A 57,671-nucleotide genomic window follows, 5' to 3' on the forward strand; every position below is an offset into this window, starting at 1 on the left:
CGTCAAACTTACCACAACACCGCGTTGCTCCATTTCATCCATTGCCCTGAACGCGCGGTCAAGTAAATCATCACTCCCTGTCATCAAGACATCTCCTGAGCGAAAATGATGATCCGCTTCAGCAAACCCAACACTAAAGATCTTTATATCCTGTTCATCGGAATGCAAACTATCTATGGAGGTTAAAAGTTGAACCTCTTGGCCCCCTACTTTACCAACGTAAATCTCATTCTCATCCTGATGCAAACCAAATCCTTGAATGAGAAAGTCCGGAGATATCTCACTAATTAATCTATACATTGATGAAACCCTTCTCCTTCAAAGTCATCTATAGAATATTTTACCACGAAACTAGACAGATTCGCAACATCCTGACTCTAATCCCGTTAAGCGATGCCTTCATTTTTTTCTTGTAAGGTTTCCAAATCTAGATGCGCTAGAAGAAAAGACTTAAGTTGTGTACGTAATAAATCACGTTTTCTAGCAAGCTCTTGGATCTCCTCTTGTATTTCTTCCCACTTTTTCTGCGCTTCAGACACCTTAGTTAACTTTTCATGTTCTGCTTTCCGTAATATAAGTGCCGCCTCTTCACGAGCGGTCTCCTTAACCTCTTCAGCAGTTTGTTGAGCCAACACTAGGGTCTGTTGTAAGGTGTTCTCGATTTGGCGATAATGCCCAATTTCCGCTTCCAACCCTTTTGTCTTTTCTCGCAGTTCGAAATTCTCTGTATACGCTAATTCAAATTCCTGACTGACATTCTCGAGAAATTTCCCCACCTCCTCGCATTGATAGCCCCGAATCCCTTTGCGAAAAGTTTTGTTTCGTATGTCAAGAGGAGTCATCTCCATTATATTTCCCTCCTAGTGCCGTCGTGACCGAAAAAGTAGGATTTGCCAAGCTATTCGTTCCTTGCGAGTCTGGGAACTCTCCAAAAGCTTTATGCGCCCATACCCTCGACAAGAAACTATGTCATCCGTCTGTACTTCTGCTTCCGCTTTAAACACCACAAGGCCAGCTTTCCTCACCTTGCCATGACTTATCCACTCCTGGGCCATACTCCTCGAAACCTTAAAAGCATTAGCGATCACCGCATCCAAGCGTGATGAATTAACCGTTATCCGGCGCTCTTCACCCAATTCAGGAAGTACGTCTGGTTTTCCGTTAATGAGTGAAACTTCAATCTTTTCACGCCCCGCATGTGTCCAATGATTTAATAAATACGGGACTATTTCCAGGGTTCCAGCAACATAAAAACCGCTCTGCCCAGGTCTGATATCCCCCAAGACATCCCGTCTAAAGCCTAATCCCATGAGGGATCCCAGTATCTGTCGATGCTCGAGCTGAGCACGAGCATCAGTAGATCGTACCCATAACAGGGCAATGTCTGCATCTTTGAAGTCTAAGGTTTCTCCTTTAGACCCCATCAGAATTCGAACCCGTTCCGCTTCTGAAAACCCGCCCTCCGCTAAAAACTCAAGATGTTCCTTACGTAAAATTGATTCAGCCCACTCCCTCATGGCAAAGCTCAAAAATGGAGTGACTTGTCTAACCCCTTCATTAAGCACACCATTTACTTGATCTAATAAATGCGCTGCTTCCAAACGAGCTTCTTTTTCATCCCAATATTTTAGAACACTTCGGTCAATTGAATGCTTCATCCTATAAAATTTTCCACACAAGCCACTGCACTATATTCAACGCGAAAATTGCAAAGATTGGAGAAAAGTCTACTGGTAATGCTGAATTTCCGAATTGAAACCGTCGAAACGGCTTAAGGATTGGGTCAGTTACGTCATAGAGAGCACTAACTAATTTATTACTGGTCGGCGATAATTTAGGTCCGAACCAAGATAGAATAACTCTCACAAAAATTGCGTATATCAGGATTGTAATCACTTTATCAATAATTTGAACAACGAATAGAATGTTAATCCCTCCCTATTTTTGAACTGGGCCAAAACAAACCTTTGTCTTTTAGTTCGTCTCGCATTTCTCCCGAAATATCGACGTTATTTGGAACAAACAGGAAGATGCCGTTTCCGACTTTTTGCATGTTGCCATTTAACGCATAGGTTGTTCCACTAATAAAATCGACAATGCGTTTGGCTAACATTTTTTCAGCGTTTTCAAGGTTGACAATAACCGGTCGCCGGGTTTTTAACTGATCCGCAATGTTTTGGGCTTCTTCAAAAGAATTCGGTTCCATGACTACAACTCTCATTTGCTTTTGAGTATGAATGCTTACGACTTGGGCATTCTTACGGCTGGTACGAACCTCTTCTTGGGAATTTTTCTCACGTTCATTCTCTTCAAAGATATCCTCTTCAGGTTCATCGTCTGCAAATCCCATAATTCCAATGACTTTATCAATTAACTTTGCCATATCTTTCCTCCCCTTTCAGGTCTCTATTCACGTTCGCCGAAAATCTGACGACCTACACGAACAAGGGTTGCCCCTTCTTCAATAGCTAGTTCGAAGTCTTGACTCATCCCCATGGAAAGCTCCTGCAAATCAACTCCAGGCCATTTCTGAGATTGCAGAGTATCACGCAACTCCCGAAGTTGTCGGAAATACCCATGAGTCTCCGTTAAGCTAGCTCCCAAAGCGCCAATGGTCATTAACCCTTGAACTTTAACATAGGGACACTCCCCAACTGAGTTTAAAAAGTCTGGAACTTCCTCTGGCATAAGTCCCGCCTTGGCGGGATCCCTGGCGACATTTACTTGAACTAATGCCGTCCAGATAATACCACGCCGTTCACCTTGGTTATTTAGTGTTTCCAACAATGGAAACCTATCCAGCGAATGGATCATAGTAACATTTTGATCTAAATACTTAACTTTATTGGTTTGAAGCCTTCCCACCAGATGCCACTCACAATCACTTGGAAGACTAGGCGCTTTCTCCAACCATTCTTGAACACGATTTTCTGCAAAGGCTCTTTGCCCCGCTTGATAAGCCTCCTCTAAGCCTGAAACGGATTGGGTCTTAGAAACAGCCAATAATCGGATAGTACTCGGATCTCTATTACTTCGTTCTACCGCTTGGTTTATACGCTGACGAACCTCCATCAAGCGCTGTTCAATACCCGCTTTTGCCAACATCAGAATATCTCCTTCGCAATGAATTCTACGCCGTTTCGCATGTTTCCTGCTTAATATAGCCTGGTCTAGATATTTTTTACGTTGGCTACTAATCCTTCTAAGCCATCCTGCGGTGTTATTACAACAGGAATGCCGTTTGGCAAATCCATGATACAGGCCATATTGTCATCTTCATCAAGCACTTTCACCTTTTTAAACTGTACAACCCCCTCACTCCAGAGAAAGACTCCCAGTTCCTCTCCCTGTGTCCACAGTGCAGATTTCGGAATAAGAACTCCGTTGGTGGGTGGACGATAGATCCAGGACACTTCCTGGCGTCTTTGGGCCGCAGTGCCGTCGATATAGTGGGGAAACTCAACAATTACTCCCTTTGGTTGATCTGATTTACGCAAAACTTTCGCACTTATCGTTTGATTGCCGGCAGTCACACGCATTGTCTTGCCAACAGTAAGTTCATCGATATTTGGCGTCTCTAGAAAGGCCATAGTCGGAATCAGGTTATTCACGATTTTGCCCAAAACTTCCCCTTTTTGAACCGTAGTTTCGCTAGTTTTCAGGCTGGACGTTTGAGTTAATAATTTATTAAGATCCATAGAAATTAGATTTTCACTCGTTAAGACAGATTCCAAGCCGTCGCTTTGGCGAAAAAACAGTCCTCCCTTAGCCGCTGTAATCGTTTGATTCTGGGCGTTCTCCATAGTCCCGGGAGCCGCCCCCTCAGGTTGAACTACAGCCACTGTCTCTCCAAGTCTAAGACGTTGACCATCTTTCCCTATATACTGAACCTTGCCCGAAAGAGGGGCAAGTACTGTCAGCTCTTGATTAGCAAACGTTGCGGCCACCGAACGTTCATGCCTAATAGTTCCAGTTTCGGCCACGGCAAACTTTATTCTCCCTGCAATAAGAGTTGAGCGATAACACCATACAACCCCTCCGGCTAAAACGATAAACAATATACCCCAAAACCAATAATTCGTTTTCCTTCTCTTCCCCTCCATTTTAACCTCCTGCTAGTTCGAGATTAGAAAACTCGGATATCGCCTTAGTGCCATATGCGCTGGGAATGATTCGAAAGGACGTTCGAGATTAGAGCGCATCAACGAACTAAGATTTAGCTCTCGGGAGATTACACGTAAAGACGGTTCCAACTCCTAATTCGGAATCTACGCTAATATCTCCGCCTACACCCTCTACCATATGTTTTACGATACTCAGCCCAAGCCCCGTCCCTCCTTGTCCTCTGGAACGAGCCTTGTCAACTCGATAGAAACGCTCAAAGATTCTTGGCAAAATATCCTCAGGAATGCCGCAACCGGTATCTCCAAATTCAAGGCGAAGGAATTTGGGGCCAACTTGTGCATGTAACCAGACACGACCTGCGGCTGTATACTTAACCGCATTTTCCAAAAGATTCAGGAGAAGTTGACTTAATAAATCTTCCCCCATGATAAGCGGCGGCAAGTTTTCCGGAAGATCAACTTCCACTTCAATTCCTTTGGCCTGTGCCACGCTTTGAATTACTGGTTTAATCTTATCGTAGGCATTTTGTACGTAACTAACTTTACCGGTTCTCACTTCCGCACGATTTTCGTGCCCTTCTAAATGAGCTATCGTCAACAAGTCTTCGATAAGCCGCTGCAAGCGCAAAGTCTCAGCTTGAATTATTTCCAAGAATCGATTTCGCAGAGAGGGGTCTTCTGCCGCCCCATCAAGAAGTGTTTCCACAAACCCTTTGATAGACGTCAGTGGAGTTCTCAATTCGTGTGAGACATTAGCCACAAATTCCGTTCGCATTTTTTCAAGTCGTCTAAGCTCAGTAACATCATGAAATACAATAACTGCGCCTCGCGACTGGCCTTGTCCGCTTAAAATTGGATTAATCTTGCTTTGCACGATCCTTTGAGCAATTTGTATTTCTCGCATAGCAGAAGGTTGGCCTGAAAGCACTTTGCGAGTGAGTTGCTCCAGTTCCGAGTCATACGTCAGCTCTAACAGATATTCCAGATCTCGAACAGTTTTTTGTCGCTCAAAAATCCTCTCTGCTGCAGCATTCACTAAGACGACCCGTCCCACATGATCTACAGCAACGACACCTTCTTGCATCCCGGCTAAAATGGCTTCCATCTTTTGTGCTTCTTGAGTTCCATTTTGAACAATCATTTCGACGTGGCGTGAAAGACTATTAAGTTCGACTGTGAATTGTCCAATTTCATCCGTTGAATCCGATAAATGAATATGCTCAAAGTCTCCCCTCGCAATTCGCTGAGTTGCAAAGTGAAGTTTCTCCATCCGTCGTATAAGTTGACTCGTGTAGAAGTAAACAACCCCAGCAGGAAGAAGCAGTGCAAGAAGAATGACTCCCACATCAATCCGTTGTTCCCCAGACACTAGCCTCACACTTTCCCCCACCCAAAAAAGGAGTATAGAAAGCCCTGTCATACCTAAAAAGAGTCCGGTTAGCCGCCATTTTATGCTCATCATTGGTTATCCTTTAAAACGATAGCCGATTCCGCGCAATGTCTCAATATACTCAGGATTCGAAGGATCCTTTTCGATTTTCAAACGCAGATGACGCACATGAACGTCAACCGTACGGGTATCTCCATCGTATTCATATCCCCAAATTCGTTCTAATAAATCATCCCGTGAGTAAACTCTGCCAGGATGTGCTACTAAAACACGCAGAAGTTCAAACTCTTTGGGGGTTAACTCAGTCTCCGCCCCTCGCACATAGACCCGAAACCCTTTCACATCGATTCTTAGCTCTCCACGAATAATCTGAGAATCAGCTTCCTCAGGCAAATTAATCCGGCGCAAACGAGCTTTAATTCGAGCTAATAGTTCACGAGGACTAAATGGTTTAGTCATATAATCATCTGCACCAAGCTCAAGACCTAAAACCCTGTCAATTACCTCACCCTTGGCAGTTAACATGATGATGGGAATTTGCTGGTACTTTGGAATTAACCGGATTCTGCGACAAACTTCTAGTCCATCCATCCCCGGTAACATGAGATCCAGCACCACGAGATCAGGTTGTTCCTTTTCAACACGCTCCAAGGCTTCCTGACCATCCTTTGCTACACAGACAAGGTACCCTTCCTTCTCCAAATTGAATCTAAGGAGTTCAAGGATCGGTTCCTCATCATCAACCACTAAGATTGTTGCCACCTAAGCTATCCCTCCTAATCGAGGCTCGAGGTTCGATGCACGTGGATCGAACATTTAATACCTTCGTGCTTCGTGCTTCGTGCTTCGTGCTTCGTGCTTCGTGCTTCGTGCTTCGTGCTTCGTGCTTCGTGCTTCGCATTCTGATCCATCCTGCCATTCGCCCTGTCCGAGCACCATCTCGACGATGAGAGAAAAACCATTCTTGATTGTCTGCAGTGCAGATTGCCGCGACATCTATGTTTTCTGGGCGAACTCCGCTTTCTAAGAACAAGGTTCGATTAGCCTCCCATAGATCAAGCAAGTAGTGTCCATCTTCTTGGGGAACAAGAAACGGAGTCTTATCGTAATTGGAGCGAAACTGCTCGGCGACACGTTCGTCAACAGAATAACAGCAGGGACCAATGCTCGGCCCGATTGCCACCCAAGCATTTTCAGTCCGCCCACCAACTTTTTCAAAACATTCCAAAGCCCTTTGCCCAATTTTCGAGGCAGTCCCTTTCCAACCAGCGTGTACAATTCCCACTGCTTGTAGATCTGGGTAGTAAAAATATAGCGGGACACAGTCAGCAAAAAAGGCCATTAGCCCTATAGTGCTTTGTGTCACTAATCCATCGACAGCTGGAATTGCCGTCCCTAGTTCGTTCGACCCTCGTCCGCCATCTGTTTCCTTAACCCAAATTACATTTGTCCCATGAACCTGTTCTCCGACTGCAACCCCAGTCGATGGAACCCCCCAATGATCAAACCAACGTTTGCGGTTTTCCAAAACTGCATTAGGGTCATCTCCAACATGAAGTCCTAAATTCAACGCATCATAGGGAACCATGCTCGCCCCCCCGACGCGAGTCGAAAATCCTAAGTCGATTCCTGCAACTTGCCACTTTGGAACAGTTAGGCAGGTTAAACTTCCAGTATTATACCACTTCCAGCTCATCCTTCTAACTCCTTTGGTTTACATTTAATAATATCATTTAATAACCTTTAGGACAAACCTCCAAAGGTCCTAGTCATATAGTACTTTCAGTAACAAATAGGGTCTTCATTTATTATTATCATTAATAATAAAAAAGCATAAAGCTTTGCTCTGAATGAGAACAAGCCTTATGCTTTTTCCGATTTAGTGAACATTATCGACGATCATCATTTTCGATATTAAATTCGGGCAGATCATTAACATCTACTAAGATAACGTCAACCCCTATTTTTTTGACATGATCCCAAGGGACAAAAAAATCTTCCGTCTTCCCACTGCCAAAAAGCCCCCAACTGCGCGAAGGTCCAGGCACAATAATCCCTTTAACTGTGCCCCGTTCCAAATCTAAATCCAGGTCTTTAATTGGCCCTAACCTGCGCCCATCTTTAACATTTACAATATCTAATAATCTTAAATCCGAGATCCGCATTGTTAGCCCCCCTATTCGAGGTTCGATGTTCGAAGTTCGTGGTTCGAAGTCCGAATATCGTTCATCATACTTGCACATCGCTCATCGAGCATAGTGCCTTATATGTCATCATATGAGGGAGAGGCTAAAAATAGGCTATAGTAGTTTAGATATATTAGATTTGTCTAGCATAAGTGAATTACGAAATCAAATATCCAACCGCGTTTTTTACACATACTTGCGCATGTGTTGCATGGCTGCTTTCTCAAGGCGAGAAACCTGAGCCTGGGAAATCCCGATCTCATCAGCGACTTCCATTTGGGTTTTACCTTGAAAAAAGCGCAAAGACAGGATAAGTTTTTCTCGTTCGCTAAGGCGACGCAATGCTTCCCGCACAGCAAGTCCTTCAACCCAGCCAGTATCTGACTGTTTATCATCTCCTATTTGATCCATTACAAAGATAGGATCCCCACCATCATGATATATGGGCTCGAATAAAGAAATAGGTTCTTGAATAGCATCTAAGGCAAAAACAACGTCTTCCCGAGGCAGAGCCAGTTTGTGGGCTATTTCTGCAACCGTTGGTTCACATGATCGCTCGCTGACCAACTGGTCCCGTACCTGAAGCGCCTTGTAGGCAATATCGCGCAGGGACCTGCTCACTCGAATAGGATTATTATCTCTTAAGTAACGTCGGATTTCCCCAATAATCATGGGAACAGCATAAGTAGAGAACTTTACATTCTGACCCAGATCAAAATTGTCAATAGCTTTCATTAACCCAATACAGCCGACTTGAAAAAGATCATCCACATATTCTCCACGATTCGTAAACCGCTGAATCACGCTAAGAACAAGGCGGAGATTCCCATGGATTAGTTTGTCTCGGGCACTGCGATTTCCAGCTTGATAAATCACAAACAACTCTTTCATTTTCACGCTGGATAACACAGGCAACTTTGAGGTGTTCACTCCACAAATCTCAACTTTATTCAATGCCAAACTACGAGCACCTCCCCAGCAAATTCTGTTGGGAAGTATGCCCTAAGACAGTTTAGGTTATTCCAATCGGCAAAATTCTTTACGCAATCTGCGAATTATCCGTTTCTCGAGCCGTGAAATATAGGACTGAGAGATCCCCAAACGATCGGCTACTTCTTTTTGAGTCTTTTCTACACCATCATCCAGACCAAACCTTAGTTCCATGATGACCTTTTCTCTATTCGTCAACCTGCCCATTGCTAAATGCAACAGTTGGCGGTCCACCTGCTCCTCAATGGGCTTAGAGATAATGTCATTTTCGGTACCTAATACATCTGATAAAAGTAATTCATTTCCATCCCAGTCGATATTTAAAGGCTCATCAAAAGACACTTCTGACCGTGTTTTATTGTTACGTCTAAGATACATCAAAATCTCATTTTCAATACACCGTGAAGCATAGGTTGCCAGCTTGATTTTCTTCTGTGGATCAAATGTATTAACCGCTTTAATTAGTCCAATGGTACCTATAGATACGAGATCTTCAATCCCAATGCCTGTATTCTCGAATTTACGAGCAATATAAACCACAAGACGCAGGTTCCGTTCAATCAAAATATCTCGAATTGAACCGTCTCCCATTTCCAAGCGCTCTAAGAGAACCCCTTCTTCATCCGAGTTAAGTGGTGGGGGTAGGGCTTCACTGCTTCCAACATAATAGATTCCACTAACTCCAAAGACCTTTTGAAGAAGCATGACCCATAGGCGTCTAGCCTTACCTTGAACACTGCTCCACCACTTCATTTCATTAATCTCCACCTCTCTGCACATGTTCCGGGTGTAGTAACGCCTGGTATTCACCCTCTGAGCTTAACACTTGCCTGACAAGTGCCACGGTAGCATGGATTTGCCGAGATCCTTTGTTACTAAAACACGTCACACTCTCAGGTCTTATCCCTAGCAACCAGCTTTGACTATCAATAGCTTGGAAGGGGATGAAAACAAGACGTTTTACTAAAATAGGATTGACCTTCCATAATAATGGCCATGGATCTGCGTAATCCTTCCAAGGAATATCTAGGAATGCTCTGATGTTATCCGGCATAGCACTTACGGCGACCTCCTCTTCCAGAAGAATAACTGGGGACCCTGTTAACGGATCTCTTAAATGATTGCCAGTATCCAGTAACGCTTTTATTTGCACGACCCCATGTTCTTTTCCACCAAAGTTGATCTCCAAATCGTAGATATTTCTCCCCAGAATAGATTTCCTTTCCTGCCAACGTTGCCAAAGACGTTGTAAAAACCACCAAACGATTGCCCCTAAAGGAATAATCCAAAAATTGTAGATAACCAGAGTTAATCGTTCTCCACCTAGCCCGCCATCAAATTGCGCCCACCCCCATGAAGCATAGACAAATCCGCCAAGCCCTGCCGAAAGAAGCCAAAAACCTGTTAGCGCCTTAAAAAACACATTTAGTCTCCTTGTCGGAAAAGCAACTAGAATCATAAGAAACGGAATGATCCATTTAATAAAAACGGTCCACTGTGGAGCTGAATAACAGGTTAAAACTACTGGAATTTCGCCGAGCAAAACGGCCATCAGGATTCGGCTTGGACGGATCCTAAGGTTGAGAAGTCGACCAAGAACGTTAAGCAGAAGAGTGTCCATTCCTCCATTGATGAGAATAACCAGATCGAGATAGGTCTCTGCAACGCCCATCTGGTACATCCTTTCCATGCGCTTCTCTTAAAAATTATATCTGAAAGGTGAAGTAAAACCTGTCGCTTTCCGGGAGGTATAAATGGATATTTTAGGAAAACCAGTACGAGTGGTGTAGTTTTTTACCCATGAAGCGTATTCGTCGACAGGATACTCAAGCTTACGAGTAAGATTGTCTCCGGTGGAGATTATCGCCGAAAGCACACGGCCCGTAACGAATACTATTGCGCTGAGGATAGACTTATGCCGAGGGCGCATATTCCACAAACAAATACATTCGCGCCGTAGAATGAACTCTACTCCTAAACCTCTAAATGTTTCCTAATGGGAAGGCGGCTCGGCGAAAGCCTCCACTGGAGGCTTTCGTCACCAAAGCAGAACAAGGAACTACCACTTATAGAAGCACCGTTTCCCTTAAATATTCTAATTCTTCGTGGTGATTTCGTTGGTAGTTATCCATTTAAAATCAGCTCCTTAAGTTAGATTAAAGGGTAAGTATTTAATGTAAGCTAAGAACTTAAAGTTGACATTCACATAATTCCTGTGATATAGTTATGTCAACATGATCGGCAGTATAATATGGGTATATAATGTCCATTCATCGATATATAAACGGGAATATCTTCAAAGATATTCCCGTTTCTTATGCTTATTAAAGTTTTCTCATTAACTTCGACCTTGAATAGTTACCCTTAAAAACCATCTTATTGAAATATAATCGAGTACGTGTTATTGTAAATTTATAATCTTTTAACTATTCATTATACTTTTTAAGTCATTTTCTTAGTTAGCGTTAGTAATTAACGATTAATTTAAAGGAGGTAGATGATCGTGGCTGGAAATATAAAAGTAAATTTTACTCAGAAGAAACGTGGGTTAGATACCATCAATCGTATAGCAAAAGAGTTAGAGGTCATCTTAGACCAATCTAATGATTGGGAAAGTGCCCGGAGACCACTAAGGGAAGCAATTGATCGGAACCTTGAAAACAATGAATTTTTATTGCTTTGTGATTTAAATGGATTGGCCTTAATTCACTCAAACCGTTTAAGAGAAGGTATTATCTTTAACAACGATATTGAACTAAAAGCCGCTCAATGCACTCAACCCATTACTCAGATTTATCATCGCAACACTGGAGAGGTTTTACTTGACGTTGCAAGTCCAGTTTTTGCCAAAGGAGATCATACCTTTGCCGTTCGTCTAGGTATCCCCCTACATAAGGTACAACTTGGCAAACAAGTGTTTTCCGGAACACTCCCCGTCCTTTTTCTCGGCGGGGCATGGATTATCTTAAGTTCTTTTTCACCGGTATCCCTTATCTCTTCTGCCATTGCTCTAGGAGCCCAAATTGTTTATAGTGCCTGGCTAAAAAACAGAGTTGCAACTGCCCTGCGTGAAACCTTTAAAGTGACTAAAGCCATCGCAAAAGGGAATTTAAAGGTTCTGGCCAAAGCTCATACCGACGATGAATTAGGAAATCTATCCTATGAAGTAAATAAAGTATCCCTCGGCATGAAGTCTATCATCATGGATTTAGCTTCCTTTTCTGAACGTGCCCAAAAAATGAGCCATACTCAAGCATCCCATGCCCAAATATCCGCCGAAAACCAAGAAACTTTGGCGGCTACTTTAGAAGAATTCAGCGCAGGGGCTACCGATCAAATTCAGGGGATGCAAATGTCTCAAAAGCAAGTGGATGAGATCCAATCCGCTTCCCAATGCATCTTAACGAGTACTCAGGAAGTTCTTTCCTTGACTACATCGGCTAAAACAACAAGTCAGGAAGGAACCTTCGCGGTTAATGAAGCGATTCGCGAAATGAGCATTATCTATCAAGTAACCGAGCAAGCCAATGATTCTATACTGGGATTAGCTGAGCAGGCGCAAAAAATCGGGGATATCATTTCTGTGATTAATGGGATCTCCGACCAAACCAATTTATTAGCCTTGAACGCAGCGATTGAAGCTGCCAGAGCAGGAGAACACGGCAGAGGATTCGCCGTTGTTGCAGAAGAGGTCAGAAAGCTGGCAGACAGCTCTGCTTATTCTTCTCGTCAAATTATGGAGCTCATTTCTAGTGTTCAAGGAATGGTCGATACAACTGTGGAAAAAATAAGTCAAGGCATGGGCGAGGTCAACCGCGGGAAAGAGGTAATCGAAAAGGCCGGACAAGCAATCACATCTCTTGACGAGGTGATCAATGCGACTTCTTATAAAGTAGAAACAAACCTGCAAAATGCCGATCGCTTATTAAACCAGAGTGAACTTTTAGCTCAAACTCAACGGCAAGCTACAACAATTGCTACTCAATTCGCCGAAGGAGCAACTCAAGCAGCAGCAACTGTAGAACAACAAATGATTTCAACCAAAGAAATCGCAATGATTTCTTCAGAATTAGCCAAAACTTCCGCTCATTTGCACCAAGTTATCCAGCGTTTTGAAGTTTAATAATTTAGTGCTTTTTGACAGCGGGGCAGATCCATCGAATGGATCTGCCCCGCTGTTTATTTAACCTTAAATATTGATTTTCAAGGATCTTATTGAGTACTTCCATGATTTTCCCGTCTATTATTGAAGTCGGCTCCAGTCTGCCAATAAAAAACATATCCTCTGTGAATAAAGCGAAAAACGAGGCGCAATCATGATTCGCGTCTTTAAATACAATGTAACGCTCCTACAAAATTGCATCTCGTTTTTGCATATAAATTAAATTAACGTCTGCGTCTAAGAAACTCCGGGATGTCAACATCCCCTTCTTTTGATACCGTCTTGATGATATTCTCCTGAACCTTTCCGGGTGCCGAACCAAAACCAGCCCACTGCTGATCAAATCCAGTAGCGATAACTGTAACTCTGAGTTCCTCCTTAAGGTCCTCGTCGATAACCGCTCCAAAAATGATATTCGCCTCCGGATCAGCCGCTTCCGCAATAATACCTGCCGCTTCGTTCACCTCAAAGAGAGTTAAATTTGTTCCTCCCGTTATGTTGAGCAGTACACCTTTGGCACCTTCAATCGAAGTTTCCAGCAGAGGGCTGGAAATTGCTTTTCTGGCCGCATCAGCTGCACGATTTTCTCCCGTTGCCTGACCAATCCCCATTAAGGCTGAACCCGTATTGGACATAATAGTCTTCACGTCAGCGAAATCTAAGTTTATTAAACCTGGAACAGCAATTAGATCTGAGATACCTTGAACCCCTTGTCTCAAAACATCATCTGCAATACGAAAAGCCTCATGGATTGTAGTATGCTTGTCCACCACTTGCAACAAACGATCATTTGGGATTGTAATAAGCGTATCCACTTTACTCTTAAGTTCGGCGATCCCTTTTTCCGCCTGCATAGCACGTTTACGCCCTTCAAAGGTGAATGGACGAGTGACTACCCCTACCGTCAGAGCTCCCATTTCCTTGGCAACTTCTGCAACAATAGGCGCTGCCCCAGTACCAGTACCTCCTCCCATTCCTGCAGTGACGAAGACCATATCTGCTCCCTTTAAGACTTTAGCCAGTTCTTCTCGGCTTTCTTCTGCTGCTTTAGCACCAATTTCCGGGTTCGCTCCAGCCCCAAGCCCCTTGGTCAATTTTATCCCTATTTGGACTTTTTCCCCTGCACGGGAGAGTTGTAAAGCCTGCGAGTCAGTGTTTACTGTAACGAAATCTACCCCTTGTAAGCCAGCGGTAATCATACGGTTAACCGCGTTGTTTCCACCACCGCCAACACCAATAACCTTAATTTCTGCAAATTGGTTTAAGTCTGTATCAAATTCCAGCATTTAGGCTTTAACCCCCTCGCTCATTCTTACCTGCAATATCTTTAACAATACAGGTTATCTTAATATTCATCTGTGCCGTCCCAACGCCCCATGTGTAAAGTCCACCCTCGTTACTGCTAAAAAACCCAACTTCTACTGATGAAAAACATGTGCGTTAAACACGCTCATAAACATTGTAAAAACTGCTCCTTTTAATACACACAACATTAACAAATTCTATATCCATATGCCGTAACCCTTTTTTTTAAGATAAAAATTTCTCTGAAGTTTGTTGGCATCTTCTTCAAGAAGAACAGCAATCAATATAAAACAGTAAATTGCCTTTATTTTTTAATTAGATGACGTCGTATGCTTCCTAAATTTTGGAATATTCTCACCCCAAATGCGACCACCGCTGCTAAGTAAAGATCAACACCCATGCGATCTCCGACGTACGCCAATAGAGCTGCAAGAAGCATATTACTAAAGAAACCGGTCAAGAATACTGTGCTGTCGAAATGATCCTCTTGAGCGGAGCGTATCCCTCCTAAAACGGAGTCTAATGCTGCGAGGATTCCAACAGATAGGTATTTGGCATATTCAATTGGGACTGAAAACGGGCTTACATACCCAATTGCCAATCCTAAAACTAGGCCTAATAACGGTAACCACATTTCCAAAGATCCTCCTGACTTAGCGGCCGATTACTGGTTTTGCCGCCGTAAAATCGATATAGCGCACCCCTTGTTGAATTGAAGTATATCCATTATCGCTTATAAGCTGATAAAGGGCCTGTAATTTATCTGCCCAGTCATTGGCTTGTCCTAGTCGGACTTCCACACCACTAGTCAGAAACAACGTTATTTGTTCGATAGCATTGACGTTTAACTCCCCAATCTGAATAACTAATTCTGGCGGAGCTTGTCCAAGCAAGCGCAAGGCTGCGTTAAGAAGAGGATTGGCTAGATTTTGCCCTGGTCCAACTGTATCCGAAAGCTCGATTCCACTAATCACCGGATAATCACTTTTAGGCCAACTCTCTAAACGGCGTAAAAAAGTCCCTTCAGAATCCACCTCTAAGACTCCCCTAGGGACTACGACTAAGGCAGCTGGGGTTCGTTCTGTCACTTGTATAACAAGGGTCTGAGGTAACTTTCTCTGAAATTGGACACTTTTTACGAGTGGATGTAAGGAAATTTTATATTCGAGGGCCTTTCGATCAAAGAGTAATAGGTTTTGCCCCTGAATCCCGTCAGATAATTTTAGAATTTCATTCTCTGTGATCAGATTTAGCCCTTGCACACTAACTCGTTGAACAGCAAAAGCATTAGAGCGCAAAAAGAGCGCCAAACCCAGGGAAAGGAGAATCGTCAAGACCGTAACATAGAGAAAGGACGTATTCATTTTCTTGGGTTCCATATTGGCATTTTCCTCCTTGTTCCAAGTATAACGAATACAATCCTATTCTGCTATGTCTTTTTGAATATTTTCTTAGCAAAATTTAAATTATCTTTTAAATTATAGATCCAAAAGGCGTCTCACTTCTACCTTTTTTAGAGACACGTAGCAACTTTGCCCCCAAATTACAGTATTTCTCTTCTAATTTTTCGTAACCACGGTCAATATAATCCACCTTTTCGAGAACAGTTGCTTCTTCTGCGGCTAAGGCTGCCAAGAAGAGCGCTGCTCCTGCCCGAAGATCCGTCGCCTCGACAAAAGCCCCTTCAAGCGATTTAACTCCACGAATAATGGCTGTTCTCCCTTCAACAGTAATTTGAGCCCCCATACGACGCAGCTCATCGACATGTTGAAAGCGATTTTCAAAGATTGTTTCTGTTATAATACTCGTTCCCTCCGCACTGGAGAGCATGGCCATAAACTGTGGTTGCATATCCGTGGGAAATCCCGGATAAGGCAATGTTTTAAGGTCCACACCTCGAATTCCTCCCTGTTGCTTGACGCGAATGGAATCATCTAAAAGTGTAACAGATGCCCCAGCCTGCCGCAACTTTGCAATTACAGGTTCTAAATGTTCTGGGATAACATTTTCTATGACTACGTCTCCTTTAGTCATGACCGCCGCTATCATATGGGTCCCTGCTTCGATTCGATCTGGTATGACTGTATGTTCAGCGGGATGGAGCGCACCTACTCCGTCAATCCTCAAAACATCCATTCCTGCTCCGCGCACTTTTGCTCCCATTTTATTCAAGAAGTTTTGCAAATCCACTATTTCCGGCTCACGTGCAGCATTTCGGATGACTGTAGTCCCTTTGGCTAAAACTGCGGCCATCATAATGTTCTCTGTGGCTCCAACACTGGGAACATCTAAGTAAACGTCAGCTCCTTGAAGATGATCCGCCCATGCTTCAATATACCCATGTTTTTCTTTAACTCTTACTCCAAGAAGTTGCAGGCCTTTTATATGTTGATCCATCGGACGGGAACCAATAGCACATCCACCGGGTCTGGAGATTTTTACCCGTCCATATCGAGCTAACAAAGGACCCAAGATAAGGTTAGAAGCACGCATTTGCCGCATTAGTGCTTCATCAACTTCACAGGACTCTAACCCTCCAGCATTGATAAGCATTGCATCATTTTGGCGCTCAGCCCTGCAACCCAGGCTTTCAAGCACTTCAATCATATGCTTAATATCAGCTAATACAGGAATTCCCAACAAACTGGAAGTTCCTTCTGCCAGTAATGTTGCGGCCAGTAAGGGAAGGGAAGAGTTCTTCGCCCCGCTTACTCGGATACTTCCTTCTAACCTCTGTTTTCCTGTTATAACATAGCGATCCATCGCCATAATCCGCTCCCCCTTTTCGTGTGTCATTCTTCTTTCTTTGTGACTCCACGATTGCCCGTCAAGATACTTTCTACTTCCGTTTGTAACGTAATGCCATATTTCAACTGAACATCCAACTTGATGGATTCTATCAGGGCTAATACATCCTTAGATTTAGCCTGAGCGGTGTTCACTATGAAATTTGCATGTTTCTCTGAAACTTTTGCACCGCCAATACTTTTTCCTTTCCAACCAGCCGCTTCAATTAAACGCCCAGCAGAATCACCCGGCGGATTACGAAAAACACTTCCTGCATTTGGCTCCTCAAGTGGTTGATTAGCCGTTCGTTTTGTTAAGTTCTCTTTCATGCTGCGCAAAATCTCTTCGCGCTCTCCAGGTCTAAATTTAAGCTGAGTTTCCAAGATCCACGCATGGCTGCGTAAAGAACAGAACCTGTAATCAAACTCGAATTCATCTCGCTCTAGTTTCTTAATAGTGCCATCCGCCCAAAGGGTGGAAACACTTAGTACGCAAGAAGCCATATCGTCGCCATGAGCACCAGCATTCATCATGATGGCACCGCCAATAGACCCGGGTATACCTCGGGCAAACTCCAAGCCACTCCACCCTCGTTGTCCAGCTTCTTGTGCTAAACGAGCCAATGTGTACCCCGCCTCAACCCTGACCGTGTAATCACCCCATTCAATTCCACGAAGTGACGTAGTCACTAAGGTTATCCCTGGGAGCCCTTCATCCGGAAAGAGAACATTCGATCCTCGTCCGATTAACCGAACCGGGATTTCTGCCTCTTGGGCGCGCATCCATACATTTGATAAGTCTTCCACGCTTTCAGGCCAATACACAGTCTCAGCGGGCCCACCAATCCTCCATGTGCTCAATAGATGTAGCGGATAATTCCTCTCCACACGCCCCTGCATTCCATTCAAAATCATTAATATTCCACCTCAAGTTATCTGCCATTCTTATGTTCTTCCAAATAGAGCTAAGGGCCAAGCTAATATCAAACCAAGAAACTCCTAAATCTATACACATTGCTATGTTTTGAGCAGCTGTTTGTTCTTCCGACAATTTAGGCCACCGTGGCAAATGTCCTGCAAATTTCTGACCATCTTGCGAACGATAAAAGTCAATCCGATTTTCACGAACTACCCATGAAGCTTTTTCTTTTCCTTCATCCCATGCAGTCTCTCTTCCCAATGAGCTTTTCTCCATAAGACCTTCTAACCAAGACTCCGGTAATAGCCAATGAAGTCCCTGCTTACGCTTGCATTGCCATCTTCCATCAACAGTTTGCCAGAGAACAGTTGGTTCGAAACCAGCCTCATTTAAGATATGCGCTAACAAAGGGCGTTCTTCTATAAGAACTGTTGGTTCTGAAACCCATATAATTAGTTCATCCTCAAAAAGACTATGTATTAACGATTGAACAGATTGCTGTTCTATCCCTTGTGCAAGTGCCTTTTCTCGCCAGTAATCATGTTCATGCTTCTCAGGCCAGTATACTAATTCCGTTACAGGGCTAAATTTATCGGGCCCAGAATTAGGATTAAGCTCAAAAGGCAATTCGATCCAATCCCCCGCGAATTCTTGGCTTAAATCCTCCTTAGTCGGTTCAACCTCGGAAAAATCAAGCTGTATCCCCTTCAGTACGGCCCGAACTCCACCAATTCCTGGAGCCGCAGAAGAAGCAACCAGTTGTATTTTTCGCCTTGGCCACACCATGCTCACTCCTTTCCTTTGTTCACTGCCATATGCTATGCATCGGAGTAAAAAGGTGTGAGCGTATTCGATGTTCGATATTCGATATTCGTGGTTTGAACCGAAAATACCGACTGATTCCTCGTCTCTTGGATGGAATAAATCTCTACTCCACATCGACGCCCTGTCAAAATTTTGCCCTTTAAGGCATCTGGCTACTCGCCTGACCAATTACCGAGTGCAAGTTGATAGCAAGTCAAGCGCGAGCTGAGAACCGTCCTCAACTTGTATTTAACTTGCTCTCAACTTGCACTCAATAACTCGTGTATCGTGCATCGAACCTCGTGCCTCTACCAATGCCATGCGTTGGCTAGGCAAAGGTCTACAATTTTATCTAAAGCCTTTGGCTGGGCTAAGGCTTTGGCAGCAACCCCCATTTGGGCCAAAAGCGCAGGTTGGGAAATAAGCCTGTCAACCTCTTTCCACAGTCGTTCCCCATCACACTCTGAGTCCAAAATAATTTGAGCTGCTCCAGCTTGAACTAAGGCCTGGGCATTATGTTCTTGATGATTCTCGGCTGCAAAAGGATAAGGGATTAAAACACTGGGTATGCCAGCAACCATTAACTCTGCCAGAGAGGCTGCCCCCGCCCTGCCGACATATAAATCCGCGCAGGCCAAAGCTTCAGGCATATCTTTTAAATACTCTAAAACGCGCCATTGAGGACATTCCCAAGAAATACCCTTTCTCCCAAATTCCTCAATAGTTTCTGCATACGTCACAGTTCCAGTTGCCCAAATCACTTGAATATCCGAGCGTTTTGCCAGATACTCCAAGACCGCAATCATGGCTTGATTTAACGTGCGGGCTCCCCTGCTTCCGCCTGTTACAAGCAAGGTCAACTGATCAGGCCGCAACCCAAAGCGCTTTGCCCCTGCTTCACGTGAAATTTGTCCAATTTCCTGTCGAACCGGAAGCCCCACCAATTCCAACTTATTCTTAACTCCAAAATGCGCGATACTCTCGGGAAATGTCACCATCACCCTCCGCACGACGCGTGCTAAAATTCGATTTGTAATGCCCGGCAATGCATTCTGCTCGTGAAGCATCGTTGGAACATTAAACAGGGAAGCGGTCAAGACCACGGGCCCAGATACATATCCACCCGTCCCAACCACCAGATCCGGATGAAATTCGCGCAAAATATTTTTTGTTTCCCAAAGAGCCTTAAAACTTTTGCCGATAACTTTTATCGTATCCAGGCTTAACCTGCGTGGAAGCCCTTTACCGGAAATTCCTTTAAAGGCTATCCCTGCCTCCGGCACCAGACGTGCTTCCATACCATCCTGGATTCCTACATAGAGAATTTGAGTATTGGCATCACGAGCCAGCAACCCTTTGGCGATGGCTAAAGCCGGATAGATATGTCCACCTGTCCCACCACCGGTTAAAATAACACGCACCACATGTACCCCTTTCTCCACTTCTGGGACTTCCGCTATCAAGGCTCAGAAACGCGCATCCGCTCGAACCTCGTGCTTCGAATACAGAGCTTCGAGTCACCTTACTTCCCTTGAAATATTCAGCAACACTCCAACACCTAACATTGTAAATACAAGGGATGTGCCCCCATAGCTTATGAACGGCAGGGTTATCCCCGTAACTGGCAATACCCCGCTGACAACGCCCATGTTAATCATTGCCTGAATAGACACCATGGCGGTTATTCCAACTGCCAGAAAACCCGTAAATGGGTCTGGGGCCCTCATTGCCACTCGAAATCCGCGCCAAGCGAAGAGGAAGAAGACTAAGACCACCAAAGAAGCACCGACAAAACCAAGTTCCTCCCCAATCATCGCGAAGATAAAGTCTGTATGATTTTCCGGCAAATAAAGAAACTTCTGGCGGCTCTGCCCTAAGCCTAATCCAAATAATCCTCCTGGGCCCAACGCCAAAAGCGCTTGTATCGTCTGATATCCATTTCCTAAAGGATCAGCCCAAGGGTCCAAAAAGGCAAAAATACGCCGCATTCGGTAGGGAGCAGCTGCAATTGCGGCTACCACCAATCCTAAACCGGTTCCAGCTAAGGCTAGAATATGCCCCGCCCTTGCTCCAGCAGCAATTAACATAAAAAATGTTGTCGCCGCTATCACTAAGGTCGTACCCAGATCGGGTTGGAGCATAATCAGCCCTGCTATCACTCCCATCAAGCCAAGAATTGGCAGAACCCCTTTACGAAACGATTCAATCTTGTGCGGATGAAGAGCTAATAAATGGGACATCATCAACACCATCGAGAGTTTAATCACTTCCGAGGGTTGAATCGACAACGGCCCAAGCCCGATCCAACGATCTGCGCCATTGACTCTGCGCCCAATCCCTGGGATTTTAACCGCAATCAATAAAACAATTGCTAAAATTAGGGCGGGTTTCGCAAATTTCCGCACCCATCGCAAATCTACCACCGTACTGATAAACATAGCCACAAGTCCCATCGTAACCCAGAGTATCTCCATCTTAAGATAGTGATAGGGATCATCGTACTGTATGTACCCCCTTACAGCACTCGAGCTGTAAACCATAACAAAACCTATCCCTAACAGAGCCAAAATCGCTCCAAGCAAGACCAAATCTGGTCGATGGTACTTTCGCATATATAGATCCCCCTTTTATTATTGAATGGGTTCCCTATAATGCCTACGCACTAACTCCTTAAACAATTCCCCTCTTTGCTCATAATTCTTAAACATATCCCAACTTGTACAAGCAGGGGATAATAAAACTACATCGCCAGCTATCGCTTCAGAGATCGCTTTCACTACCCCTTCCTCGAAACTGGTAACCTTAATAATCTTCTGAACCCCTTCGTCTTTTGCCGCTTGCTCCATCTCGTCCGCCGCTTGTCCCAGTAAGATCAGGCTTTTCACCTTCCTCTGAACAACTTTCATGAATTCGTGAAAATCAAGTCCCTTGTTTTTTCCCCCGGCAATTAGAACCAAGGGCTCATCAAAAGCTAACAAAGCTTTGGTAGCAGCATCTGTATTAGTTCCTTTGGAATCATTCACAAAGAGGATCCCTTCGAAAGAACCCACAATTTCCTGTCGATGTTCTACTCCTTTGAACTGAGCAAGCCCTTCAGTAATCTCAGTCCAAGAAAGACCAAATGCCCGCGCCGCTGCAGCCGCAGCCATAACATTTTCCAGATTATGAGACCCTCGCAGTTGAAGATTCTTCCGTGAAATAATCGGAATCATCGTCCTCTTCTCCTTTTCAGCATAGACAATCTCGTCGTGCCAAAGACTTATCCCATCCTGCAAAAAGGTGGTCGGACTGAAATATATGACTCGGCTTCTCAATTCAGATCCCAGGTTACGTACTAAAGGGTCATCCCAATTTAAGATTGCTAAATCTGTTGGACCTTGGTTCTTAAAAATTTGGGCTTTGGCCTCGAGGTATTTTTTTAAAGTGCCATGCCGATCCAAATGATCCGGTGTAAGGTTGAGCAAAACTCCAATATGAACATGGAGTTTATCGACAAATTCCAATTGAAAACTGGATAGTTCAGCAACAACTATGCTGTTATCTTCCAAGCCCTTCACTTGGCCGCTCAAAGCCACACCAATATTACCCGCGACAATTGCAGGTCTGCCCGTCAGCTTGGCCAGTTCACCAATTAAAGTTGTGGTTGTTGTTTTGCCATTTGTACCGGTTACCCCAACACAAAGCGCAGGACAATCATGCATAGCCAACTCTACTTCGCTCCATATTGTGACATTATGAGAAATTCCCTCCTGGACCAAGGACAGCTTGGGAGACACCCCCGGAGACAAAATTATCAATTCAGGATTAATCTCAGCTAATTCAGGCACCTGACCTAAAAACAAATGCTTAGCATCAAGCCCTGTCTCCTCTACACCAGAAAGCTTCTCGAGCGATTGACTGTCTGTCAGAAAAACCTCTGCCCCCAAACCCTGAAGCTTCCGAACTGCTGCCTGGCCGCTTAGACCTCCACCAATCACCAGAACACGTTTATCTAACCATTCCACGTCAATTTATCCTCCATTTCCAAACCAGTATATCCCCATTTATCTTTAATTACTTTTGCAAATTCATTTCGAATCTTTCGAAATATCCAATCAAATCTCCATTCTCGTCCCTAACCGGCACAATATAAATCCTTTCATTTCTCGGACTAACCTTTAGAAAGACTTCATTAGCGTGATTCTTAAGTTGCTCAACTACAGATTTAATCATTTCCACTGATTTGGGATTCTGATGACAATCGAAAATTGATTTTCCAATTAAATCACGATAACCACGCTCTTGATAATAATGATATTCTGCCCTTTTGTTAAGGTATCTAATAACATGGTCACAATCGACAAATATAATAGGATATGGGTATGAATCTAATATAAAAGACAGCATTTTCTCTCTATCCACAAAAGTTCCTCCTTTGGTCCTTTGAAAGTAAGGGGCCATTGCACGCTCACACAAGTTCCGTTCACTCGCTCGTTGAATGCCGAAGCTATTACGCCAACCTCCGGGTTGCGCAAGATGTGAATCTCGGCGTAATAATTCCTTCAGCATCAGCACTCGCTTTACCGTGAGCTCGACTAATGTGTTGACTTTGCAATGTCCCCTTAGTTCTGGTCAGTCCGGCCTGGGGACGGTTCTTAGTTCCATAATTTTTTCCCCTAAACTTGCTTCCTTCCTACCATGCTCACATGGTAGGAAGGAAGCAAGAGAACCGTCCCAAAACTTGTATATGACTCCTCATGCATCGCCTTTGCGTCTCCAAGACGCAACAACCCCTAAACATCCATTCCCCTCCCCCCTGTCGACCCCAAGCCCCGCAATGACTCAACCAAAGATGGTTGAGGAAATTCCCTCTCTAACCCAGCGTAGGTATATATCCAATTATTCCCATAATAGCACAAATCAACGCTACAGACCAAAAGACAATGACTACTTTCCATTCACTCCAACCTACGAGCTCAAAGTGATGATGAAGCGGGCTCATGCGAAAAATCCGCTTCCCTGTCGTTTGGAACGAAATAACCTGAATAATCACAGAGAGGGCCTCTGCTGCGAATAGTCCACCGATTACTATAAAAACAAGTTCACTCTTTGTTAGTACCGCCAAACTGGCTAAAGCTCCCCCTAACGCCAAAGATCCTGTATCTCCCATAAATATGCGAGCAGGGTACGTATTAAAGCGCAAAAAGCCTAGAGTTCCACCCACTAAGGCAGCCGCAAAAACTGCCATATCTGTCTCATGCGCCAGAACTGCAACCCCATGGATGGCCGCCAAAAGAGCAATCAAGACATAGGCAACTCCGGCAAACATAGTGCTCCCTGCTGCTAAACCGTCCAAGCCATCCGTGAGATTAACGGCATTGGTCATTAACACGATGACTAATGAAACAAAGACGTAATAAAACCAGCCCAATTCTAAATGAAAGGATGTGAATGGAATTGCCACATCCGTTCCCCGTCCTAACCAATGAACAGAAACCCACATCAGAATGAAAGCCAAGCTAAACTGCCCTATAAGTTTTTGGTAGGCCCGAAGGCCTAAAGAACGATGCATCACAACTTTAATAAAATCGTCAACAAATCCGATTAAGCCAAATCCGAGTGTAATTCCGACTAAGGTCACCATTTCGAGCGATGTGGGTTGTTCTGCAGTAAGCAATGCACTGACAATAATGCCAACAAGAAAAATTATGCCGCCCATTGTGGGAGTTCCGGCCTTTTTCAGGTGTCTCTTAGGGCCATCATCGCGTACATTTTGACCGAACTTAAGAATCCTTAAGACCGGTATCAAAAAAGGGCTTAGGACCAACGTAATAATCAGGGCTAATCCTGCCGCCAAGACCAAACGTTCAGACATGTGCTATTCCATCCTTTACTCTATCTTTCAAGTTTTGCAGTGATCTCTTCCATTCGCATTCCTCGTGAACCTTTAATAAGAACCCAGGTCCCCGTACCCCACGACGCGAGCAGATCCAGTGCTTTCTCGACCGCTTCTTTATGTGATCCTGTTACTTTAATCCGATCCTTACCATATCCAGCCTTCTGAGCCCCTTGTGCAATCTCTGCCGCCAAATTCCCCACGGTTATTAGCCCGCTTACTCCTAAACTTGCGAGGGTTCGCCCCACTTCTCGATGGCCCGACTCTGCAGAGATGCCGAGTTCATACATATCTCCCAAAATTGCTAAGGTCTTGTTCCCGCCTGCCCGCTCTTTGAGTACTTCCAGAGAGGCCTGCATGGAAACTGGATTCGCGTTGTAAACATCATTAATAAGGACGCTTCCCAGTACCCCCTGTCGGACTTCCAACCTCATTTTAGATAATTCCAACTCACTCAGTCCCATACATCCCTTATCCAGCGAAACTCCAAGAACAGTACCGACTGCCAAAGCCGCCAAAGCATCCAATACGTTGTGAGTACCCGGCAACGGCAGATTGGCCGACATTTTCTGATCTTTATAGTTCACATCGAAGGTCGTCCCCAATTCTCCCCAAGGCCGAAGCTGAATTCCTTTAATGTTTGGCTTTACAAAAGCACCTTCAAGACCATAAAAACAAATTGAATGGGAATCCTCTTTGGCCTTCTGCACTGAGAACATATCCTCAGCGTTAATTATGGCTATTCCATCATTGGGCAGAGCTTCAACAAGCTCCCACTTGGCTTGGGCAATTCGTTCCTGGGTAAGCAGCAATTCTAAATGAGTTGTGCCAATATTGGTAATTACCCCGATATCCGGTTTTGCAATTTCACATAGACTTTTAATCTCTCCCAAGCCGCGCATACCCATCTCTAGAATTAAAATCTCTGTACCAGGCGGCGCATTAAGGATTGTCAACGGAAGACCTAATTCATTATTATTGTTTTCTTTATTGCGATAGACTCGAAATTGTTTTGACAAGACTGCGTAGATCATATCCTTCGTGGTGGTTTTTCCGTTACTCCCTGTAACTCCGACCACCTTTGCCTTTAATTCTGCACGCCAGTTCTGAGCCAGTTCTTGAAGTGCGATAAAGACAGACTTTACAAGCAAAAGAGCCTTTCCTTCTGGAACATTAGGCTTCGTTTCCGCCTTCTTAAAACGAGCTTCATCCGCGATTGCCAGCACTGCCCCATTTTTCCAAGCAACTTCAATATAATCATACCCATCCACTCGTTCCCCCGGCAGAGCAAAAAACATTTCTCCCCCCCGGGCTTGACGACTATCCAGAATGCACCCTTGAACCTCTAAATTCGGGTTTCCAATCAAACTCCCTTTTGTGACTCGTACAACTGTTTCAGCTGTCCAATTGCGCATAGCCTAGCCCCCTTAGTGCTTCACGTGCTACTTCTCTGTCATCAAACGGGTGAACCTCAGTCCCGAAGATCTGGTAAGTTTCGTGTCCTTTACCGGCGATCAATATTGTATCTCCCGGTTTCGCCAGGTAGCAAGCCCTCCAGATGGCTTCCCTCCGATCTCGCAAAGTTACATAATCTGCTCCTGAAACTCCGGTTATAATTTCTTCAATAATTCGATCAGGATCTTCTGTACGGGGGTTATCTGATGTTACAAAGAGGAAATTACTCCCTTGTGAAGCCACCTTCCCCATGAGCGGCCTTTTAGTTCGATCTCGGTCGCCTCCGCAACCAAAGACTGTCAAAAGTCTCCCCGCAGTAAAATCCCGAGCCGTCCGAACAACGTTCTCTAAACCATCGGGTGTATGCGCATAATCCACTATCACCTGAAAAGGTTGCCCTTGACGAACACTTTCAAAGCGTCCGGGAACACCTGGAATTTCTCCGAGAGCTTCTGCAACAGCAGATGGAAGATACCCTCGTTCAACTCCCCACGCAAAGGCAGCCAAGGCATTATAGACACTAAAAAACCCTGGAGTCGAAAACCAAATATCTTGCACACTTTCACTAAAGCGGACTTGAAATTGTACCCCCTCTGGGGTAACTTCAACATTCTCCGCCCGGTAATCAACAGCGTTGTTAATCCCATAACTCACTACCGGGGCAGCTGATGCCCTGCTCAATTCCCCAAATGCAGGGTCATCCCCATTTAATATACTAATTTTTTTCAGCGGTTTACTTCCCTTTAAATTTGCAAATAAGAGAGCCTTTGCAGAAAGATAGTCCTCCATTGTTTTATGATAATCCAGATGGTCTTGTGTCAAATTTGTGAAAATTCCTGTATCAAATTCACACCCAGCGACTCTTCCGAGGTCCAAAGCATGAGATGACACTTCCATCACTGCCAAGCTTACTCCTTCAGCAACCATATCCCCTAAAAGTTTTTGGACCTCAATGGCTTCAGGCGTTGTCCTGTCTCCCGGGATATCTCTACCGTTGATTCGGGATCCCAGGGTTCCTATCAAGCCGACCTTCTTACCCTGCTTTATCCCTATTTTCTCAATAAGGTAGGTAATGGTTGTTTTGCCATTTGTACCAGTCACGCCTACCATTTCCAGTTGTTCACTAGGGTGACCATAAACAATGGCAGCCAACGTTCCCATAACCTGGCGCACATTCGAAACCTTAACTTGAGGAACATCGAGTGGCAAAAACCGCTCCACAACTAACGCCACAGCTCCAGAGGCGACTGCACTGGCCGCAAAGTCATGACCATCTACTTGAAATCCCGGTACGCAGGCATAAAGATCACCTGCTTGAACAAGCCGCGAATCCATTGACATTCCACGGACGATGACTCGACAATCCCCCAAAGATGCCTGAATCTCAATTCCGCTGATTATGTCTGTTAATGATTTGTTCGCTGTTGGCATTCCTCATCTTTCCTTTCGACTTTATAATATCTCAACTCAAAATATTAACGTAATAATATTATTGACAAATTAACCCTTCAACAGACCTTGGACCGGGATTAGCGCCCCAGTGGACTGACTTCAATCGGCAAACGTCCTGTTAAACTGCGAATGGCTTCAATATCCTCATCCTCATCTTCCCACCAAGGAGTGAGAGTTGGCTTGGATGCATCTGCCCCCAGATAGAGGAGAATATTCGATTCAGCTTCTACTTGCGAGTCCCCGTGAGGAATCTGATCCAGCACTACCTTACCTTGGCCCTCAGTCATTGTCTTGAACCCTGCTTGAGCTAAAATCCTTTCCGCCTCGGCTAAAGGCAGACCTAAGACAGAAGGAACTGTAGCCGCCTTCTTAATGGGCGGAAATTCAAGTCCGGGCATAGGCTTGCCAGGTGTCAACGGCGCCTTAGAATCCGGCTTAACACCCAGGTATCTCAAGGAATCGAGTAGAACAGTCTGGACTACAGGAGATGCCACTACACCGCCATAAAACGGCACACCATCTATTACACACAGGATGGCCAACCTCGGCTTGTCAGCAGGAGCAAACGCTACAAAAGAGGCAACATATTCCCCTTGAATGTACCCGCCATTCTGTACCTTTTGCGCAGTCCCTGTTTTTCCTGCCACACGGTATCCCGGAAGAAAAGAACGACGACCAGTTCCATTGGTTACGACAGATTCTAAAACCTCGCGTTCCAGCTTTGAAGCATCTTCACTGATAATACGCCTGATTTCTTCTTTTTCAAAGGGGGTAACCACCCTTCCACTGGGGCCAACGATTTCTTTGACAAGCTGAGGTTTCATTAACGTCCCACCATTGGCCACTGCAGAAACTGCAGTTAATAGCTGGATAGGGGTAACGTTATTCGTCTGACCAATGGACATAGTCGCCAAGTCCAACGCTGTGGCCTTTTTCTTATTTGCCAAAATGCCCAGTGCTTCCCCAGACATTTCAATTCCAGTCTTTTGACCGAACCCAAAATCCCGCAGATACTTATAGAAATTGTCCATTCCGAGACGTTGTCCCATTTCGATAAAACCCGGATTACAGGAATTTTCGGCCACTTCCATAAAGGTTTGATCACCATGCCCTCCTGCTTTCCAGCAGCGTACATTCTTCCCCAATACGGTATAAGCGCCTTTATCAAAAAAATGCTCAGCAAGCTTGATTTTCTTTTCTTCGAGAGCTGCCGCCAGAGTAATTATCTTAAAGGTAGATCCTGGTTCATAGCCATTTTGAATAGCAATATTACGCCTCGTGCTAGGGTCAGCTTCCTGATATCGATTAGGATCAAAGGTCGGGGCAGAAGCTAAGGCCAGCATCTCTCCTGTATTAGGCTCCATCACCAAGATCGATGCGCTCTTAGGCACTTGTCCGTTCATATTGATTCCCTGACCCGTCATAAGCTTTTGCAATTCCCTTTCCGCAAAAGCTTGGATATTCTTATCGATCGTTAATCTCACAGTGTTTCCCTGTTTGGGCGCTAAATACTGATGTTCAGCCTGAGGCAAGGGAATTCCATTGGCCCCGAATTCTTGGAGGATACTTCCCGGAATCCCTTTTAGCTCGGATTCCCTGGTCAACTCTATTCCTTCAAGACCCTGATTGTCAATTCCCGCATACCCGATAATATGGGCAGCCATGGTTCCATTTGGATAATATCGTTGGCTATCCTCCGTAGTTCCTATTCCAGGAAGCGCTAACGCCCTTACTTGGGCCGCCACCTCAGGGCTAACCCGTTTTTGGACATATTCTAGGGCTGAACGTTTCGTAATACGTGCTTCAATGTCTTGGGCAGGTTTCCCAAGCAGAGGGGACAAAGTTGCTGCCATCTCTTTGGCTCGACCAGACTGCCGAACCTCCGCCGGAACCGCATACACTGTTTCAGTGCTGACGCTCATAGCGAGGACATTTCCTTCACGATCCTCGATATTTCCACGTTTGGGAGCCACTGGAACACCCCGAAAATGAGAATCATCCGCTTTTTTGCGCAAATCGGCTCCTTGACTGAGTTGCACGAAACCCAATCGAGCAATTAAGACGACCAAAAAGATACTGACACACAAAAAAAGAAAAGCGATTCGTTTACGCATGACGACATAAGGACTCACAAGTCCTCACCCCCACCTCTCTGGGGTCTCCGCGTACCCAAAGCGCCTTTCTCTTAACGTTGTGTTGAAGCAAAAAAGCTTGTAAATTTTTGTGAAAATTGTTTAAGTGTCGAGGGTTTAGCCTCTGTAGCCTCTGATGCTTGAGTTTCGGCTTGGGTCAACGGAGCCCCCTTTTGAATTTTGGTCGCAGGTACTACACCTGCCATATACACTTTCCCCGTAGGCTTTTCCATACCCATGGCTAGAGCTACACTCTCAATTCGTCCTACTGAACGAAGTTTGTCGGCCTCCATTTGGAGCAGATCATTTCTGGTTTTAATTGCGGAAATATCATTTTCTAAGGACCGAATCTGAGCTCCTTGGACAACTGTCAGATGAATTGTTTCCGCTCCAATTGCACCAGTTAAACCAACAATGAATGCCAAAACCATAATACTTTTAATCTTAGAGTACCCTTTCCCTTTTCTCACAGGTTGAGGATTTCTCTCGGCCTGGGTTTGCGTCAAAGCCTCCTGCCACTCAACCGTTTCCTGCGCCACTACCATGGGTATTCCTCCTCCTATCGCTTTAGACGTTATATTTTTTCGGCAACCCGTAATTTTGCACTTCTTGATCTAGGATTCTGCTCTACTTCCTCTTCTGATGGAAGAATGGGTTTTCTTGTCAACACCTTGGCAATCATTTTTGCGTCACACCGACAAATCGGTAATTCTGGAGGACACGAGCACCGTCCAAGCCATGATTTCATTCTGTCCTTGACAATGCGATCTTCAAGCGAGTGAAAGGTAATTACACCGACTCGTCCTCCCTGATCCAAACAACTAAGTGCTTGATCCAACACTCTGTCCAAGACCCCTAGTTCATCATTCACTACAATCCGAATAGCCTGGAATGTTCGCTTTGCCGGATGAGGTCCACTGCGTCGAACTGCTGCCGGAACCGCTGCTTTAATGGCCTGAACCAAATCCCCTGTAGTTTCCAGCGGCCGTTCCTTGCGATTTTGGACAATAAATTGCGCAATCCGTTTCGACCATTTCTCTTCTCCATAGTCCCAAATAAGTTGCGCTAATTCCTCTTCAGTCCACGAATTTACAATCTCACGTGCATTCAGAATACCCGAAGGATCCATACGCATATCCAAGGGGGCATCCTGCATATAACTAAAACCCCGTTCGGCTTCATCCAATTGAGGAGACGAGACTCCTAAATCAAATATGATTCCATTAACCGGAAGTAAGTCTAATTCTCTTAGAGTTTCCTCCAAGGACTCAAAGTTTCGATTAATTAAGGTAACCCGCTCATCCTGCCCAAAAACTTCTTCTGCATGACGAATGGCTTGCCCGTCCTGATCAAAACAGATCAATTTCCCAGAAGGTCCAAGCTTTGATAAAATCCTTTGACTATGTCCGGCACCACCTAGGGTGCAATCAACGTATCTGCCCGCGGGGTCCGTAACAACTGAATCTACCGTCTCTTTTAACAACACTGTTACATGATGAAACTCCAAATTAATCCGTTCCTTTCTATATTCCAAGCTGGACGAGGGATTCAGCAGCACTGGCATAAGCACTTTCTGCTTGCTGACTGTATTCTGTCCAAAGTGTCTGGCTCCAAATCTCGACACGACTTGATACTCCCACCAAAACCAGATCTTTCTCTAATTGCGCATAATCCCGCAAATTAGCTGGCAATAGAATTCTTCCCTGCTTGTCCAGTTCACATTCCGTTGCCCCGGAAAAAAAGAAACGAACAAAAGCACGCACATCAGGTTGAGTAAACGGTAACTCACGCAGTTTCTGTTCCAAGGTGTTCCATTCTGCACGAGGGTAAACAAACAAACAGTGATCTAAGCCTTTGGTCACAATAAATTGTTCACCTAAGGCCTCCCGGAATTTGACTGGTATAATTAACCGTCCTTTTCCGTCAATCGTATGAATGTATTCCCCCATAAACATAGTGTTCACCCCACTGACGTGGTTTTCTACCCCACTTTACCCCACTTCATCCCACTATTCTCCATTCGTGATGATAATCCTGCTACAAAATTCCCATTTTCAAATAAAAAATATAAAAACAGGAGGAAGGTCCTATTAAATCAGTGTTGACCAGCTAATAAGATAGGCCATATAGCTGTTTTCGCCTAGTTAACTCGTTCAGCTAAAGCTAAACATCGATTAAAGGGTATAAAATTAAAAGAGCCTTTTGACACACCGCAAATTTGAAGTGTGTCAAAAGGCTCAATTATTTACTGCAAAATGATCAATCAATACTCAATTAATCTCAACACTCCCACTTTTACAAGTGGAAGCGAGACCCTGCAGTCGCTTCGGCGGGGCAGACTCCCCACCGAGTTTTTTTCGTTGTTTATGTTTCGTTGTTCAACTTTAGTTGAAACGAGTTCATTAATCTCCAACCAAAATCCAAAGAAGGATTTGTTAAGACATATGTTTTCTAAAGATAGTCTATTAGCCTAAGTCCAAAAATACTAAGCTAAATGCAATGGTTTACCGTCAATTCCATGCGCCGCCTCCATAATGGTTTCCGGCAATGTCGGATGGGCATGGACTGTCCGCGCAATATCCTCGGCTCGAAGTCCTTTTTCTACTGCAATTACTAATTCAGCGATTAAGGTGCTTGCCTGGGGTCCCATGATACTTGCTCCTATAACCACTCCTTCAGCATTTGCCAGAATTTTTACGATTCCAATACTTTCACCTAGGGCTAAGGCTTTACCATTAGCGGAAAAAGGAAACTTGCTTACACTGTAATCCTTTCCCGAAACTTTGAGCTCCTGCTCCGTAAAGCCAACTACAGCAATTTCAGGATGGGTGAAAATTGCACTAGGTATAGCGCTGTAACTCATTTCAACTGAATGTCCAGCGATGTGTTCTACTGCAATAATTCCTTCTTCAGAAGCCACATGGGCTAACATGATTCCCCCGACGACATCACCAATGGCATAAACATTGGGAAGATTCGTTTGCATCTGAGCGTTAACCTTAATAGCTCCTCTGTCTAATTCCAAACCTAAACTATCTGCGTCAATCCCCCTCATACTCGGCTTGCGACCCGTAGATAAAAGGACACGATCGGCAGGAATGTCTCTTACTCCTTTAGCATCCTCAATCTGAACGACCAGGCTTTCCCCTTCTTGGCGAATCTGCTTTACCGCCGTCTTCGTCAAAATATCCATTCCACTGCGTTTTAACAAAGGAGTTAACCTCTTTGGAATTTCCTCATCAATCGTAGGCAACAGACTTGGAAGCATTTCCACTACACTTACTTTCACTCCAAAAGCCTCATAAATTGAAGCAAATTCTAAACCAATAACCCCTCCGCCGATAATAACCAGGCATTTGGGTAGATCTGTCCCTTCAAGAATCTCATCACTAGTCTCAACCCCTGGGAGATCAGACCCTGGAATGGGGATACGAACAGGCACAGATCCGGTAGCCAAAATAACATTTTCCACTTCAAAATGTTCCACACCACTTTCGGTCGTCACTGAAATCTGCCCCGCTTTTTTGAATTCTCCCCAACCTTTCACCACACGAATATTCGCAGCTTTCATCAACTTCTCCACACCAGTGACAAGCGAATTGACAACTTGATCTTTTCGAGCGACTACAGCCCCGTAATCCATCCGTTTTTCACCCACAAATAAGCCAAACTCCTCAGCCCGTCCTATCTCACGCCATAAATCTGCACTCTTTACCAAAGCCTTAGTAGGGATACACCCACGGTTCAAACACGTACCACCCAATCGGTCACCCTCAATCAACAGTACCGATAAACCCAATTGGGCAGCTCTTAAAGCACATACATATCCTCCAGGTCCTCCACCAAGTATACCAACCTGATAATCCACATTACCTCTCTCCTTCCATTCAATTATCCATTATTCTATTCAATCAATCACTTTACCTGCTTAATCATACGAATGACACGAAACCTCAAAACAAATATGTCCAACACAATTCGATCGTATGCATTCATCTCCAAGGGGTCGTGATACCAAGTCACCCTAAGATATCATGCTCGCCGATTAAATAGTTAATAGTTGGTTATACGAATGTATCAAAGAAACCTTCTCCGTCATTATAAAAGGATCTAAACTCCAAGTTTGCACTCAGAGTTTAGATCCTTATAACATCGCAATTTTTATTATAATGCTTGCAATTAGCCGTAAAACTCTTCAGTAGATGCTCCAGGTATAAACAGGATTTGCCCTGGATAGATAAGATCTGGGTTACGAAGATTGTTTGCAAGAATAATACCTTGCATTGTCGTGCCGTAGCGTTTAGCAATTTTCCAAACGGTGTCCCCTTTTTTCACAACATAAACCTCAGGTGAGGGAGTAGGCGTTGGCACAGGACAATGATGTTCATGATGATGATGCCGTTGTTGCATCACAGGTGAACCACATGGTGAACAAGGCCTTGGGCCTTCAAGATCAAGCGAAACAAAACCAGGATCCATGTCAACATCTAGATTAACGAACCCGCCAGGCGGATACATACAAGGACCACCATGCATCATACCTCCTTGCATACCAGGCATTCCCGGCATACCTTGCATGCCCTGCATGCCTTCCATACCAGGCATTCCTTGCATACCTTCCATGCCTTGCATGCCCTGCATGCCCTGCATACCTGGTGTAAAAGTAGGGTTATAAGCAACGGAACGTAATTCCATATCAATTTCCTCCTTCAATATCGCAAGATTATTTATTCAATCATCATAGGATTTATTTCTTGCTCTTAACTAATAACAATATATGGTATTAATGTTATAATGTGTATGTACATCAAATAAACTAAATTTATTTTTAGATGCATTCGACTTTACCCGAAGCTATGAATTTAGCATGTATCTAAATTTAAACAAAAGCAATTCCTTGTAAACCGACTTGTACTCTAACCTATAATAACAATCTATTAATGATTTAGATTTAATAATCCTGTCCAAAACTATGGAAAGACTGTTTCTACTGAGACAAAAAAAGAGCCGGTCCTTAATTAGACCAGCTTGATTAACTAAAATTAACGTGAAGTATATTTCTCCTCGCATAAATGTAAGGATATTCTATACAGCAGCAATTGCCTTATTAAGTTTTTCAACTAACTCATCTGGATTTTTCCCATGAGTTAAAGCTGCTCCTTCAACACTCTCCATCGCGGAAGACGGACATCCTAAGCAATGCATCCCAAGTTCTAAGAAAACTTGAACTGTTTGAGGATATTGCTTCAATACTTGGCCCACAGTCATTTCTTTTGTTAGCATATAAAATTCCTCCTCCGTATTCCTTAGTGAAATACTCGGTTTTATTATAGAGCAAAATTGTCGGATATGCAACCCAATCATCCTCTAAGTCCGATGTTAAAATACCCATGTGCAACTTCATGCAAACATTTTTCTCGGAGCACAAGAGCGTGACGTCGACACGGGCAGTACGCCGGAGGAATGAAGGCGTCATGAAATGTGCCTTCTCCCAAGCGTCCCCTCGACCCAAGCCCAGAGCGCAGTATGACACGAGCGCGACATCTTTACGTAAGCAGAATAGCAAACTTCCGTTTAAGCGACCGACCCGAAACGCGGGGCAGTGTACAGGGATGTACAGGGATGTACACTGCCGCCAGTGAGCCACGGACGGCTCATCTGGCACGATAGTCTCCAGTGGAGATTATCGCCGTAGGCGGATTCTTCAAAATAATACTATCGCCGAAGGATGAACCCCGCTCCCCAAAGCCAGTCGCTTAAACGGTTAGTTTGCTCTGCGTCGTAAGCACCGAGCGCTGTGTCACACAAGCCCCCCCTGGATCTCAGCCAAAAGCCCATAAATGTGCTCTGACAACTCTTTCTGGAGCGTACCCGTCCCACAGCTCGGTGTTATCATACTTTGCTGACGAAGCAGACTTTCATCAACCCCACGCTTCACAAGTTCCGCAATATTATCTTCCAACCGAATTATCAAACTTTCAGCGGTCTCTTTCCAGGCGACTGGATTAGTAGGAACAATACCCCAAGAAAGGACACCCCCGCGCATCAAAAATCTGTTGATAGGCTCAGCTAAAACCATCATGCTCTGCATATAGTCATATGCATCAAAATTCACGACTACCACCTTCGAATCAAAAAGAAGGGTCCAATCCATCCCTGCACAGACATGTGCGCCAGGAATCCCCCCTTGGCGGAGAATCCCCTCGAAAATCGAGTTTAACTCGGCTATCAGGTTCTCTCGATTTAGAGTTACATGAGTTGAAGCACCAAAACCATAAAGCCCCGGGTCATCAACTGTCATAATCACAGGCAGACCAAACTTTCGGAGTCGTTTCGTTTGCCACTCAGCATGCAAAGTAAGAGTCTTAACCAACATATCTCGCAAACTCTCATCATAATAACTAGATCGTCTATTTTTATCCGTGATTTGCATTCCCAGCGTCAGAGGCCCGCTGAGTTGCCCCTTAAGTATTACAGCTTCTCGTGTCCCTGAACGTTCTAGACTGCGATAGAAAGCTTCGAATCCTTCTCCCCCCTGTGAGCTGAAGCCAAAGCGATCCAAGGCTTGTTCATCTCCCTCAATGCCCTGTAAATAAAGCGAATAAAATTCAGTCATGCGCTCTAGCCAATCTGTCTCCTCTATCTGAAACTTCGGATTCGTGACATCGCCAATAACTCCAGTTTCAATCAAGGCATTGAGGTACTGTCCAATAAATGAACTCTCAGCTCCCAGGTTAGGAAGCTGAGGCCAATGCGGCGCAAAAGGAACACTATTCCAAATTAAATCTAAAGCCTCTTCACTGTTAGTTTGAGGAACACTTCCTACGCCCGTTGTTAAAAAACGAGGTATAAATCCTTCATTCTTCATATAATTCAACCTGCCCATCTAAAATAAATTAGCCTCTGCTGCTCCCATTATAGTACGAGAACCAAAGTTAACTTGTTCATCTTAAGCTTTGATCGAGATTCACTGCCTGATGTCTGAGAAGCCCCCTCCAGAAAGAAACGGGAGGCAAAAATCAGTATAGGTATATGGATTATTTCACCATAACGTCTGTAATTGTTGGATTATTGATTCCGTCAGAGGTTTTAACATATTCCAAAGAAAGAACCAATCCGCAAGGTAAAAGAGAGCACACACAAATAAGGAAGCAACAATAATTCCCGGCACCCATAAGAACGGCCGATAATGCCCTCCAATCCGGTGGATATCATGAATACGAATAGGCATAAATAGACAGACAAGAAGGATGTATCCAAGAATCGGCACATAATATGGAATCCCCCAGGGCATCAAAGCCCACCCAATTGCGATAAAGACGGCCCAACGGTAACGCCTTTCCAACCAATAAATAAGACCAACTTCATGTGGTGTATCCGGTAAATGAGGGATAACTACTCCAATCTGGAGCAGTCGAATGAAAATAATTAACTCCGCAAACATCACCCAGATAAGCCAAGGGGATTGTGCTTGCAACAATTGAATTCCAGGCCATAAATGCGAAAACCAGGGATTAACGTGAATCGGAATCCGAAATACTCCTGAAGTTAATAGCCCTGCCACCATACACACACGGGCAATCACAAACAATCCATTCCATAACCATGCATTGCGCAAGCGGCGTTTAGGCTTTTTGTCTCCTATCTCCTTGTAGCGCCAAGTTACCGACCGAATATTCATCCAGGCTAGGAAAACCATTAGAATAGCCCAAGTTCCAGCGAGATTTTGTTCCTTAGCCCAACGAACACCTGCGCTAGAAGGAGTTCCAACATTTACTTCTCCCCATACTCCTTTAATCATAGGACCTTCGATAAAAATCGATTGTTCCTCTGCCAGTCCTGTGCGAAGGTCGGGGATTAGTTTTAGGGCAAAGGCTAAATTGGGTTGAACTTCTTTTTCGGCTTGTTGAAAATACGTTTGGGCCAATTCACCAGAATCTAAACCTTTCCCTACCGTCCAGGCCCAAAGAGATGGATGATACATTTTCTCTTTAATCACGTTCCGAAAAACATCCGGCTGTGGAAGTCTCTTAGACGGGACCAACTCGACAGGCATTTCAGCCCAAACTCCTATCCCTACGCGATCCGCAGTTTTCAACCAAATCTCATCTGGAAGTTGCCCAATAAAGTAGATAAGGTTTTTTCCTTTTTGCCGTTCTGATATTAACCACGATTCCAACTCCCCAGAGTTACGAAGACGATATTCCTCTTGAGGAGTCAAGGCCTCTCCTGAGATTAGGATAGTTTGATTATTCAATTTCCAATTTCCAGATTCAAGAGAGACCGTACGGAGACCCAAGGGCAATGACAAATCGTCAAGGTCTCCTTTATTGTTCGTGACCGTTAGATGAAGTTGATAGAGAAAAGGATCTTCCATCGTCCAACGCCGGGCATCCGGCAGTGTAAAGGTTAATGTCACGGGTTGGCGATCAGCGCTTTCCTGGGGATCTACTATTATTGTCTGCTCAGCTAAACCTGCAGAACCATCTGAGATCACACCGTAAACCGTCCAAGGTCCTTCCTGCGCAAACCCTCGATGCAACAAATCCGTAGATACAGTTATTTGCGCGGCATTCTCTAACCAGTTAACGCTTACTTGCGGGGGTACTAATGTCGTTTCTACTACCGCATCTAAACGAATATCGCCCTTAATATACCCAGATTTTGGCCAAGAGGAACCAAATAACGTAGCGCGCTGTTCGGCACTTCCCGTGAGCTCTACTAAGAGAATATTATCTTCTCCATAGCGAAATGCCTTAGGGAAGATCTCTAATTCGTTCGCGCCTCCACTTCCTTCAAATTCTCCAATTTTCTGATTGTTGGAGATTCCATTTAAGTAAACATTCGCATGCCCCTGTACTCCATTAAAAGTAAGCAACATAGTCCGCGAACTCCACTCCCCCGGGATTTGAAGCCGTTTAGTTACGACCGAAAATCTCGCACTTGAGGGAAGGGCCAGAGAGCTTCCTTTAGTTAAAAAGGATTGATTAGTTATTCCTTGGGAACGTTCGGATTCCGTTGTCCAGGCCTGACGCAATGAGGAAAACCGACTCCAATTCCCATTTAAATTCTGAGTAAAACGTGCAGAACTTATACCGCTTTGCTCAGCATAAAGAGACTCTCCCGCAGAACCTTGCCAGCTCCACCACAGAGTTCCTAATGTTAGTAACCATAAGACAATAAAAAACATGAAGCGACGATTAAACATAAAACGGCCCCTTCTAACATTTGTTCAATTAATACCGTTGATAAATAAGATATTCGAGAAAGATTACTAAAACCCTTGCGAGCAATAAAAAAACTCATTTGGTAAACCAGCCCTAACGAAGGACCACGTTCACCAAACGAGTTTTTGCATAGTCTGCGCCTTAATTAAGTTGCTCATCCTTGAGGCAGTCCGGGCAAACCCCATAAAACTCCATACGATGTCCCAAAATAAGAAAACCCGATTTCTCCATTACTTCTTTTTCCATATTGATTAGAGGTCCATGAAAGTCTGCTACCTTACCACACTTTGAACAAACGATATGATAATGGTTATTGGGGTTGCCATCAAAACGACTAGCCATATCTCCATAAGACAACTCCAAAAGATGTCCATGCTCTTTTAGCATGTTTAGTGTATTATAAATCGTCCCCAAGCTAACCCCTGGGAATTTTGCCTTTACGTGATGATAAATTTCATCAGCCGTGGGATGGGACTGAGTTTCAAGCAAGAATTCTAAAATTGCTTGTCTCTGCGGTGTAAAACGGACACCTTTATCTTTTAACTGTTTGAGAATTCCGATTGCATTCATGTCCGTATCCTCTTTCTTAGGTATTTTGAAATCACTTTTAATTAGATTTTAAGTCAATATAATAAATTTGTCAACCAAAGAACTGCTGTTTAGAGAAGTTGTTAATAGTTTTTCTTAATTAATAGCTTTTTCAGGATAAGTTTTCGAATAATCCGACGATAAGCCTACACATCCAACGCCCATAAGGCGAATCCAAAAAAAGGAGAGTTAAATAACTCTCCTTTTTTTGGATTACTGCTTAAAATAAAATTCAGGTAAATATTAAGCAGGATTTGGTGCTTCAACTGGACAGACAGTAGCACATGAACCGCAGTCGATACAAAGCTCTGCATCAATAACGTATTGACCGTCACCTTCGCTGATTGCAGATACTGTACATTCCCCTTCGCACGCACCACAACTTATGCATTCTGAGTTAATAACGTATGCCATAGCAAAAACATCCCCTCTTCTCCGAACTTCAAAATCAATATACCAAAGCCGCGGAAAAAAGGCAAGCTAAAAAAATATTATCATCTCCCATTACACAACAAATTATTCTTAGGTTAAAGATCTCGTCCCGGTCTGTAAGGCACTTGATAAAGCCTGCGCAAACAATGAGAACAATAAGGCAATACTCGATTACTTACATGATTTCTACGGAAAAGAATATGTCCTAAATCTTCATGTTCAAAACCACAAGCACGACATTTTTCCAACATAAATTTACCCCCTCACACCTTTGTGTGTTTCTGTACAAATACTTTAATTATAGTATGCTCCTTTTAACCGAAAAATAAACAAGCAATTTGTCTAGAATTGCTTGTTTAAAATCTGGGTTAAATGGCCGAGCGTGAAACACTCATACATTTGACAGAAAGGAAGAAACGCGTTTACAAAAGGAGTTTCCGACCAGCGGCGTTCAGGAAGAGTATTTAGCCACAGCACCTCTCGAACATGTCTGCGAACCCCGCTTAGTAAGGCCGCAGCCTTTTCACCTTCAAGGGTCTGTGCATCACTGACGATAAGCAACAAGGTTTGCTTTGTAAACGTATCAGGATACTTCTTCTGCAAAGTTTCTAAAGCATTAGCAAGATTAGTCCCGCCTCCCCACTCTTTCCCTGATACTGAGAACGCTTCCATAACCATCGCTTCAAATGTCTGACCCTTTCTGAACTTGCCGTTCAAAGGAATCAACGATTCCCCAAAGGCGAATGTTTTTATTCCACTTACAACGGTCGAAAGTCCATAAACGAATTGCCAGATAAACTCTGTATATTTGAGCATAGATCCTGATATGTCACACAGCAACACAATTCTGGGCCTTCCTTTGCGGCGGCTTCGATAGCTTCTATCAACAAGCACTCCGCCATAACGCAGATTTTTTCGCAAAGTAGAGCGCATATCTAAGCCGCCTCGTCGCCGAGCCGCCCTATAGCGACGAGTAACTTGACTGGCGAGACGTTGACTGAGACGACGGATTAAACGGATAACTTCTGGCCATTCTTCAGGAGAAATCTTCTTCAAATCCCTGCTGAGAACCTCAACTTCCCGGTCACGCAACGCGCGTTCCACCTCAGAAAGAACCCCGTTCGTCGAACCTGGGGAAAGAACTGGCTCATCTTCGTTTAATTTCTTGCGCCAATACTCCAAGGAGCCCCGGAGAACCCGTTCCACCATAGGCTGATAAGAATGATCCACCGTAACCCCGCTCCGTGTCCCATTAGACGATTTCTCAAGAAAATCGCGCAATCGTTGTTTATCCTTTTCGGGCAAGCTGGCATAAACTGCCCGCTGTTCCTCACTAATATCCAATTCATTGTCCTGAAAGCGCAGATCTTGATATGTACTCTCGATCTGTTGGTTCCATTGGTTTGTTTGCTGGGTTGCCTCCTTCTGCCAAGCCTCTTTTTGCTCCAAAGTAGCAAAGTAAGCCCGAAAGGCTTCTTGGAAAGCAGAAATATGTTGAACGTTCTTAACAAGTGTCGCTTGCAGAATGGCCTCAACTTTATCTCGATCCACTAAACCGATAAGGGATAAACCTTCCGTTGCATCAGAAATCTCAGAAGGACTAATTTTAAGTCCCACGGTTCTTAACAACTGCGCAAATTCCACTAAATGACGATCTAATTCACTGACTTTTCTATCGCTGTTGATGTCCATGCACATGCCTTTCTCCTTGTGCCATTTTACTCGACTCAAAAAGGAGGCGTTCTGCTCCCATCTCACGATAGAAAAGCTCTACATCATCCTGGCTCTTAAGCAACAAGGTTAAAGTGGCATCGACCCAGGCCGGATCGAGACCAGTCTTACCCATCACGAGCAAGGCTTTTGCCCAGTCCATTGTTTCCGAGACAGAAGGGATTTTATTTAGAGAGAGGCGTTCCCGAAGAACATTGACAGCTCGAGCCACTTCTAATGCTAATCGTTCCGGCAAATCCGGAACTTTGGCTCTAAGAATGCGGACTTCCTTGTTGACCGAAGGCGGCTCTACATATAAAAAAATACAGCGTCGCTTCAATCCATCTGAGAGCTCCCTTTCTCCATTTGAGGTTAAGACCACCATTGGGCGTTCTTTAGCCCTAATTGTTCCCATCTCAGGTATTGTCACTTGGAACTCTCCTAAAAGCTCAAACAGAAATGCTTCAAACTCAGAATCCGTCTTATCAATTTCATCGATCAGAAGGACGCTCCTTTTCTCACTTAAAAGTGCCTGCAGCAAAGGGCGAGGAAGCAGATAGTTTGTAGAGAAGAGATCTGCCTCTTGAAGATGCTCACGGCCCATCTGGATTTTTAAGAGTTGACGTTGATAATTCCATTCGTAAAGTGCTTTCGTCTCATCCAGCCCTTCATAACATTGCAAGCGAATCAGCGGAGCATCTAGTACTTGGCTTAACACTTTGGCAATTTCTGTCTTGCCCACCCCAGCCGGTCCGGAGATCAAAATCGGTTTGCCTAACTCAGTCGCTAAGTAGGTCGTAAGCGCGATTCGATCATTCCGTTCGGTAATGTAACCAATGGCTTCTAACTCATTCTCAAACTGATCCAGCGTCCTTCGATTTTGCATCTAATTCCCCCCTAATCGCAGTTCGATATTCGTAGATCGTGGTTCGTGACTCTAGCTTGAACCACAGCACGAAATCGATAAGTGACTCCTTCAGCTAAAGCTGAACATTGTGGCTTAAGATACGAAAGCCTCTCTTGACGATAGTGTTCAGTACTAAAGTCCAGCACCATAGGGCGCATGCGCCTACTCTAGTATATAACTACGATAATAAAACTTCAAACTTTAATACAAGACTTCCCGTATCGACCCACGAACTACGAACCTCGAATCACGCTTTCGTATACTGATTCATAGCTTTTCACGGCCCGTTCAATTGGAAATGATTCTCTGGCCCAGGTTGTAGCTTGTTCAGAAAAAGCCTTATACCGTAATTGATCGGTCAAAAGTTTAAGAACCGCCTCGCTCATCCCATGGATATCTCCTACGTCTGCCAGATAGCCTGTTTCCCCATGCCGCACAACTTCAGGCAATCCTCCAACCCGACTAGCTACTACCGGAACCCCGCAAGCCATCGCCTCAAGCGCAACAAGACCAAAGCTTTCTTGTGCCGAAGGGAGTAGAAAAACATCGGCCATCTGTAAAATATCCTGAACATTTTCCTGTTTACCAAGAAACAGAACCTTTTTCTCAAGCCCTAATTTAACGACCTCCCGTTCAACCCTAGCCATCTCTGGCCCATCTCCGACGAGTAAAAGGCGACTGGGAACTACTTTTTCCACCAAAGCAAAAATATTAACGACATCTACAACCCTTTTCACTTCTCGGAAATTTGAAATATGTGTTAATACCTTTTCTCCTAAAGGGGCAAAATGATCCTTGCATTTTGACATCAGTTCCCCCTTTGGTAAATACATCTTAGGATCAATAAAATTCGGAATAACCTCAATGCTTTGTTCCAGCGACCCAAAAGCAACAGCCGTTTCTTTTGCAAGCGCATCGGATACAGCTGTAATACGGTCGCTAACCCGCAACGCCAAACAAGTTAAGAGCTTAAATTCTTCAAAAGCACCCACTAAAGTCACATCTGTACCATGCAGAGTTGTCACCAGAGGAATTGGCTTCATCATCATTTGTTTGGCCAAATATGCGCTAATACTATGTGGAATTGCATAATGGGCATGAATCAAATCTAACCCTACATAATTAGCTACTTCTACGATTTTATTAGCAAGTAAAAGTGTGTAGGGAGGATATTTAAATACTGGATAGCTTACATCCGTCACTTCATGATAAAAAAGTTTCTCATGAAACCGACGTAAACGAAAAGGTCGAGCCGAGGAAATAAAATGGACTTCATGTCCTCGTTCGCCCAGTGCATACCCTAGCTCGGTTGCGACCACACCGCTCCCACCATAGCTCGGGTAACAAACCATTCCGATTTTCAACTCATTGCACCTCTTTTAATTAGCATACTCCAAAGGGCTTGGATGCCTAAGGTGCTCCAATTCTGACTTCCCGCGTTACCATTACGCCATCCTAACGTGAAAGAAGTCTTTGCTATCGAGCAACTTCAAGATCTCTTCTGTTCAGGGATTAATTTCCTCAAAACCTATCGGCATTGCATCTTGAATTGCCTCGCCAATAATCTTTTGAATATCATTAACCATGCAAGATACTTCGAATTCAGCTTCCAAATACTCCCTGGCAGTCGGGTTTATGCTTACCAAACTGTATAATCGTTCTAATTCTTGCTGCTTTTCCTCACTAACCTCTTGCTCTAACATTTGAGCTTCGCGGATCTCCCATTGTTTCAATTGGAATTCGCGAACCATCTTGTGATTATTAGCATCACTCATAACCTTTTCTTTTGATTTAAGGAACTGCTTGAATTGATCAGACTCCTTAAGTGTACGAGCTAACTCGTGGGCCAAATCAGTAGTAGCCATATCCCTTCCCTCTCCTCTGTCCGTACCTATCTATGTCTTTATTCTTAATATCTCATTATATAGAATTTTATTGGAAGAGACAAATACAAGAAACTTGGCAAGTATAAAATAAAAGTTATACTTTCTGACTAAACTCTTGAAAGTCAAACATCCTCAGCCTTATTCACAATTTGTTCCAACAAGTCAAAAGCCTGTAACCGGCTAAACGACAATAAATCTGTCCATTGTTCTCGGGAAATAATCCAGGGACTGTGCACAGCCGCTCGACTTGCAAACCCGAGTGGACATCCGCCATACATTTTTTCCAAACGGCGTTGGGCGAGGCTTATAGGTCCGGGTGGATGAGCATTGCAGGTTATCGGTTCTAAGCACAACACAGGCTCACTCTCATAGGTCACTGATAAACTGAACTTAGAGAGCTGCCTTATCCCTACTTTATCGTGACTAATCGGCCCCTCTAAAGGGACCGGGTCCGGTTGGATAACCCCGCCAAGTTTCTGCCAAAAGCTCTTTTCAGAGAGACTGGCATTAGAAACACATACCCCCAAAGCTCCCATTTGTAAGGCGAAACGAACGACAAAACGAGCAAAATCACACTCCACATTTCCCTTTAAGGACAGGCCATCTATAATAACAAGCCTTTCAGCGCTGCTTAAAGTTAGATCTCCAATTCCCGCATCTCCCAATTGAACCACATTATAACCAGGCAATATTTGAATTTGTGGATTTAACCCAGTTCCTTTTTCGGTCAGAAAGGCGCCAAGGGCTAAGGCCCAATCCTTTAGGCCGTCTTCATTCCATTCTGAACGGGGAGAAAGCGCAATTTCTATCCAAGGCATTTTCTTATCTCCTTCACAACCGACTCAACACATATATACTTATTTAGTGTTTCACCGAAGTGTGAAGTCTATCCAAGTCCATCCCAAGTTTTAGCGTAATCGTTTTAACAGGGTCCAACGCCTCTGCACAAAGTCATAAAACAGCAACCATATAATTTTAAAATCAGAAGGAGGCACAACAATACTTGAGGCGTAAACCTGGAAATTACACATGTGAAATAGCGGAGAAACCACCCTAATTAAGAGGGCTAAAGGGTACTCATGATTGTATCCTTTAGCTTTCTCGCTCTTTTGTTGTAACAAAGCATTAAGCCTTCGCACGTACCCCTCAATGTATTCGGGAGCCGGAGGATGATCTGGTTCACGAGATCGTCCAAAAACATACCGCGCTTCCTCAGAATCGTAAAAAAGGTGGGTCACCTCCACACCTAGGCGTGTGCCATCTATTTGATTTTCAATCACAATGTCCGGCCGATCTGAATGCATGAAAACTTTATAATTCTCTCCTTGTTGTCTGCTTAATATTTCCACCAAAGCCTGAGCCGCACTTTCTTCAATGAGCCATTTCTCATCAAGCACATCTGCCAAAGTGTGTCACCCCTAATCTAGCGAATAACTTACTTTATCGAATTTGGCAAATCCAACGACCGATTGAACACCAATCTGGCGTAACAACAGACTCGCTTCATCCAGATCCCGTCCCACATTTTCCGCACAATGGGCATCTGACCCTAAGGTGAACCCAATCCCTCGCCGCTGAATCTCCTCGATTAAACGTCTTTCTGGATAAAATTCTTGAACTGGTTTATATCGGCCGTTAGTATTAACTTCCAGAATTAAACCCTGTTCAGCAACCGCCGTTAACGCCTCATCCGCTAGAGTTAAGATATCCTTTCCAGGCCGGGCTCCGAATACTTTAATAAGGTCTAGGTGGCCGATCGTTGTAAACAACCCACTTTTAGCGGCCAGCGTCACTACTTCAAAATACCTGGCATAAAAGTCATCAACATCTTTCTTGCGATGCATGTGTTCTTCTTCCGGAATATCAAAGATCCAGCCGTCAAACTCATGGACCGACCCTATCACAAAATCGAAGGGAAACTGATTGATCAGGTTCTTGATTCTTTCTTCTTCATGAGGGCGATATTCTGCCTCGAACCCGATTCGTACTGCTATATTAGGATAATCTTCGGCAACTTCCAGGATTAAGGGGAAGTTCATTTGATTCCAGTAATAGTCATGATCCGCAAACCCGATTTCTTTTAACCCCCGTCGGGTCGCTTCATCCAAAAAGGCCCGAATATTTTCTCGGTTAGCCTCCCGATCGTTATGCCCGAGAAGGTGAACATGTAAATCCAACATCTCTAAACGGTTCCTCCCCTGTCTCTAAAGAGTTTGTACTCCGGTCCTTATAATTAGATATGGATGCGTATCGAGGTCAGACAATGCCGTCTTTGTGGTTGGCGCTGCCAAATCCGCAAAGAAGTTACCGGATAATTTCACATCCGTCTTTCCTGCGATTTGACCCTTTAAAATTCTTAAGCTGTGAGGTGCACTAAGAGAATACGAGCCAGAAACCGAGTCCTGCGTATGTAACCCCAGCACAGACAAGATAAGAACTCCATCGTCAATCCCCTGTAAAGCTTGAACCCAAGGAACCTCAGCCTGGTGCTTAAGGTACAGTCCCGCCGTTCCTTGCGGAACAGCCGTTGGTTTAGTGCCCCATCGCACCGCATCTTTAACTTTCAGAAAGGGAGTCTTTAATTGGCCGTCCTGCACCAATACTGTTTGATTTGCGGGGACCCCCTCAGGCGTAACTAGATAAGACCCCAATTCCAACGGACGAAGCGGGTCAATTATTAAGGAGAACTGTTCGTGAAATACTTGTGTGTGATCTAGAAAACTCTCTTTTGAAAAAGCCCCTTGCCCCTCAATCACTCGATCTCCGGAAAAATTCGGAAGCACAAACTGCCTGAGCATGTCTTCCGTCATAGAAGGTGCAAGAATAACTTGAGTCTTAGGTCCGACAGGAGTTGCTTCCTTCTGCATCCATTCGTATTGATTCACCGTCTGACCCCATAACTCCTCCTGTTCTTTCGGTTGAATTAGTCGGCGCTTAGCAAACCCACCCCCAATCAAACTATCAAAGGAAAACCAGGACATAAATTGAGACTGCTGATAGGTAACAGCCAGCCCAGTTGAAGTACGAACATGCCGATAACCCCAAGCCGCCTGGATACTTCCCTGCATTTTAGCTTGTGAAGGTTTATCACTCAGCCAACAATTTACTTGATCAAATAAAAGCTTGTCATCTCCGGAAATGATCTTTTTAATAGCTCTGTCCTCTACCGCAACAAGGGGTAAGGATTCCGGAAATGGTATATGTACAGCATCCGGGTCTTCATAGGAGGCCTGTCTCCATTGTTCCAATTGCTTAGTCCAATATTCCGGACTGATTGAAAACGGAAGTTGAACCATAGCCTGACTGCATGTCCCATCCGCCCACACCAAAAAAACATCCCCGCTCTCCCCTTGACGATAACTTGGAGGAGTATAGACACTGCCCGGCGAATTATCTTTTATTCCCAAGGCCACCACTTCTGATTCATGAACCACAATCCGCCAAGCTGAGAGCCTGAGCTCCTCCTTCTTCGGCGACTGCTGGGATTGGTAGAGCAGATCCTCTAACTGCGCTATAAGTTTCATGCCTGTTCACCTCCTAAACTCACTTGTTGATCCGCATCCATGAGCAGGTATCGATGACTTCCGCCGCTTGATGCCACGGATTGCCCACCCTTTCCGCAAGTTCCTATAGCATCGTAACACCCTTCACCTAACCCGCCACGGATTGCCTCTAAAGCAGAAAGAATTTTCCCACTAAAAATCGAAGGCTGGTAAATCGGCAGATCAGGGTTAGCAACATCAATAATCCCGTCACATTGGAAGACGAAATCCCCTGTTTTGGGATTCACTTGACCGCCGCGATATCCTAACAGTAGTAAATTCTTTTCCCCTTCACGCAACTCGCCGTGCTCCAGGAGGGTTTCCCTGACAGCTTTAACTTCATCCATCAAATGCTCAGCTGGTGTCAATGGAAGCATGCGGTCAACTTGCAAACGGATATTGCTCATGCGAGGCAATGGAATATGCCCGTAACTCTCCGCACGCCCAGCTCCTGTTATCGGCATTCCTGCTTCTACAGCCGAAAAGATATCCCCCAGCCCAGCTTCTAACACTCCATCTCGCACTATCGTCACAGTCTGTCTGGGAAGGCCATTGGCCGAATAAGGTTGATTCGCCCAGTCCCCAACGAGCGGACCATCGATAATATTCACGCCCGGCCTTGCTACACGCAGTCCCTGCCTCAGTTTTCCTGCTTCACCAAGTACAGATTCGTTCATATGATCAGATTCCACGGCATGTCCAAATGCCTCGTGCGCCAGCCCTTTTGCCAACCCATAATCAATAATCAGCGGATAATGGCCGCTCGGCAACTGGGGTGCACCACAGACTGCCATTGCAAATTCAGCCCGGTCCATCGCCTTTTTCTCTAGTACATGATCTTCGAGTTCCTCAATAAGCAGAGTCGCATCCACTCCGCTGCGGTGAATCAACGTACTCTGAGCCTTGCCCTGATTTCGCACCGTCCCTTGATGCATCAGCACTGCTCGCGGAATGACAAAAGACACCAACGTCCCATCCGACCTTCCGATACACCACGTCTCTTCAACCTGGCGATAACTCGATTGCCACACTCCCTCAGGGAAAGAGCTCCGCAAACGAACATGTAGCTTCATCACCATCTCTTCAAGCTCAGCTAAAGGAATTTCCTCAAATCCTTTTTGAGCGGAATTCTCTACCTCCTCCTGAACCCGAGGAGCTTCCCAAATCTGCCGATTTCTCTTCGACCCGATTTCCTCATTTCTGCGAGCCAATTGAATCGCTTTTTCTACGAGTTTGCGGCCAACCCCTTCTTCGAAAACATCCGAAGTGGCAAAGCCCGATGCTCCTTTTTCCGTGAATGCTTGGACACCAAACCCACTGTCTTCCCCTGTTGATACCCTTTCAAAGCGCCCATTACTTAAGCGCATACTCCATTCTCGACGAGATTGAGCACGCACTATAAAGTAGCCTTCTATTCCCTTTGTCTCTTCCAAAACAGATTGGACCAACACCTTGATTTCTTTTTGCTCCAAAAGTAACCCTCCTATATCAACATCTGGTACAAATATGCTTAATAACCAGTTTTACTACTCATAATGGATATATTATACCACGTAAAAAAATTAGAAACTCTTTGAAAAACTTTAAAAACTTTCTAAATATAGGTTAACCTTAACTACCTATGAAAATAACCAATTTTCTTCCTTTCGATTATACCGATTTGGCGAACCACGCACTTCGTTCTTTGACCCTCGAAATTGGACCAACCCCTAAGTAATCCTTGGAAAAAAATATATCCCGAGGTTAGTATAAATACTAAAGCCTCAGGACATGATTTTAATAGTCTCACTTTTATTTTTTATCCCCACTCCTCTCTTTACTTCACTTGCGACAGTAAATCCGTCGCAAGCTTTTTTATTATTCTACATTTTTAACCAATAGTTTGCGTTCCTCTGCAAAACCGAAATTCTCGTAAAGTCGAAGTGCTTTCACATTATGACTGCTAACCGCAAGACCTAGGTATGGAATTTCATGTTCTCGACAATAGTCTTCCGCAGCCTTAAGCAACACCTGTCCGGCCCCTTTACCCCTCCACTCTGGAAGGACCACAATATCCATAATCCACCCTTGAGTGATCCCAGTTAACTCTTCCTGAGATGAACCATGAAGAACCAAATATCCGATTGGCCGTGCACTAGAATCCTCGTCCTGTTCCGGCTCCTCAACAATGAACACTGTAGATTTTGACTGCTCAATCCAGGTCCAAAACCCTCGAAGATATTCCTCTCTGTACTTGAGCGTTACCTCCATTGGTTGCCTGCGCCATGGGGAAATACTCTCTGGAATCCCAATTTTCCCAAGAGCATAAATAAAAGGCCAATCACGAACATTTCCTTGACGAACTCGCATATAATCACCTCTTAGGCTAACTTATGCAATCATCTCCAGTATCGCTTTCACCTATAAACAATATTCTTGATCAATTCCGAGATTCCCACTTAGCTGAACGAGTTCACTCAGACGAGTTTTCCCCCAGAAGCACTAGTAAAATAGCGCTTTTTTTATTTGTGGGAAAGTTTTCGTGCTAAAAGGATTTGGCTAAGTAAGTTCTTGACACTTTTCTTGCTCAATATATTTAACAGAGAACGTAAACAGAAAGGGACGAGATGAAAAGGAGGGGACACCACTGTATATTGCTATCCTAGCGTTGGGCCTTTGCCTGCTTCTCTGGGGGATGAAAATCCTGCGGCAAGGGCTTCAATCATTTGCCGGACATCGCCTCCACCAAGCACTTCTGTGGATGACCGCAACTCCCTGGCGTGGTTTTTGGAGCGGATCAATTTCCACGGCTCTTCTTCAATCTAGCACTGCCTTAACCGTCATGGCTGTATCTTTCGTTGATGCCGGACTCCTCCCTTTTGGCAACGCCTTCGCGCTGATTTTAGGCAGCAATATCGGCACTACTTTAACGACACAGCTCCTTGCTTTTCCCTTAGACCAGATAACCCCTTACATCATGGTTTTTGGCTCTCTTGGCTTCCTTTTTATTCCGTCTCATTGGCGGTTTCTTTCCCAGTCGGTTTTTGGCTTAGGCGTTCTCTTCTTCGCATTAGGCTTACTCCAAGTGGGGATGGCCCCGCTCGTCGACTTACCTGTGATTCAGAATTTCCTTAAACAGCTGGGTGACAACCATCTCCAAGGGGTAATTGCCGGAACAGCAGTATCCGCCCTGCTACATTCCTCCAACGCCACAACAGGGATTGTTATGTTGCTTACGGCTGACGGATGGATCACCCTTCCTACTGCTCTCGCCTTCATCTTTGGCGCAAATATTGGCACCTGTTTTACCGCTGTTTTTGCAGCTCTAGCCTCCTCACGAGCCGCTCAGCGGGTGGCATTGTTCCACGTCTTACTTAACGTATTTGGAGTACTGCTATTCTTACCTTTTGTTGAACCAATGGCCTATGGACTCACCATTATGGGAGGAAGCCTCTCGCGACAGGTTGCTAATGCTCACACCATTTTTAATCTTTTGTCCTCCCTATTGGCCTTTCCCTTATTGCCCTGGTCAACCCGGTTCCTGAAAAAAGTGCTCCCTTAAAAATAGCTGCTCACCAAAGCGTTCAAGCGATGGCGGCAGCCTGTATCCCATATTACCTGACCATGACCTTCCTGAAAGGTGAGTGAATAAATTTACCCAGCGCTTCCCTTGACACCAAATTTACTCTCGATTAAGTCACAAATTCCTTGGACATCATCTAACCCAAAGCAGGGTATCCCGTTATCAAACTCAACATCACTGGCTATGGCAATAAGTTCCTCAAGTTTAGAAAAGAGCTCCTGATGAACAGCTGAGCGATAAACCTCAATCTTTGGCTTGTTAGCATGCTTATATCCTTCAGTAAAAATTACATCTACCCCCTGAATTCGGGCCAGAACCTCATCGAGGGGCTGATCGTCTGAGACGCGTTCTAAGATGGCAATCCTTTTGGGAGAGCTGATTGCCACAACATCCGCCCCAGCACGGTCATGGCGCCAGGTGTCCTTGCCTGGTTGATCCATCTCGAACCCATGGACATCATGTTTTAAGGTCGCTACCCTCCAGCCGCGGCGTTTAGCTTCACGAATAAGCTTTTCTAAGAGTGTAGTTTTCCCTGAATTAGACTTGCCGCCTACAATTGAAATAACAGGAATTTGTGAACATTCCTCTTTTTCATCCATCTTAGCTCTCCCAGTCTGCAATCCAGCGTGCCATTAAGAGTTCGCCAACCTCAACAGGTCCATGATTTGCTGGTACATCCACTAGTAAATGGCTGCCAATCATAGAACGAAGGATTCCAGATCCCTGAGCAGAAGCCAGGTCCGCCCATATTACTCCATCTTTAAACACCGCCTGAGCCCGCAGGAAGCGTCGTTGTTTCCCCGGCCTGCCAAAGCAACCCGCCATTTTAACCTGGAATTCCGCTTCTTCGGGGGTGGAACGTCCTGCTAATTTGCGAAGCGCCGGACGAACCAATAGTTCAAACGTTACCATCGCTGCTGCGGGATTTCCTGATAATGAGAAAAAGAGTTGCTTTCCTTTTTGTCCAACAGAAACCGGGGTCCCTGGTTTTAAATTCAATTTCCAAAACAGCATATCACACCCAAACTGGGCAAGAGCATAGCGCATAATATCATAATCTCCAACAGAGGCCCCACCTGTAGATATGATCACATCAGCCTCCGCAACTTTTTCTAAGGCATCAAGCGTATCCTCTATTTGGTCGTAAACAATGGGAATGACGAGAACCTCGCACCCGGCCTCCTGAAGCATTCCACGCAAAGTGTAGCTGTTACTGTTATAGATCTTGCCCGGGTATAATGGTTGCCCCACATCCATCAGTTCCGAACCTGTAGAGAGTAACCCAACCCGCGGACGACGGTATACCTTGACTTGATTTGTGCCAACCGCAGCAAACAACCCAATAGCAGGCGGAGTTAAATAAAACCCTCGTTTAAGAAGAATATCCCCCTCTTGGATTTCTTCCCCTTTATGTACGATATTAGAATCTGGCAACACCGGACGAGAAATCGTCACTTTATCGCCCATCAACTCAGTGTCTTCCATACGAACTACACAGTTAGCACCAGGTGGAATCGGTGCACCGGTAAATATCTTGGCAGCCTCACCCCTAGTAATAACTCGCTCAGAAAAAGTTCCCGCTGGAATCTCACTTACAACGTTAAGCTGAAGTGGTCGAGGGTCAACCTCAGTGGCTAGATATGCGTACCCATCCAGTGGTGAGCGAGCAAACGGAGGCATAGCAATTTGTGATATAACATCCTGAGCTAACACATGCCGATTGGCGTCTGCAAGAGAAATGCACTCCGTTTCCACCGGCTGGATGCGAGCGAGGACTAACTCCAAAGCCTCTTCTAATTCAATCATTATTTTCATGCCTCTTCGATTCCTTCCGCTACAAGTAGTTACAAATTTAATTATTAACTCATTAGACTTCTTTGAAATTAGATTGCCTGTCCTATTGAAATAAGCACGCTTTAAGTGTAACGATAATTCAAAACATTGTCAAAAAAAACCTGTCAAAGCGACAGGTTTTTAATTCTTAATTGGGGATTGGATTGGCCCTTATCTTTTCAATTTGAACCTTGCCATTTTCGCGATAGATTTCTAAGTTGCGGTAGGGTTCTTCAATTTGGATAATTTCTTTACCCACCGCGATTACAACATTCGAATGGCAATACTTCACGTAAAGACGGCTTTCGGGACTAATTTGAACAAAGGTTGAACTAACCTCTGAACCCCCAAGTTCGCGGATTTGGACCTTGCCTCCCGCAAAAATTTTGCCCCCTCGACAAACACCCTCAATCGTAACATCCCCTTCTACACGAATGTCCGAATTGTAGGTCCCTTTCTGACACTCAAACGATCCCCCGCACTCAATGGTTGCCCCTTGTACATAACTAACAACAAAACTGAGCTTATCTGAAATCTCGATGGTTAAACTTTGAGTAAATTGTTCGAAAGCCTGATTCACTCGCAGTAAAATTGGTATAGATTGAGGTTCTAACGGCCCTAACCCAGTCAAAAAACGTTTCGCTGTTCGGATAGAAACACTAAGGCCTTCAGTGATCACTTCGTCGTCCTTATTATCTATTATAAATTTTTCTAAGCGATTTGACAGTTTAGGAAGTTCAGGAAATTGTTTCTCCATAACTAACTTTAGACACTGCCCTTGTTTTAGATTAACAGCCCCCGGCGACTTAATCACCTCTGCCGTACGCTGTAAGCAAGCGCTTAGACGATTCTGCAACTCAGAGGCAAGGCGAAGAAGTTCTGAACGCACCACGAATTTTTCACCAATTACGATTTTTCCACCTAAAAGATTCTGATGAATCTTGGCCCCTTTTTCAGCTCTTATTTCAGCATGGGAAACAGATCCTCTGATTTCTATCTTTCCCCCGGCAAAAACACGGAGCCCGTCTTGAACATTGCCATTCACGAAAACATCTCCTGGGAATTCAATGCTTCCAGTGGCCAGATCAACATCCTTATTCATTATATAGACATGCTCAACCGAGTACGTTTTCTCATCAAGACGTACAGGTTGTCCCGCACAATTAGCCACCACTTCAAGTTCGTTGGGTGAAAGATAGACATTCTTTTTAAGCCGGAATTGAAAATCCTTGGCAGCAGCCGCAGGAAGAACCTTCCCTAAAACATCTTGGCCTGGTATCCCAGGGCTGCTAGGGATTTTACGTGCGAGAACAGCACCCTCCTCAACCAATTTTACCTTCGAAGCAAAAAAGTCAATCTTTTTTCCCTCTTGCCCTGAATTTGCTTCAGGCTCACCTACAAAGTCCTCTAATCTTGCGTGTTCGGGCGGAATCGGAAGAGTTGCTTCAGCAACAACAACCTCTTGCACGCCTTTGACCGCTAAAATCTCCTCCCAAACTCTGAGACGCCGTCCATGAACAACCTTCAATTGCTCCAAGTCTGCATTTAACCTGGCCTCATCCCAGATCTCACCCTGAGCCGGCAGGCTTTCCCAAGTAAGAAACTGAACCAAATTAATCTCCTCTGCAGGAGGGAGATTTTCAGCAAGGATATAATGTCCCGGCAATTCATGTTTAACTTTCGCAACAACAGACAATCCCTGAAAACGGACATCCATTTCCCAAGTCAACAGTCCGGGCTGAGCCAACGGATGGAATTCCACTTGATCCCCAAAGCTCACACGAAATGGATTTTCTTGAAGAACCCCATTATACCAAACTTCTCCGGCCTCCCAATATGGGGTAAACTGTTTAACCCCTTCACCAAGAACAATAGTATACTTCGTTCCATCCCAAATTGTTTGACTCGGCCCCACTACTGGTACTTGAACTTCCTCCCAAATTAGGCGAACTTTCCACTGACGGGAAAAGAAACTGGGTTTATCTATCACTTCAAGCGTGATATCTTCCGGTAAAATATTTAGTTTAAGTGCCCATTCTTTTTTTATGTCTTCAAGGGATCGCGCCTGAACGACTTTTTCTGGCATAATGCTACACCCCGCTTTTCGAAAAGTTTTCATTTTTTAAATAATATCATAATTTCGTCCTATCCCTATAGGTCTTTAGTCCTATTAATGTATAAATTGTGCAAAATAATCAGGTGATTTTCTTTAAGCTTCTATATTTACTCTTTAAACTACACTCCATGAATTTAAATTGCCGTAATTTAGGGAATTCTAGAGTAAAACCGGGCTGTAATAAAAAAGATTATCTACAGCCCGGCCTAATGAACATTATGCTGCCCTTAAGAAATCAGGTGTTATTTACCATTATAGATACCTGATGCCCCGGCGATTTTAACCCATTCGGATCTTGGCTGTTCCCAGGAACTTGGGGCAGAGGCTTAGTGGGTGTGGGGATGACCGGCTTTAACAAATCCACATGCTCCTGGTCAATTACTTTATCTGTCGTCTTCCCTTGGAATAAATCTTTAACCACTTTCTTAGCCTCGACAGGATCGACTTTCCAGTAGCTTACCCCATCCAGATCAAGAAATGACCCCGGCAACGTCTGGGAAACCATATTCGAACTGTCAAATCCAACGGCAACTTTAGACAGGATAAGAATGTCTTTGGCCGACAAATTTGTGTTAACAGCATCCATTAATTGGGGAACGAGAAAGGGGAGTTTTGGGATTGTGCTAAGCTGAAACATCTCCTTAGCTACTGCTTTTAGTACTACTTGTTGCCTGGCAGTCCGCGAAATATCGGCTAACGCGTCATGGCGAAAACGGGCATACTGCAGGGCCTTAGAGCCATTTAAACGCTGTTCGCCTTTACGCAGATTAATATACCCATCCTCATCATCACCCGTCTCATAGTACATATCTTTCTCTACATTAACCGTAACTCCACCTAAGGTGTCAATAATTTTCTTAAACCCTTCAAAGTTAGTCTGTACATACCCCGCTATTTTTTCCCCAGTCAGCTCTTCCACGGTACTTTCCAGTGTAGATAAATCCTTCAATGAGACAATCTCATTAATTTTTTTATAACCATGGCCTGAGAGGAGGACTCTCGTATCACGCGGAATCGAAAGTAAACTTGTCCGCTGTGTTTTTGGATCGACACTGGCTAGAATAATTGTATCCGTACTAAACTTCTTTTGATCAGGGCGCTGATCTGCCCCTATAAGTAATACGCTGACTCGATTTTTTAATCCGTCATCGTTAAGATCTGATAAATCTCCACCCGATATCTTACCCGATTCAGAAAATACCATATACCCTACAGCCCCAGCTGCAATAACTACCGTTAAAGTAACAACCATCATGATTAACCTAAACACCCGCTGCACATCACCAACTCCATTATGTAACATCCTCTTTTATCATTATACCCAACTTTAAATATTAGAAAAGAAAAATCACAAAATCTTTAGAAATACTTAAGAAAACAACTAATCTAATTCTAAAATGTTTAAAATAACTTTTTAGAGAAGTATCTGATGTTCGGAAAAATCGCCAATTGGAATTTCTGCCACTCGGTCCACAAAGCTAAGCCCATAACGCATAACAAAACTAAAAGGATTTAAAACCCGTTCCTGCCTCGAATGATTAGGAACAATTCCATCCTCAAGCTGTTGTAAGCGGCTAAGTACATCACTGCATCGTTTGCGTTGTGCCTGCCAAACCTTTCTTTCTAAATAGTCTAATTGAAACTTGACTTTCGCCTCATTTCGATCCAACCAATCACTGACATTGGCATGAACCTCTTGGAGTGGTTTCAGTTCTGCATATCCCCTTGCAATTTGTTCCCGCATACGTTGAAAGTGGTCATCAATATCCAGGGTATCCTGTTCTCGCACGAGGCGATTTCGCTGTTCCTGTAAACCATGGTTAACATCCGCTAGCGTTAATCCTTGCTTTTTCAGATATTTCTGCCAAGAAGCTGTCAACGCTACAGCAGACAAACGCGGAAAAAGAATCGGCATTGCGAAGCCAAGCTTGGCAAATACTCCCCCGAGCTGAGCCCAGTAATTCAATTCCCCCGGCCCTGGTACATATGCCAAAGTCGGAAACAAATATTCCTGAATCACAGGGCGGGTTACTACATTAGGGGAAAATTTCTCAGGCGCTTGGGCTAGCAATTCATTTAGACTATCCAAATCCATTGGCTCTTTTTGCCCGCGCAAATAAAACGATTCCGCACTATATAGAATCGCACGTCGTTCAGGTACAGAAAGAAACAAATTAACCTCCCCGCCAGTTGGTTGTATTTGTGGATTAAATCCAAGCTCAACCCATCTATTTGTGCGTTCGGCCAAAGCTTCCCTTACATCTGCATGCATTTTTAAGATCTGCTCA

Annotated in this window: 55 protein-coding genes and 1 pseudogene (2 of these 56 running past the window's edge); 2 read left to right on the plus strand and 54 right to left on the minus strand. The window is 44.4% G+C overall.

Annotation, left to right across the window (positions count from 1 at the left end):
* From M8E35_RS07605 to M8E35_RS07670, 14 genes and pseudogenes are all read right to left on the minus strand, one after another.
* Window positions 1-300, minus strand: partial view of a hypothetical protein gene (locus tag M8E35_RS07605; protein WP_252468247.1) — the 5' portion only. The gene continues 174 nt to the left of window position 1, outside the view; 300 of the gene's 474 nt are visible here — the first part of the coding sequence; it begins with the start codon at window positions 298-300; the stop codon falls past the left edge of the window.
* 86 nt (window positions 301-386) lie between these two features.
* A complete protein-coding gene (locus M8E35_RS07610) occupies window positions 387-848 on the minus strand; it encodes a DivIVA domain-containing protein (RefSeq protein WP_252468248.1) in 462 nt (153 codons plus the stop codon).
* Window positions 849-860: 12 nt separating this feature from the next.
* Window positions 861-1,658: a YlmH family RNA-binding protein gene (locus M8E35_RS07615; RefSeq protein WP_252468249.1), complete on the minus strand. Its 798-nt coding sequence runs from the start codon at window positions 1,656-1,658 to the stop codon at window positions 861-863.
* Window position 1,659: 1 nt separating this feature from the next.
* Window positions 1,660-1,932, minus strand: a complete 273-nt coding sequence (locus M8E35_RS07620) for a YggT family protein (protein WP_495537913.1) — start codon at window positions 1,930-1,932, stop codon at window positions 1,660-1,662.
* Entirely contained in the window at window positions 1,928-2,383 is a 456-nt protein-coding gene (locus M8E35_RS07625; protein ID WP_073028321.1) for a cell division protein SepF, read from the minus strand. The genes M8E35_RS07620 and M8E35_RS07625 overlap by 5 nt, the downstream gene beginning before the upstream one ends.
* 23 nt (window positions 2,384-2,406) lie before the next feature.
* Window positions 2,407-3,105 (minus strand): YggS family pyridoxal phosphate-dependent enzyme, encoded by a 699-nt coding sequence (locus M8E35_RS07630; protein ID WP_252468252.1) that lies wholly within the window; start codon window positions 3,103-3,105, stop codon window positions 2,407-2,409.
* A 65-nt stretch (window positions 3,106-3,170) separates the two neighbouring features.
* A complete protein-coding gene (locus tag M8E35_RS07635; RefSeq protein WP_252468254.1) occupies window positions 3,171-4,103 on the minus strand; it encodes a biotin/lipoyl attachment domain-containing protein in 933 nt (310 codons plus the stop codon).
* A 106-nt stretch (window positions 4,104-4,209) separates the two neighbouring features.
* Window positions 4,210-5,583, minus strand: coding sequence for a sensor histidine kinase (locus tag M8E35_RS07640; RefSeq protein WP_252468256.1), 1,374 nt, complete (start codon window positions 5,581-5,583; stop codon window positions 4,210-4,212).
* Window positions 5,584-5,589: 6 nt separating this feature from the next.
* A complete protein-coding gene (locus tag M8E35_RS07645) occupies window positions 5,590-6,276 on the minus strand; it encodes a response regulator (RefSeq protein ID WP_252468257.1) in 687 nt (228 codons plus the stop codon).
* A gap of 124 nt (window positions 6,277-6,400) precedes the next feature.
* Window positions 6,401-7,210 (minus strand): annotated as a pseudogene (pgeF, locus tag M8E35_RS07650) (peptidoglycan editing factor PgeF); the annotation flags it as partial.
* A gap of 193 nt (window positions 7,211-7,403) precedes the next feature.
* The gene (locus M8E35_RS07655) at window positions 7,404-7,679 is read right to left on the minus strand and encodes a YlmC/YmxH family sporulation protein (protein ID WP_252468258.1); all 276 of its coding nucleotides are present in this window, start codon (window positions 7,677-7,679) and stop codon (window positions 7,404-7,406) included.
* Between the two features lie 207 nt (window positions 7,680-7,886).
* Window positions 7,887-8,660 (minus strand): RNA polymerase sporulation sigma factor SigG, encoded by a 774-nt coding sequence (gene sigG, locus M8E35_RS07660; RefSeq protein WP_073028328.1) that lies wholly within the window; start codon window positions 8,658-8,660, stop codon window positions 7,887-7,889.
* A 57-nt stretch (window positions 8,661-8,717) separates the two neighbouring features.
* Window positions 8,718-9,443, minus strand: coding sequence for an RNA polymerase sporulation sigma factor SigE (gene sigE / locus M8E35_RS07665; protein WP_282437803.1), 726 nt, complete (start codon window positions 9,441-9,443; stop codon window positions 8,718-8,720).
* 4 nt (window positions 9,444-9,447) lie between these two features.
* Window positions 9,448-10,380: a sigma-E processing peptidase SpoIIGA gene (locus M8E35_RS07670; RefSeq protein ID WP_252468259.1), complete on the minus strand. Its 933-nt coding sequence runs from the start codon at window positions 10,378-10,380 to the stop codon at window positions 9,448-9,450.
* 807 nt (window positions 10,381-11,187) lie between these two features.
* Here M8E35_RS07670 and M8E35_RS07675 point away from each other — a divergent pair.
* Window positions 11,188-12,813, plus strand: coding sequence for a methyl-accepting chemotaxis protein (locus M8E35_RS07675; RefSeq protein ID WP_252468260.1), 1,626 nt, complete (start codon window positions 11,188-11,190; stop codon window positions 12,811-12,813).
* A 263-nt stretch (window positions 12,814-13,076) separates the two neighbouring features.
* Here the strand turns inward: M8E35_RS07675 and ftsZ are convergent, their stop codons facing one another.
* The 35 genes from ftsZ to M8E35_RS07850 form a co-directional block, all read right to left on the minus strand.
* Entirely contained in the window at window positions 13,077-14,138 is a 1,062-nt protein-coding gene (gene ftsZ / locus M8E35_RS07680) for a cell division protein FtsZ (protein WP_073028332.1), read from the minus strand.
* 323 nt (window positions 14,139-14,461) lie between these two features.
* Window positions 14,462-14,791 (minus strand): small basic family protein, encoded by a 330-nt coding sequence (locus M8E35_RS07685; protein ID WP_252468261.1) that lies wholly within the window; start codon window positions 14,789-14,791, stop codon window positions 14,462-14,464.
* A 19-nt stretch (window positions 14,792-14,810) separates the two neighbouring features.
* Window positions 14,811-15,536, minus strand: coding sequence for a cell division protein FtsQ/DivIB (locus M8E35_RS07690; RefSeq protein WP_252468262.1), 726 nt, complete (start codon window positions 15,534-15,536; stop codon window positions 14,811-14,813).
* Between the two features lie 94 nt (window positions 15,537-15,630).
* The gene (murA, locus tag M8E35_RS07695) at window positions 15,631-16,926 is read right to left on the minus strand and encodes a UDP-N-acetylglucosamine 1-carboxyvinyltransferase (RefSeq protein WP_252468263.1); all 1,296 of its coding nucleotides are present in this window, start codon (window positions 16,924-16,926) and stop codon (window positions 15,631-15,633) included.
* A gap of 23 nt (window positions 16,927-16,949) precedes the next feature.
* Window positions 16,950-17,858: a UDP-N-acetylmuramate dehydrogenase gene (murB, locus tag M8E35_RS07700; RefSeq protein WP_252468264.1), complete on the minus strand. Its 909-nt coding sequence runs from the start codon at window positions 17,856-17,858 to the stop codon at window positions 16,950-16,952.
* Window positions 17,773-18,648 carry a hypothetical protein gene (locus M8E35_RS07705; RefSeq protein ID WP_252468265.1) on the minus strand — a complete coding sequence of 292 codons (876 nt, stop codon included), beginning with the start codon at window positions 18,646-18,648 and terminating at the stop codon, window positions 17,773-17,775. Before M8E35_RS07705 ends, murB begins: the two co-directional genes overlap by 86 nt.
* Before the next feature lie 326 nt (window positions 18,649-18,974).
* Entirely contained in the window at window positions 18,975-20,087 is a 1,113-nt protein-coding gene (gene murG, locus M8E35_RS07710) for an undecaprenyldiphospho-muramoylpentapeptide beta-N-acetylglucosaminyltransferase (RefSeq protein WP_252468267.1), read from the minus strand.
* A 96-nt stretch (window positions 20,088-20,183) separates the two neighbouring features.
* Window positions 20,184-21,278, minus strand: a complete 1,095-nt coding sequence (gene spoVE, locus M8E35_RS07715) for a stage V sporulation protein E (protein WP_252468268.1) — start codon at window positions 21,276-21,278, stop codon at window positions 20,184-20,186.
* Between the two features lie 18 nt (window positions 21,279-21,296).
* Window positions 21,297-22,670, minus strand: a complete 1,374-nt coding sequence (murD, locus tag M8E35_RS07720) for a UDP-N-acetylmuramoyl-L-alanine--D-glutamate ligase (RefSeq protein ID WP_252468269.1) — start codon at window positions 22,668-22,670, stop codon at window positions 21,297-21,299.
* Window positions 22,671-22,719: 49 nt separating this feature from the next.
* Window positions 22,720-23,067: a PAS domain-containing protein gene (locus M8E35_RS07725; RefSeq protein ID WP_252468270.1), complete on the minus strand. Its 348-nt coding sequence runs from the start codon at window positions 23,065-23,067 to the stop codon at window positions 22,720-22,722.
* A gap of 451 nt (window positions 23,068-23,518) precedes the next feature.
* Window positions 23,519-24,520, minus strand: a complete 1,002-nt coding sequence (gene mraY, locus M8E35_RS07730; protein WP_252468271.1) for a phospho-N-acetylmuramoyl-pentapeptide-transferase — start codon at window positions 24,518-24,520, stop codon at window positions 23,519-23,521.
* Between the two features lie 20 nt (window positions 24,521-24,540).
* Window positions 24,541-25,956: a UDP-N-acetylmuramoyl-tripeptide--D-alanyl-D-alanine ligase gene (locus M8E35_RS07735; RefSeq protein WP_252468272.1), complete on the minus strand. Its 1,416-nt coding sequence runs from the start codon at window positions 25,954-25,956 to the stop codon at window positions 24,541-24,543.
* Window positions 25,937-27,427, minus strand: coding sequence for a UDP-N-acetylmuramoyl-L-alanyl-D-glutamate--2,6-diaminopimelate ligase (locus M8E35_RS07740; protein WP_252468273.1), 1,491 nt, complete (start codon window positions 27,425-27,427; stop codon window positions 25,937-25,939). The genes M8E35_RS07735 and M8E35_RS07740 overlap by 20 nt, the downstream gene beginning before the upstream one ends.
* A 98-nt stretch (window positions 27,428-27,525) precedes the next feature.
* The gene (locus M8E35_RS07745) at window positions 27,526-29,580 is read right to left on the minus strand and encodes a penicillin-binding transpeptidase domain-containing protein (RefSeq protein WP_252468274.1); all 2,055 of its coding nucleotides are present in this window, start codon (window positions 29,578-29,580) and stop codon (window positions 27,526-27,528) included.
* A 53-nt stretch (window positions 29,581-29,633) separates the two neighbouring features.
* A complete protein-coding gene (locus tag M8E35_RS07750; protein ID WP_252468275.1) occupies window positions 29,634-30,125 on the minus strand; it encodes a septum formation initiator in 492 nt (163 codons plus the stop codon).
* 29 nt (window positions 30,126-30,154) lie between these two features.
* Window positions 30,155-31,087 (minus strand): 16S rRNA (cytosine(1402)-N(4))-methyltransferase RsmH, encoded by a 933-nt coding sequence (gene rsmH / locus M8E35_RS07755; protein WP_252468419.1) that lies wholly within the window; start codon window positions 31,085-31,087, stop codon window positions 30,155-30,157.
* A gap of 16 nt (window positions 31,088-31,103) precedes the next feature.
* Window positions 31,104-31,535 carry a division/cell wall cluster transcriptional repressor MraZ gene (mraZ, locus tag M8E35_RS07760; RefSeq protein ID WP_200797878.1) on the minus strand — a complete coding sequence of 144 codons (432 nt, stop codon included), beginning with the start codon at window positions 31,533-31,535 and terminating at the stop codon, window positions 31,104-31,106.
* Between the two features lie 530 nt (window positions 31,536-32,065).
* Window positions 32,066-33,448, minus strand: a complete 1,383-nt coding sequence (lpdA, locus tag M8E35_RS07765; protein ID WP_252468276.1) for a dihydrolipoyl dehydrogenase — start codon at window positions 33,446-33,448, stop codon at window positions 32,066-32,068.
* Between the two features lie 311 nt (window positions 33,449-33,759).
* Window positions 33,760-34,275, minus strand: coding sequence for a LysM peptidoglycan-binding domain-containing protein (locus M8E35_RS07770; protein ID WP_252468278.1), 516 nt, complete (start codon window positions 34,273-34,275; stop codon window positions 33,760-33,762).
* A 390-nt stretch (window positions 34,276-34,665) separates the two neighbouring features.
* Complete coding sequence (locus M8E35_RS07775; protein ID WP_252468279.1) at window positions 34,666-34,863, minus strand: DUF1858 domain-containing protein; 198 nt, start codon at window positions 34,861-34,863, stop codon at window positions 34,666-34,668.
* Window positions 34,864-35,380: 517 nt separating this feature from the next.
* The gene (locus M8E35_RS07780) at window positions 35,381-36,448 is read right to left on the minus strand and encodes a methionine synthase (protein ID WP_252468281.1); all 1,068 of its coding nucleotides are present in this window, start codon (window positions 36,446-36,448) and stop codon (window positions 35,381-35,383) included.
* A gap of 174 nt (window positions 36,449-36,622) precedes the next feature.
* Window positions 36,623-38,788, minus strand: coding sequence for a glycoside hydrolase family 2 protein (locus M8E35_RS07785; protein WP_252468283.1), 2,166 nt, complete (start codon window positions 38,786-38,788; stop codon window positions 36,623-36,625).
* Window positions 38,789-38,948: 160 nt separating this feature from the next.
* Complete coding sequence (locus M8E35_RS07790) at window positions 38,949-39,377, minus strand: Fur family transcriptional regulator (RefSeq protein WP_073028351.1); 429 nt, start codon at window positions 39,375-39,377, stop codon at window positions 38,949-38,951.
* A 261-nt stretch (window positions 39,378-39,638) separates the two neighbouring features.
* A complete protein-coding gene (fdxA, locus tag M8E35_RS07795) occupies window positions 39,639-39,809 on the minus strand; it encodes a 4Fe-4S ferredoxin (protein WP_073028352.1) in 171 nt (56 codons plus the stop codon).
* A 113-nt stretch (window positions 39,810-39,922) separates the two neighbouring features.
* On the minus strand, window positions 39,923-40,078 hold the full coding sequence (locus M8E35_RS07800; RefSeq protein WP_200797867.1) for a hypothetical protein: 156 nt from the start codon (window positions 40,076-40,078) through the stop codon (window positions 39,923-39,925).
* A 91-nt stretch (window positions 40,079-40,169) separates the two neighbouring features.
* Window positions 40,170-41,525 (minus strand): vWA domain-containing protein, encoded by a 1,356-nt coding sequence (locus tag M8E35_RS07805; RefSeq protein WP_373887430.1) that lies wholly within the window; start codon window positions 41,523-41,525, stop codon window positions 40,170-40,172.
* Window positions 41,500-42,423, minus strand: coding sequence for an AAA family ATPase (locus M8E35_RS07810; RefSeq protein WP_252468286.1), 924 nt, complete (start codon window positions 42,421-42,423; stop codon window positions 41,500-41,502). Before M8E35_RS07810 ends, M8E35_RS07805 begins: the two co-directional genes overlap by 26 nt.
* Window positions 42,424-42,677: 254 nt before the next feature.
* Complete coding sequence (gene bshA, locus M8E35_RS07815; RefSeq protein WP_252468288.1) at window positions 42,678-43,808, minus strand: N-acetyl-alpha-D-glucosaminyl L-malate synthase BshA; 1,131 nt, start codon at window positions 43,806-43,808, stop codon at window positions 42,678-42,680.
* A gap of 141 nt (window positions 43,809-43,949) precedes the next feature.
* A complete protein-coding gene (locus tag M8E35_RS07820) occupies window positions 43,950-44,309 on the minus strand; it encodes a YlbF/YmcA family competence regulator (RefSeq protein ID WP_073028356.1) in 360 nt (119 codons plus the stop codon).
* Window positions 44,310-44,452: 143 nt separating this feature from the next.
* On the minus strand, window positions 44,453-45,148 hold the full coding sequence (locus tag M8E35_RS07825) for a hypothetical protein (RefSeq protein ID WP_252468290.1): 696 nt from the start codon (window positions 45,146-45,148) through the stop codon (window positions 44,453-44,455).
* Window positions 45,149-45,238: 90 nt separating this feature from the next.
* Window positions 45,239-45,727 carry a hypothetical protein gene (locus M8E35_RS07830; RefSeq protein ID WP_252468420.1) on the minus strand — a complete coding sequence of 163 codons (489 nt, stop codon included), beginning with the start codon at window positions 45,725-45,727 and terminating at the stop codon, window positions 45,239-45,241.
* A gap of 21 nt (window positions 45,728-45,748) precedes the next feature.
* Window positions 45,749-46,510 carry a histidinol-phosphatase gene (locus M8E35_RS07835; RefSeq protein WP_252468292.1) on the minus strand — a complete coding sequence of 254 codons (762 nt, stop codon included), beginning with the start codon at window positions 46,508-46,510 and terminating at the stop codon, window positions 45,749-45,751.
* A gap of 24 nt (window positions 46,511-46,534) precedes the next feature.
* Entirely contained in the window at window positions 46,535-47,854 is a 1,320-nt protein-coding gene (locus M8E35_RS07840) for a metallopeptidase TldD-related protein (protein WP_252468293.1), read from the minus strand.
* A complete protein-coding gene (locus M8E35_RS07845) occupies window positions 47,851-49,344 on the minus strand; it encodes a TldD/PmbA family protein (protein WP_252468294.1) in 1,494 nt (497 codons plus the stop codon). The genes M8E35_RS07840 and M8E35_RS07845 overlap by 4 nt, the downstream gene beginning before the upstream one ends.
* Before the next feature lie 385 nt (window positions 49,345-49,729).
* Complete coding sequence (locus tag M8E35_RS07850) at window positions 49,730-50,221, minus strand: GNAT family N-acetyltransferase (protein ID WP_252468295.1); 492 nt, start codon at window positions 50,219-50,221, stop codon at window positions 49,730-49,732.
* A gap of 277 nt (window positions 50,222-50,498) precedes the next feature.
* Here M8E35_RS07850 and M8E35_RS07855 point away from each other — a divergent pair, with 277 nt between their 5' ends.
* A complete protein-coding gene (locus M8E35_RS07855; protein ID WP_073028363.1) occupies window positions 50,499-51,413 on the plus strand; it encodes a Na/Pi cotransporter family protein in 915 nt (304 codons plus the stop codon).
* Between the two features lie 92 nt (window positions 51,414-51,505).
* Here the strand turns inward: M8E35_RS07855 and mobB are convergent, their stop codons facing one another.
* From mobB to bshC, 5 genes are all read right to left on the minus strand, one after another.
* On the minus strand, window positions 51,506-52,033 hold the full coding sequence (gene mobB / locus M8E35_RS07860; RefSeq protein ID WP_252468296.1) for a molybdopterin-guanine dinucleotide biosynthesis protein B: 528 nt from the start codon (window positions 52,031-52,033) through the stop codon (window positions 51,506-51,508).
* Window position 52,034: 1 nt separating this feature from the next.
* Window positions 52,035-53,249, minus strand: coding sequence for a molybdopterin molybdotransferase MoeA (locus tag M8E35_RS07865; RefSeq protein WP_252468297.1), 1,215 nt, complete (start codon window positions 53,247-53,249; stop codon window positions 52,035-52,037).
* Window positions 53,250-53,415: 166 nt separating this feature from the next.
* Window positions 53,416-55,353 (minus strand): flagellar assembly protein A, encoded by a 1,938-nt coding sequence (locus M8E35_RS07870; RefSeq protein WP_252468298.1) that lies wholly within the window; start codon window positions 55,351-55,353, stop codon window positions 53,416-53,418.
* A 265-nt stretch (window positions 55,354-55,618) separates the two neighbouring features.
* On the minus strand, window positions 55,619-56,686 hold the full coding sequence (locus M8E35_RS07875) for an LCP family protein (RefSeq protein WP_252468299.1): 1,068 nt from the start codon (window positions 56,684-56,686) through the stop codon (window positions 55,619-55,621).
* 111 nt (window positions 56,687-56,797) lie between these two features.
* A protein-coding gene (gene bshC / locus M8E35_RS07880; protein ID WP_252468300.1) for a bacillithiol biosynthesis cysteine-adding enzyme BshC crosses the window boundary here: on the minus strand, window positions 56,798-57,671 show its 3' portion. Its footprint extends 701 nt past the window's final position; the window shows 874 of its 1,575 coding nt (coding positions 702-1,575); its start codon lies off the right edge, out of view; it ends in the stop codon at window positions 56,798-56,800.

Source organism: Desulfosporosinus nitroreducens (assembly GCF_023897015.1).
Taxonomy (GTDB): Bacteria; Bacillota; Desulfitobacteriia; order Desulfitobacteriales; family Desulfitobacteriaceae; genus Desulfosporosinus; species Desulfosporosinus nitroreducens.

Excerpts from the sequence above, each read along its gene's own strand:
- M8E35_RS07610 (WP_252468248.1), bottom strand. The coding sequence starts at position 848 with ATGGAGATGACTCCTCTTGACATACGAAACAAAACTTTTCGCAAAGGG.
- M8E35_RS07615 (WP_252468249.1), bottom strand. The coding sequence starts at position 1,658 with ATGAAGCATTCAATTGACCGAAGTGTTCTAAAATATTGGGATGAAAAA.
- M8E35_RS07625 (WP_073028321.1), bottom strand. The coding sequence starts at position 2,383 with ATGGCAAAGTTAATTGATAAAGTCATTGGAATTATGGGATTTGCAGAC.
- M8E35_RS07630 (WP_252468252.1), bottom strand. The coding sequence starts at position 3,105 with ATGTTGGCAAAAGCGGGTATTGAACAGCGCTTGATGGAGGTTCGTCAG.
- M8E35_RS07635 (WP_252468254.1), bottom strand. The coding sequence starts at position 4,103 with ATGGAGGGGAAGAGAAGGAAAACGAATTATTGGTTTTGGGGTATATTG.
- M8E35_RS07640 (WP_252468256.1), bottom strand. The coding sequence starts at position 5,583 with ATGAGCATAAAATGGCGGCTAACCGGACTCTTTTTAGGTATGACAGGG.
- M8E35_RS07655 (WP_252468258.1), bottom strand. The coding sequence starts at position 7,679 with ATGCGGATCTCGGATTTAAGATTATTAGATATTGTAAATGTTAAAGAT.
- sigE (WP_282437803.1), bottom strand. The coding sequence starts at position 9,443 with ATGAAGTGGTGGAGCAGTGTTCAAGGTAAGGCTAGACGCCTATGGGTC.
- M8E35_RS07670 (WP_252468259.1), bottom strand. The coding sequence starts at position 10,380 with ATGGAAAGGATGTACCAGATGGGCGTTGCAGAGACCTATCTCGATCTG.
- M8E35_RS07675 (WP_252468260.1), top strand. The coding sequence starts at position 11,188 with ATGATCGTGGCTGGAAATATAAAAGTAAATTTTACTCAGAAGAAACGT.
- ftsZ (WP_073028332.1), bottom strand. The coding sequence starts at position 14,138 with ATGCTGGAATTTGATACAGACTTAAACCAATTTGCAGAAATTAAGGTT.
- M8E35_RS07685 (WP_252468261.1), bottom strand. The coding sequence starts at position 14,791 with ATGTGGTTACCGTTATTAGGCCTAGTTTTAGGATTGGCAATTGGGTAT.
- M8E35_RS07690 (WP_252468262.1), bottom strand. The coding sequence starts at position 15,536 with ATGGAACCCAAGAAAATGAATACGTCCTTTCTCTATGTTACGGTCTTG.
- murA (WP_252468263.1), bottom strand. The coding sequence starts at position 16,926 with ATGGCGATGGATCGCTATGTTATAACAGGAAAACAGAGGTTAGAAGGA.
- murB (WP_252468264.1), bottom strand. The coding sequence starts at position 17,858 with ATGATTTTGAATGGAATGCAGGGGCGTGTGGAGAGGAATTATCCGCTA.
- M8E35_RS07705 (WP_252468265.1), bottom strand. The coding sequence starts at position 18,648 with ATGGTGTGGCCAAGGCGAAAAATACAACTGGTTGCTTCTTCTGCGGCT.
- spoVE (WP_252468268.1), bottom strand. The coding sequence starts at position 21,278 with ATGCGAAAGTACCATCGACCAGATTTGGTCTTGCTTGGAGCGATTTTG.
- mraY (WP_252468271.1), bottom strand. The coding sequence starts at position 24,520 with ATGTCTGAACGTTTGGTCTTGGCGGCAGGATTAGCCCTGATTATTACG.
- M8E35_RS07735 (WP_252468272.1), bottom strand. The coding sequence starts at position 25,956 with ATGCGCAATTGGACAGCTGAAACAGTTGTACGAGTCACAAAAGGGAGT.
- M8E35_RS07740 (WP_252468273.1), bottom strand. The coding sequence starts at position 27,427 with ATGCCAACAGCGAACAAATCATTAACAGACATAATCAGCGGAATTGAG.
- M8E35_RS07750 (WP_252468275.1), bottom strand. The coding sequence starts at position 30,125 with ATGGTAGTGGCGCAGGAAACGGTTGAGTGGCAGGAGGCTTTGACGCAA.
- mraZ (WP_200797878.1), bottom strand. The coding sequence starts at position 31,535 with ATGTTTATGGGGGAATACATTCATACGATTGACGGAAAAGGACGGTTA.
- M8E35_RS07770 (WP_252468278.1), bottom strand. The coding sequence starts at position 34,275 with ATGGAATTACGTTCCGTTGCTTATAACCCTACTTTTACACCAGGTATG.
- M8E35_RS07775 (WP_252468279.1), bottom strand. The coding sequence starts at position 34,863 with ATGCTAACAAAAGAAATGACTGTGGGCCAAGTATTGAAGCAATATCCT.
- M8E35_RS07780 (WP_252468281.1), bottom strand. The coding sequence starts at position 36,448 with ATGAAGAATGAAGGATTTATACCTCGTTTTTTAACAACGGGCGTAGGA.
- M8E35_RS07785 (WP_252468283.1), bottom strand. The coding sequence starts at position 38,788 with ATGTTTAATCGTCGCTTCATGTTTTTTATTGTCTTATGGTTACTAACA.
- M8E35_RS07790 (WP_073028351.1), bottom strand. The coding sequence starts at position 39,377 with ATGAATGCAATCGGAATTCTCAAACAGTTAAAAGATAAAGGTGTCCGT.
- fdxA (WP_073028352.1), bottom strand. The coding sequence starts at position 39,809 with ATGGCATACGTTATTAACTCAGAATGCATAAGTTGTGGTGCGTGCGAA.
- M8E35_RS07800 (WP_200797867.1), bottom strand. The coding sequence starts at position 40,078 with ATGTTGGAAAAATGTCGTGCTTGTGGTTTTGAACATGAAGATTTAGGA.
- M8E35_RS07805 (WP_373887430.1), bottom strand. The coding sequence starts at position 41,525 with ATGTGCATGGACATCAACAGCGATAGAAAAGTCAGTGAATTAGATCGT.
- M8E35_RS07810 (WP_252468286.1), bottom strand. The coding sequence starts at position 42,423 with ATGCAAAATCGAAGGACGCTGGATCAGTTTGAGAATGAGTTAGAAGCC.
- M8E35_RS07820 (WP_073028356.1), bottom strand. The coding sequence starts at position 44,309 with ATGGCTACTACTGATTTGGCCCACGAGTTAGCTCGTACACTTAAGGAG.
- M8E35_RS07825 (WP_252468290.1), bottom strand. The coding sequence starts at position 45,148 with ATGCCTTGGATAGAAATTGCGCTTTCTCCCCGTTCAGAATGGAATGAA.
- M8E35_RS07835 (WP_252468292.1), bottom strand. The coding sequence starts at position 46,510 with ATGTTGGATTTACATGTTCACCTTCTCGGGCATAACGATCGGGAGGCT.
- M8E35_RS07840 (WP_252468293.1), bottom strand. The coding sequence starts at position 47,854 with ATGAAACTTATAGCGCAGTTAGAGGATCTGCTCTACCAATCCCAGCAG.
- M8E35_RS07850 (WP_252468295.1), bottom strand. The coding sequence starts at position 50,221 with ATGCGAGTTCGTCAAGGAAATGTTCGTGATTGGCCTTTTATTTATGCT.
- mobB (WP_252468296.1), bottom strand. The coding sequence starts at position 52,033 with ATGGATGAAAAAGAGGAATGTTCACAAATTCCTGTTATTTCAATTGTA.
- M8E35_RS07865 (WP_252468297.1), bottom strand. The coding sequence starts at position 53,249 with ATGAAAATAATGATTGAATTAGAAGAGGCTTTGGAGTTAGTCCTCGCT.
- M8E35_RS07870 (WP_252468298.1), bottom strand. The coding sequence starts at position 55,353 with ATGCCAGAAAAAGTCGTTCAGGCGCGATCCCTTGAAGACATAAAAAAA.
- M8E35_RS07875 (WP_252468299.1), bottom strand. The coding sequence starts at position 56,686 with ATGTTACATAATGGAGTTGGTGATGTGCAGCGGGTGTTTAGGTTAATC.